This window comes from Pedobacter sp. WC2501 (genome assembly GCF_052682415.1).
The window spans coordinates 57,672-112,777 of the sequence record NZ_JBQZFI010000001.1; the positions used below are offsets into that span (position 1 = coordinate 57,672).

66 protein-coding genes (1 of these 66 only partly in view) are annotated in these 55,106 nt (G+C 38.1%); 20 read left to right on the forward strand and 46 right to left on the reverse strand.

The window, feature by feature from the left end:
* Together ACUN24_RS00230 and ACUN24_RS00235 are read right to left on the reverse strand one after the other, a co-directional pair.
* Positions 1 to 312 carry the beginning of a SulP family inorganic anion transporter gene (locus tag ACUN24_RS00230; protein ID WP_445560749.1) on the reverse strand. It extends 1,296 nt beyond the left edge of the window, so the window shows 312 of its 1,608 coding nt (coding positions 1-312); its start codon is at positions 310 to 312; its stop codon lies beyond the left edge, outside the window.
* Positions 313 to 463: 151 nt separating this feature from the next.
* Positions 464 to 766, reverse strand: a complete 303-nt coding sequence (locus ACUN24_RS00235; RefSeq protein WP_445560750.1) for a hypothetical protein — start codon at positions 764 to 766, stop codon at positions 464 to 466.
* Positions 767 to 1,402: 636 nt separating this feature from the next.
* Here ACUN24_RS00235 and ACUN24_RS00240 point away from each other — a divergent pair.
* The 6 genes from ACUN24_RS00240 to ACUN24_RS00265 all read left to right on the forward strand — a co-directional run bounded on the left by ACUN24_RS00240 (position 1,403) and on the right by ACUN24_RS00265 (position 6,685).
* Positions 1,403 to 2,944 carry an acyl-CoA carboxylase subunit beta gene (locus tag ACUN24_RS00240; RefSeq protein WP_445560751.1) on the forward strand — a complete coding sequence of 514 codons (1,542 nt, stop codon included), beginning with the start codon at positions 1,403 to 1,405 and terminating at the stop codon, positions 2,942 to 2,944.
* Positions 2,945 to 3,074: 130 nt separating this feature from the next.
* A complete protein-coding gene (locus tag ACUN24_RS00245; protein ID WP_445560752.1) occupies positions 3,075 to 4,214 on the forward strand; it encodes an MFS transporter in 1,140 nt (379 codons plus the stop codon).
* Positions 4,215 to 4,228: 14 nt separating this feature from the next.
* Complete coding sequence (locus ACUN24_RS00250) at positions 4,229 to 4,831, forward strand: hypothetical protein (protein WP_445560753.1); 603 nt, start codon at positions 4,229 to 4,231, stop codon at positions 4,829 to 4,831.
* A gap of 2 nt (positions 4,832 to 4,833) precedes the next feature.
* Positions 4,834 to 5,247 carry a GNAT family N-acetyltransferase gene (locus ACUN24_RS00255; protein WP_445560754.1) on the forward strand — a complete coding sequence of 138 codons (414 nt, stop codon included), beginning with the start codon at positions 4,834 to 4,836 and terminating at the stop codon, positions 5,245 to 5,247.
* Positions 5,248 to 5,303: 56 nt separating this feature from the next.
* A complete protein-coding gene (locus tag ACUN24_RS00260) occupies positions 5,304 to 6,419 on the forward strand; it encodes a M42 family metallopeptidase (protein WP_219075845.1) in 1,116 nt (371 codons plus the stop codon).
* The gene (locus ACUN24_RS00265; protein ID WP_445560755.1) at positions 6,419 to 6,685 is read left to right on the forward strand and encodes a hypothetical protein; all 267 of its coding nucleotides are present in this window, start codon (positions 6,419 to 6,421) and stop codon (positions 6,683 to 6,685) included. Before ACUN24_RS00260 ends, ACUN24_RS00265 begins: the two co-directional genes overlap by 1 nt.
* A 281-nt stretch (positions 6,686 to 6,966) precedes the next feature.
* On the opposite strand, the gene xth is transcribed toward ACUN24_RS00265, so the two are convergent.
* On the reverse strand, positions 6,967 to 7,743 hold the full coding sequence (gene xth, locus ACUN24_RS00270; protein ID WP_445565115.1) for an exodeoxyribonuclease III: 777 nt from the start codon (positions 7,741 to 7,743) through the stop codon (positions 6,967 to 6,969).
* A 151-nt stretch (positions 7,744 to 7,894) separates the two neighbouring features.
* Between xth and ACUN24_RS00275 the strand changes: the two genes are divergently transcribed.
* Both ACUN24_RS00275 and ACUN24_RS00280 read left to right on the forward strand, forming a co-directional pair.
* Positions 7,895 to 8,353 carry a hypothetical protein gene (locus tag ACUN24_RS00275; RefSeq protein ID WP_445560756.1) on the forward strand — a complete coding sequence of 153 codons (459 nt, stop codon included), beginning with the start codon at positions 7,895 to 7,897 and terminating at the stop codon, positions 8,351 to 8,353.
* Positions 8,343 to 8,837 carry a hypothetical protein gene (locus tag ACUN24_RS00280; RefSeq protein WP_445560757.1) on the forward strand — a complete coding sequence of 165 codons (495 nt, stop codon included), beginning with the start codon at positions 8,343 to 8,345 and terminating at the stop codon, positions 8,835 to 8,837. The genes ACUN24_RS00275 and ACUN24_RS00280 overlap by 11 nt, the downstream gene beginning before the upstream one ends.
* 157 nt (positions 8,838 to 8,994) lie before the next feature.
* Here ACUN24_RS00280 and ACUN24_RS00285 read toward each other — a convergent pair whose 3' ends face one another.
* The 4 genes from ACUN24_RS00285 to ACUN24_RS00300 all read right to left on the reverse strand — a co-directional run bounded on the left by ACUN24_RS00285 (position 8,995) and on the right by ACUN24_RS00300 (position 11,848).
* Complete coding sequence (locus ACUN24_RS00285) at positions 8,995 to 9,363, reverse strand: response regulator (protein WP_445560758.1); 369 nt, start codon at positions 9,361 to 9,363, stop codon at positions 8,995 to 8,997.
* Positions 9,364 to 9,440: 77 nt separating this feature from the next.
* Positions 9,441 to 9,959, reverse strand: coding sequence for an RNA polymerase sigma factor (locus ACUN24_RS00290; protein WP_445560759.1), 519 nt, complete (start codon positions 9,957 to 9,959; stop codon positions 9,441 to 9,443).
* Positions 9,960 to 10,081: 122 nt separating this feature from the next.
* On the reverse strand, positions 10,082 to 10,732 hold the full coding sequence (locus ACUN24_RS00295; RefSeq protein WP_445560760.1) for a response regulator: 651 nt from the start codon (positions 10,730 to 10,732) through the stop codon (positions 10,082 to 10,084).
* Between the two features lie 39 nt (positions 10,733 to 10,771).
* Positions 10,772 to 11,848, reverse strand: coding sequence for a PAS domain-containing sensor histidine kinase (locus ACUN24_RS00300; RefSeq protein ID WP_445560761.1), 1,077 nt, complete (start codon positions 11,846 to 11,848; stop codon positions 10,772 to 10,774).
* An 810-nt stretch (positions 11,849 to 12,658) separates the two neighbouring features.
* Here ACUN24_RS00300 and ACUN24_RS00305 point away from each other — a divergent pair.
* From ACUN24_RS00305 to ACUN24_RS00325, 5 genes are all read left to right on the forward strand, one after another.
* Positions 12,659 to 13,555 (forward strand): DnaJ C-terminal domain-containing protein, encoded by an 897-nt coding sequence (locus tag ACUN24_RS00305; protein WP_445560762.1) that lies wholly within the window; start codon positions 12,659 to 12,661, stop codon positions 13,553 to 13,555.
* Positions 13,556 to 13,560: 5 nt separating this feature from the next.
* A complete protein-coding gene (locus ACUN24_RS00310) occupies positions 13,561 to 13,866 on the forward strand; it encodes a chaperone modulator CbpM (protein ID WP_445560763.1) in 306 nt (101 codons plus the stop codon).
* A 95-nt stretch (positions 13,867 to 13,961) separates the two neighbouring features.
* Positions 13,962 to 15,536 (forward strand): helicase HerA-like domain-containing protein, encoded by a 1,575-nt coding sequence (locus ACUN24_RS00315; protein ID WP_445560764.1) that lies wholly within the window; start codon positions 13,962 to 13,964, stop codon positions 15,534 to 15,536.
* A 115-nt stretch (positions 15,537 to 15,651) separates the two neighbouring features.
* The gene (locus ACUN24_RS00320; protein ID WP_445560765.1) at positions 15,652 to 16,551 is read left to right on the forward strand and encodes a nucleotidyltransferase family protein; all 900 of its coding nucleotides are present in this window, start codon (positions 15,652 to 15,654) and stop codon (positions 16,549 to 16,551) included.
* On the forward strand, positions 16,542 to 17,618 hold the full coding sequence (locus ACUN24_RS00325; RefSeq protein ID WP_445560766.1) for a phosphotransferase enzyme family protein: 1,077 nt from the start codon (positions 16,542 to 16,544) through the stop codon (positions 17,616 to 17,618). The genes ACUN24_RS00320 and ACUN24_RS00325 overlap by 10 nt, the downstream gene beginning before the upstream one ends.
* Positions 17,619 to 18,018: 400 nt before the next feature.
* Here ACUN24_RS00325 and dnaK read toward each other — a convergent pair whose 3' ends face one another.
* The gene (gene dnaK / locus ACUN24_RS00330) at positions 18,019 to 19,929 is read right to left on the reverse strand and encodes a molecular chaperone DnaK (RefSeq protein ID WP_445560767.1); all 1,911 of its coding nucleotides are present in this window, start codon (positions 19,927 to 19,929) and stop codon (positions 18,019 to 18,021) included.
* Between the two features lie 430 nt (positions 19,930 to 20,359).
* On the opposite strand from dnaK, the gene ACUN24_RS00335 reads away from it, so the two are divergent.
* Together ACUN24_RS00335 and ACUN24_RS00340 are read left to right on the forward strand one after the other, a co-directional pair.
* On the forward strand, positions 20,360 to 20,719 hold the full coding sequence (locus tag ACUN24_RS00335) for a DUF1304 domain-containing protein (protein WP_219075858.1): 360 nt from the start codon (positions 20,360 to 20,362) through the stop codon (positions 20,717 to 20,719).
* Between the two features lie 77 nt (positions 20,720 to 20,796).
* On the forward strand, positions 20,797 to 21,381 hold the full coding sequence (locus ACUN24_RS00340; protein ID WP_445560768.1) for a murein L,D-transpeptidase catalytic domain-containing protein: 585 nt from the start codon (positions 20,797 to 20,799) through the stop codon (positions 21,379 to 21,381).
* A 172-nt stretch (positions 21,382 to 21,553) separates the two neighbouring features.
* Here ACUN24_RS00340 and ACUN24_RS00345 read toward each other — a convergent pair whose 3' ends face one another.
* On the reverse strand, positions 21,554 to 22,741 hold the full coding sequence (locus ACUN24_RS00345; protein WP_445560769.1) for a class I SAM-dependent methyltransferase: 1,188 nt from the start codon (positions 22,739 to 22,741) through the stop codon (positions 21,554 to 21,556).
* Between the two features lie 287 nt (positions 22,742 to 23,028).
* Between ACUN24_RS00345 and ACUN24_RS00350 the strand changes: the two genes are divergently transcribed.
* Positions 23,029 to 24,765 carry a GMC family oxidoreductase gene (locus ACUN24_RS00350; RefSeq protein ID WP_315420064.1) on the forward strand — a complete coding sequence of 579 codons (1,737 nt, stop codon included), beginning with the start codon at positions 23,029 to 23,031 and terminating at the stop codon, positions 24,763 to 24,765.
* Positions 24,766 to 24,775: 10 nt separating this feature from the next.
* Positions 24,776 to 25,408, forward strand: a complete 633-nt coding sequence (locus tag ACUN24_RS00355; RefSeq protein WP_445560770.1) for a gluconate 2-dehydrogenase subunit 3 family protein — start codon at positions 24,776 to 24,778, stop codon at positions 25,406 to 25,408.
* A gap of 263 nt (positions 25,409 to 25,671) precedes the next feature.
* Here the strand turns inward: ACUN24_RS00355 and ACUN24_RS00360 are convergent, their stop codons facing one another.
* The 35 genes from ACUN24_RS00360 to ACUN24_RS00530 all read right to left on the reverse strand — a co-directional run bounded on the left by ACUN24_RS00360 (position 25,672) and on the right by ACUN24_RS00530 (position 48,976).
* Positions 25,672 to 28,641 (reverse strand): glycoside hydrolase domain-containing protein, encoded by a 2,970-nt coding sequence (locus ACUN24_RS00360; RefSeq protein WP_445560771.1) that lies wholly within the window; start codon positions 28,639 to 28,641, stop codon positions 25,672 to 25,674.
* Positions 28,642 to 28,974: 333 nt separating this feature from the next.
* Positions 28,975 to 29,499 (reverse strand): 50S ribosomal protein L17, encoded by a 525-nt coding sequence (gene rplQ / locus ACUN24_RS00365; RefSeq protein WP_121283858.1) that lies wholly within the window; start codon positions 29,497 to 29,499, stop codon positions 28,975 to 28,977.
* Positions 29,500 to 29,596: 97 nt separating this feature from the next.
* Entirely contained in the window at positions 29,597 to 30,589 is a 993-nt protein-coding gene (locus ACUN24_RS00370; protein WP_025145205.1) for a DNA-directed RNA polymerase subunit alpha, read from the reverse strand.
* 85 nt (positions 30,590 to 30,674) lie between these two features.
* On the reverse strand, positions 30,675 to 31,283 hold the full coding sequence (gene rpsD / locus ACUN24_RS00375) for a 30S ribosomal protein S4 (RefSeq protein ID WP_029282720.1): 609 nt from the start codon (positions 31,281 to 31,283) through the stop codon (positions 30,675 to 30,677).
* 61 nt (positions 31,284 to 31,344) lie between these two features.
* Positions 31,345 to 31,734 (reverse strand): 30S ribosomal protein S11, encoded by a 390-nt coding sequence (gene rpsK, locus ACUN24_RS00380; protein WP_121283859.1) that lies wholly within the window; start codon positions 31,732 to 31,734, stop codon positions 31,345 to 31,347.
* A 152-nt stretch (positions 31,735 to 31,886) separates the two neighbouring features.
* A complete protein-coding gene (gene rpsM, locus ACUN24_RS00385; RefSeq protein ID WP_010599886.1) occupies positions 31,887 to 32,264 on the reverse strand; it encodes a 30S ribosomal protein S13 in 378 nt (125 codons plus the stop codon).
* Positions 32,265 to 32,332: 68 nt separating this feature from the next.
* A complete protein-coding gene (gene rpmJ / locus ACUN24_RS00390; RefSeq protein ID WP_010599887.1) occupies positions 32,333 to 32,449 on the reverse strand; it encodes a 50S ribosomal protein L36 in 117 nt (38 codons plus the stop codon).
* Position 32,450: 1 nt separating this feature from the next.
* Complete coding sequence (gene infA, locus ACUN24_RS00395; RefSeq protein ID WP_010599888.1) at positions 32,451 to 32,669, reverse strand: translation initiation factor IF-1; 219 nt, start codon at positions 32,667 to 32,669, stop codon at positions 32,451 to 32,453.
* A gap of 71 nt (positions 32,670 to 32,740) precedes the next feature.
* Positions 32,741 to 33,526, reverse strand: a complete 786-nt coding sequence (map, locus tag ACUN24_RS00400) for a type I methionyl aminopeptidase (protein ID WP_445560772.1) — start codon at positions 33,524 to 33,526, stop codon at positions 32,741 to 32,743.
* An 8-nt stretch (positions 33,527 to 33,534) separates the two neighbouring features.
* Entirely contained in the window at positions 33,535 to 34,875 is a 1,341-nt protein-coding gene (gene secY, locus ACUN24_RS00405; protein WP_187072094.1) for a preprotein translocase subunit SecY, read from the reverse strand.
* 7 nt (positions 34,876 to 34,882) lie between these two features.
* Complete coding sequence (gene rplO, locus ACUN24_RS00410; protein ID WP_121284590.1) at positions 34,883 to 35,329, reverse strand: 50S ribosomal protein L15; 447 nt, start codon at positions 35,327 to 35,329, stop codon at positions 34,883 to 34,885.
* A gap of 104 nt (positions 35,330 to 35,433) precedes the next feature.
* Positions 35,434 to 35,613: a 50S ribosomal protein L30 gene (gene rpmD / locus ACUN24_RS00415; protein ID WP_010599892.1), complete on the reverse strand. Its 180-nt coding sequence runs from the start codon at positions 35,611 to 35,613 to the stop codon at positions 35,434 to 35,436.
* 4 nt (positions 35,614 to 35,617) lie between these two features.
* Complete coding sequence (gene rpsE, locus ACUN24_RS00420) at positions 35,618 to 36,136, reverse strand: 30S ribosomal protein S5 (RefSeq protein WP_010599893.1); 519 nt, start codon at positions 36,134 to 36,136, stop codon at positions 35,618 to 35,620.
* 17 nt (positions 36,137 to 36,153) lie between these two features.
* Positions 36,154 to 36,507, reverse strand: a complete 354-nt coding sequence (gene rplR, locus ACUN24_RS00425; RefSeq protein ID WP_090501109.1) for a 50S ribosomal protein L18 — start codon at positions 36,505 to 36,507, stop codon at positions 36,154 to 36,156.
* A 5-nt stretch (positions 36,508 to 36,512) separates the two neighbouring features.
* Positions 36,513 to 37,070, reverse strand: coding sequence for a 50S ribosomal protein L6 (gene rplF, locus ACUN24_RS00430; RefSeq protein WP_121283862.1), 558 nt, complete (start codon positions 37,068 to 37,070; stop codon positions 36,513 to 36,515).
* A gap of 18 nt (positions 37,071 to 37,088) precedes the next feature.
* The gene (rpsH, locus tag ACUN24_RS00435) at positions 37,089 to 37,487 is read right to left on the reverse strand and encodes a 30S ribosomal protein S8 (RefSeq protein WP_010599896.1); all 399 of its coding nucleotides are present in this window, start codon (positions 37,485 to 37,487) and stop codon (positions 37,089 to 37,091) included.
* 151 nt (positions 37,488 to 37,638) lie between these two features.
* On the reverse strand, positions 37,639 to 37,908 hold the full coding sequence (gene rpsN, locus ACUN24_RS00440; RefSeq protein WP_025145214.1) for a 30S ribosomal protein S14: 270 nt from the start codon (positions 37,906 to 37,908) through the stop codon (positions 37,639 to 37,641).
* Positions 37,908 to 38,474 carry a 50S ribosomal protein L5 gene (gene rplE / locus ACUN24_RS00445; protein WP_086547740.1) on the reverse strand — a complete coding sequence of 189 codons (567 nt, stop codon included), beginning with the start codon at positions 38,472 to 38,474 and terminating at the stop codon, positions 37,908 to 37,910. The genes rpsN and rplE overlap by 1 nt, the downstream gene beginning before the upstream one ends.
* Positions 38,471 to 38,812: a 50S ribosomal protein L24 gene (gene rplX / locus ACUN24_RS00450; RefSeq protein WP_315420076.1), complete on the reverse strand. Its 342-nt coding sequence runs from the start codon at positions 38,810 to 38,812 to the stop codon at positions 38,471 to 38,473. Before rplX ends, rplE begins: the two co-directional genes overlap by 4 nt.
* 1 nt (position 38,813) lies before the next feature.
* The gene (rplN, locus tag ACUN24_RS00455) at positions 38,814 to 39,182 is read right to left on the reverse strand and encodes a 50S ribosomal protein L14 (RefSeq protein WP_010599900.1); all 369 of its coding nucleotides are present in this window, start codon (positions 39,180 to 39,182) and stop codon (positions 38,814 to 38,816) included.
* 1 nt (position 39,183) lies between these two features.
* Entirely contained in the window at positions 39,184 to 39,438 is a 255-nt protein-coding gene (gene rpsQ, locus ACUN24_RS00460) for a 30S ribosomal protein S17 (RefSeq protein WP_010599901.1), read from the reverse strand.
* Positions 39,439 to 39,451: 13 nt separating this feature from the next.
* On the reverse strand, positions 39,452 to 39,664 hold the full coding sequence (gene rpmC / locus ACUN24_RS00465; RefSeq protein WP_025145217.1) for a 50S ribosomal protein L29: 213 nt from the start codon (positions 39,662 to 39,664) through the stop codon (positions 39,452 to 39,454).
* A gap of 73 nt (positions 39,665 to 39,737) precedes the next feature.
* A complete protein-coding gene (rplP, locus tag ACUN24_RS00470; protein ID WP_010599903.1) occupies positions 39,738 to 40,160 on the reverse strand; it encodes a 50S ribosomal protein L16 in 423 nt (140 codons plus the stop codon).
* A 40-nt stretch (positions 40,161 to 40,200) separates the two neighbouring features.
* Positions 40,201 to 41,052 carry a 30S ribosomal protein S3 gene (rpsC, locus tag ACUN24_RS00475; RefSeq protein ID WP_025145218.1) on the reverse strand — a complete coding sequence of 284 codons (852 nt, stop codon included), beginning with the start codon at positions 41,050 to 41,052 and terminating at the stop codon, positions 40,201 to 40,203.
* Positions 41,053 to 41,059: 7 nt separating this feature from the next.
* The gene (gene rplV / locus ACUN24_RS00480; RefSeq protein ID WP_132398564.1) at positions 41,060 to 41,422 is read right to left on the reverse strand and encodes a 50S ribosomal protein L22; all 363 of its coding nucleotides are present in this window, start codon (positions 41,420 to 41,422) and stop codon (positions 41,060 to 41,062) included.
* A gap of 7 nt (positions 41,423 to 41,429) precedes the next feature.
* Positions 41,430 to 41,696: a 30S ribosomal protein S19 gene (rpsS, locus tag ACUN24_RS00485; RefSeq protein WP_010599906.1), complete on the reverse strand. Its 267-nt coding sequence runs from the start codon at positions 41,694 to 41,696 to the stop codon at positions 41,430 to 41,432.
* Entirely contained in the window at positions 41,696 to 42,520 is an 825-nt protein-coding gene (gene rplB, locus ACUN24_RS00490) for a 50S ribosomal protein L2 (protein WP_121283864.1), read from the reverse strand. Before rplB ends, rpsS begins: the two co-directional genes overlap by 1 nt.
* Positions 42,521 to 42,540: 20 nt before the next feature.
* Positions 42,541 to 42,831, reverse strand: a complete 291-nt coding sequence (gene rplW / locus ACUN24_RS00495) for a 50S ribosomal protein L23 (protein WP_025145221.1) — start codon at positions 42,829 to 42,831, stop codon at positions 42,541 to 42,543.
* A gap of 1 nt (position 42,832) precedes the next feature.
* Complete coding sequence (rplD, locus tag ACUN24_RS00500) at positions 42,833 to 43,462, reverse strand: 50S ribosomal protein L4 (RefSeq protein WP_121283865.1); 630 nt, start codon at positions 43,460 to 43,462, stop codon at positions 42,833 to 42,835.
* Positions 43,463 to 43,466: 4 nt separating this feature from the next.
* Positions 43,467 to 44,084 carry a 50S ribosomal protein L3 gene (rplC, locus tag ACUN24_RS00505; protein ID WP_029278646.1) on the reverse strand — a complete coding sequence of 206 codons (618 nt, stop codon included), beginning with the start codon at positions 44,082 to 44,084 and terminating at the stop codon, positions 43,467 to 43,469.
* A gap of 288 nt (positions 44,085 to 44,372) precedes the next feature.
* The gene (locus ACUN24_RS00510; RefSeq protein WP_445560773.1) at positions 44,373 to 45,623 is read right to left on the reverse strand and encodes a hypothetical protein; all 1,251 of its coding nucleotides are present in this window, start codon (positions 45,621 to 45,623) and stop codon (positions 44,373 to 44,375) included.
* Positions 45,624 to 45,706: 83 nt separating this feature from the next.
* Positions 45,707 to 46,102: a DUF1634 domain-containing protein gene (locus tag ACUN24_RS00515; protein ID WP_445560774.1), complete on the reverse strand. Its 396-nt coding sequence runs from the start codon at positions 46,100 to 46,102 to the stop codon at positions 45,707 to 45,709.
* Positions 46,102 to 46,935: a sulfite exporter TauE/SafE family protein gene (locus ACUN24_RS00520; protein ID WP_445560775.1), complete on the reverse strand. Its 834-nt coding sequence runs from the start codon at positions 46,933 to 46,935 to the stop codon at positions 46,102 to 46,104. The genes ACUN24_RS00515 and ACUN24_RS00520 overlap by 1 nt, the downstream gene beginning before the upstream one ends.
* A gap of 187 nt (positions 46,936 to 47,122) precedes the next feature.
* Entirely contained in the window at positions 47,123 to 47,713 is a 591-nt protein-coding gene (locus ACUN24_RS00525; protein ID WP_445560776.1) for a hypothetical protein, read from the reverse strand.
* 6 nt (positions 47,714 to 47,719) lie between these two features.
* Entirely contained in the window at positions 47,720 to 48,976 is a 1,257-nt protein-coding gene (locus tag ACUN24_RS00530) for an NAD(P)-binding domain-containing protein (protein WP_445560777.1), read from the reverse strand.
* 173 nt (positions 48,977 to 49,149) lie between these two features.
* Here ACUN24_RS00530 and ACUN24_RS00535 point away from each other — a divergent pair, with 173 nt between their 5' ends.
* Complete coding sequence (locus ACUN24_RS00535; RefSeq protein ID WP_445560778.1) at positions 49,150 to 49,761, forward strand: hypothetical protein; 612 nt, start codon at positions 49,150 to 49,152, stop codon at positions 49,759 to 49,761.
* Between the two features lie 216 nt (positions 49,762 to 49,977).
* Here ACUN24_RS00535 and ACUN24_RS00540 read toward each other — a convergent pair whose 3' ends face one another.
* Together ACUN24_RS00540 and ACUN24_RS00545 are read right to left on the reverse strand one after the other, a co-directional pair.
* Positions 49,978 to 51,321 carry a deoxyguanosinetriphosphate triphosphohydrolase gene (locus ACUN24_RS00540; RefSeq protein WP_445560779.1) on the reverse strand — a complete coding sequence of 448 codons (1,344 nt, stop codon included), beginning with the start codon at positions 51,319 to 51,321 and terminating at the stop codon, positions 49,978 to 49,980.
* A gap of 121 nt (positions 51,322 to 51,442) precedes the next feature.
* Positions 51,443 to 54,052, reverse strand: coding sequence for an MGH1-like glycoside hydrolase domain-containing protein (locus ACUN24_RS00545; protein WP_445560780.1), 2,610 nt, complete (start codon positions 54,050 to 54,052; stop codon positions 51,443 to 51,445).
* A gap of 190 nt (positions 54,053 to 54,242) precedes the next feature.
* Here ACUN24_RS00545 and ACUN24_RS00550 point away from each other — a divergent pair, with 190 nt between their 5' ends.
* Together ACUN24_RS00550 and ACUN24_RS00555 are read left to right on the forward strand one after the other, a co-directional pair.
* Positions 54,243 to 54,605 carry a hypothetical protein gene (locus tag ACUN24_RS00550; protein WP_219075869.1) on the forward strand — a complete coding sequence of 121 codons (363 nt, stop codon included), beginning with the start codon at positions 54,243 to 54,245 and terminating at the stop codon, positions 54,603 to 54,605.
* 10 nt (positions 54,606 to 54,615) lie between these two features.
* The gene (locus ACUN24_RS00555) at positions 54,616 to 54,810 is read left to right on the forward strand and encodes a YtxH domain-containing protein (RefSeq protein ID WP_445560781.1); all 195 of its coding nucleotides are present in this window, start codon (positions 54,616 to 54,618) and stop codon (positions 54,808 to 54,810) included.
* Positions 54,811 to 55,106 lie beyond the last annotated feature (296 nt).

The following is a 55,106-nucleotide window of genomic DNA, read 5'->3' on the forward strand; positions in this document are numbered from 1 at the left end:
TACCACAGCAAGTAAAAAGGTGGGATAGCTTCCTAATGAGGTTATTGCACCTAAAACAATAACCGTTAAACCTGCTGCTGGGCCGCTAACACTTAATTGTGAGCCGCTAAAAGAGGCTACTACTATGCCTCCAATAATACCCGTAATTAAACCGGCAAATAATGGCGCACCTGAGGCTAGTGCAATACCTAAACATAGTGGTAAAGCCACTAAAAACACAACTATACTTGAAGGTAAATCTTTCTTTAAATTCTTTTTAAGAATATATTTTTTCACGTCCGAACCTGAAAAGGCCGGGTTAAACTTTTGCATAACGATATAATTATCTAGTAAATTTTAACGAATAAAATCGCAGGGGATAAAAAACAAGCTACAATAAGAATTTACGTACTACATAAATTTAAACATAGCAATAACGCCCAATACCATTGAGCAGGCAATTTATACCCCAAAAAAATAATGACTAGATAAAGTTAGGCGGAGGTGTTGGAACAGTAGGATGATATGGGTCTACATATCTTTTAAAATGTTCTATAAAACTGCTCTTCAAAAAGAAATGGCTTGAAGAGAACTCGTAAGAAAAGATAGGATGATTAAGCTCGATGAGTTTGAAATCAGTAAACTTTGCAGTGTCTTTGGCGGCATCCTTTCCGCCTTCATGCTCTAACTCAATTTGCATGATTACAGCATTCATAATTTCCTTGTCAATACTCGTAAAAAATACCGGCGCTCCAGATATACCCATCTTCGACATGAAGATGACCATAAAAGTGGCAACGATTAAATACTTGTATTTCCTAAAAAACATTTAATTTCTAATGCTATTTTAATTCTTATGATTACAAAAGTAAACGGATTATTGGTTTTTCAATACTTTAAGCTGTAAAAAAAATGTAATTTAAGTAAAGTGCAGGTATCCATTATGTAATAACAACGTTTTTTTATAGTTTCTGAAAACAGTTGGTTCTATTATTATCTGTCAGTTCAGTCCTGCCATCCGCTAAATCTTTTTGGTAAAGTTAGTTATAAATTCAAAATCAATTGAAGCCAAAAAGGATATCGCTTCTGTCAGGTTTAGTTAAACCACAAATTTTGCCTGTAGGCGAATGAAAGATTTGAGTTTCTTGCACCGACCCAAGTTAAATAACCCCGATTGCCGGGAAGAGCTTCCGATTCTTCATCAGAACTCGTACCAAAAAGCGGGGCCAAACCTGCCAAAAGCAAAGAACCAACCGTTTCCTATTCATATAAACTATTCTACCTGGGAATGAAAGGTAAGTTTTCATAGGTACGCTAGCCTGCCATTTGCTTCACTCAACATCCCGTGCTTTGATAAAATAATACCACGCTTATCTTGCATTACCACTAGTAATTTTTAATTTTAAAATCTCATCGCATAGCAATGGATAAAAAAATAGCATTACTTAAAGATAAAATCAACCAGGCCAATCTTGGCGGTGGACAGGCCCGTATCGACAGTCAGCATAAAAAAGGTAAACTCACCGCCCGCGAGCGTATCCATTTTTTAATGGATGAAGGCAGCTTCGAAGAAATTGGCATGATGGTTACCCACCGCAGCACCGACTTTGGTATGGAACGCGAAAAATATCTGGGCGATGGCGTGGTAACGGGTTATGGAACAATTAATGGCAGGTTAACCTATGTATTCTCTCAGGATTTCACCGTGTTTGGCGGTTCACTCTCTGAAACCCATGCCGAAAAAATCTGCAAGCTAATGGATATGGCCATGAAAAATGGTGCACCATTAATTGGCTTAAACGATAGCGGCGGTGCGCGTATCCAGGAAGGCGTTGTTTCATTGGGCGGTTATGCCGATATCTTTTATAAAAATGTACAAGCTTCGGGGGTAATTCCGCAGCTCTCAGCCATAATGGGCCCATGCGCAGGTGGAGCTGTTTATTCGCCCGCCATTACCGATTTTATTTTGATGGTAGAGAATACTTCTTATATGTTTGTTACCGGCCCAAATGTGGTTAAAACAGTAACACATGAAGAAGTAACTTCAGAAGAATTGGGAGGTGCCAGTACACATGCTACAAAATCGGGCGTTACCCATTTTGCCTGTGCCAATGAAATTGAGGCTATTCAACAGGTGAAAAAACTATTGAGCTACATGCCGCAAAATTGCGAAGAGATCGCCGATCATTTACCTTACGAAGCAGCTGATGAAAGCCGACCTGAACTCAATACTTTTATGCCAGAAAATGCTTCGCAGCCTTACGATATACGTGAAGTGATTGCTGCCGTGGCCGATGCCGATAGCTTTTTAGAAGTACATGCCGCTTATGCAGAAAATATTGTGGTGGGTTTTGCCCGCCTTGCCGGGAGAAGTATTGGTATCGTGGCCAATCAGCCTGCTTATTTGGCAGGTGTTTTAGATAGCAATTCATCAACCAAAGCAGCACGTTTTGTCCGCTTTTGCGATTGCTTTAATATCCCATTATTGGTATTTGAAGATGTTCCGGGGTTTTTACCAGGTACAGACCAGGAGTGGAATGGCATTATCACCAATGGGGCAAAATTATTATACGCTTTTAGTGAGGCTACTGTGCCGCGCATTACTGTAATTACCAGAAAAGCGTATGGCGGTGCTTATGATGTGATGAACAGCAAACATATTGGTGCAGATATGAACTACGCCTGGCCAAGTGCTGAGATTGCGGTAATGGGTGCAAAAGGTGCTGCAGAAATTATTTTTAAACGGGAAATTACTTCAGCAGAAAAGCCTGAAGAAAAATGGCTGGAGAAAGAAAAACTATATTCAGATATCTTTGCCAATCCTTATCGTGCTGCAGAACGTGGTTTTGTGGACGAAGTAATTGAACCAGCTCAAACACGTATAAAGTTGATAAAAGCCTTTAAGATGTTGGAAAATAAGGTGGTGAATAATCCAAGAAAAAAACATGGAAATATACCTTTGTAGAAAATAGTCCATAGTCATTAGTCCATAGTTAGGTAGTAATCAACTCGCCGCTTAAGACTCATGACTGTGGACTTCCGACTTAAGACTAATGCAAATTACTCAGAAACTATCCCGGACAGACATCTTGCTCATGGCTTTTTGCACAGGCCTGATTGTTGCAAATATTTACTACTGCCAACCTTTGGTAATCTTAATTGCAAAAGAGTTTAATCTTACCGAACCCAATGCAGGAAAAATTACCTACCTCACACAGATCGGTTACGCTTTGGGTCTTTTCCTTTTAGTACCACTAGGCGATATGTTCGAGCGTAAAAAACAGATCCTCATTATTACCGGCCTGGCTATTTTTGCTTTGCTGGTGGCTGCACTTTCACATACCTTTTTCATATTGGAAGTGGCTTCTATCCTGATCGGAACCTGTTCTATCGTACCGCAATTAATTTTACCGTTGGCAGCCAATTTAAGTACCGACGAAAACCGTGGCGCTAACATTGGGATGATTATGAGTGGTTTGCTGGTTGGAATTTTAGCCTCACGAGCAGTAAGTGGCAGTATTGGCTTTTGGCTAGGCTGGAGAGCCGTTTATTATATGGCTGCAGGAATTTGTGGCCTGCTTATTTTTTTAATGGCCAAACGTTTTCCACAAAGTTATCCTGCTTTTAAAGGCAGTTACAAGGAACTCATGGGTTCGATGTTCAGCTACATTAAAACCCAACCCGTGTTAAGGGAGACTTCGATTATTAACTTCCTGGCATTCGCCATTATTAGCGCATTCTGGACAACTATGGTATTGTTCCTTGCTAACCCACCCTTTAATTTCCAGACTTTACAGATTGGCTTATTTGGAATTGCCGGTGCAGCAGGTGCATTGGCTGCACCATTAGTTGGAAAATTAAGCGATGGTAACAATCCGCGCAAAAATTTATTGATTGGTTTTATATTACAAATCGTTAGTATTGCCTTGTTTTATTTTACTGGCAGCCACTTATATTTGTTTGTAATCGGCATTGTATTGATCGATATTGGTCAGCAGGCCATACATGTAACCAACCAGACCCGAATTTATACCTTAATACCAGAGGCCAGGAACCGACTGAATACCATTTTTATGTCGGTTAGTTTTATTGGCGCCAGCTGTGGCTCGGCGCTCGGTTTATGGCTTTGGGACCAGGGTGGATGGGCGTTATTCTGCTATGGAATGACGGGTATAATTGTCCTTAATATTTTAATTTATCAGTTTTACGGAAAGAAAAAATCACAATTTAAATAACCCTTATAAATTTTATGAAATCTAAAAACGCGATCAAAACGCTTTCAGTATTATTAATCTCTCTGGCCATTTTTGGTAAAGCAAAAGCCCAGGACAGTACAAAAGTAGAACAGCCAACAGAAGTAAAATCTCTTAATAAAATAAGGTTGAGCCTTCTCTCACTACATTATGAACGGGAACAAAAAATAGGAAAACTTACTACAGTTTATGGAGGTGCAGGATTGGCTGGCACTTTTCTAATAGAATACAATTATAGCTACATGGCTGGAAATGAAACCAAAACCTACTTTGATCTGACACCAAACCTTTACGCAGGGATCAGAAAATATTATCATTTTGAAAACAGGATTAAAAAAGGAAAAAAAACCATTAATAACGCTTCTAATTATTTTGGACTAGATGTAAGCAGTTATTTTTCTCCTTTAATTAAAGGTGGCAATCTCGATCAATACAATGTGGCAAATTGGGAGATCGGAATTGCCCCGCAATGGGGTTTTCAACGCAGCATTGGCAAGAAAACAAATTTTGAGTTTTCATTAGGCCCAGCTATACGCATCAATAAATATCAAACTTATTTTGGCGTTGATGGAAGAATAGGCTTCAGCTTTTTATTATAAATATGGTTCAAATTGAGCAAATATTCCCATCGCTAACCTGGCGGATCAGGCATGAGGCGATGTATCCGGAATTACCTTTTGATAGCGTAAAGCTTCCCGATGATTTTGACGGCATCCATTTTGGATTATACCTTGATCATAAGTTAACCGGAGTAGTTTCTCTATTTCATGATGGGGATATTTATCAATTCCGTAAACTGGCTATTCTGCCCGATACTCAAAAAGCAGGTTATGGCTCGCAACTAATGGCTTATATCCTTGATTTTTGTAAAATTCAAAAAGCAACAAAGTTATGGTGCAACGCACGTGTAAATGCTAAGGAATTTTATTTTAAATTTGGCTTCCAGGAAACAGATAAAACCTTTTTTAAAGATGGTTACGATTTTGTAGTAATGGAAAAAGAATTATCAAGTTAAGTTTAAAATGAGTATGAAGTCTCAAATCTGAATACTCAAATCTCAGATCTATTAAAATGGCTAAGAAAAAAGACGACGAAAAGAAAAAACATGTTGCTGTGGTTACTAAAAAATCGCTGCAATTTCTGGAAGAATACATCAATAACCCTGCTCCTACCGGTTATGAATGGGAAGGACAAAAACTTTGGTTAAATTATTTAAAACCCTATATCGACGAACATTTTATCGATAATTATGGCACCGCAGTAGGTGTTATTAACCCTAAAGCTGACTTTAAAGTAGTTATAGAAGCCCACGCCGATGAAATTTCATGGTATGTAAACTACATCACCAACGATGGTTTAATTTATGTGATCCGCAATGGTGGTTCTGACCATCAGATTGCACCTTCAAAACGTGTAAACATCCATACCGAGAATGGCTTGGTTAAAGCAGTATTCGGCTGGCCAGCTATCCATACGCGCCATGGCGAGAAAGAACAGGCTCCGGAGTTAAAAAACATCTTTTTAGATTGCGGTTGCACATCAAAAGAAGAAGTAGAAAAATTAGGCATCCATGTAGGCTGTGTAATTACCTACGAAGACGAGTTTATGGTTTTGAACGACCGTTACTATGTTGGCCGTGCTTTAGATAACCGTGTGGGTGGTTTTATGATTGCCGAAGTAGCCCGTTTATTAAAAGAGAACAAGAAAAAACTTCCTTTCGGATTATACATTGTAAACTCTGTACAGGAAGAAATTGGTTTACGCGGTGCCGAGATGATTGCCCAGCGCATTAAACCAAATGTGGCCATCATTACCGATGTAACGCACGATACCACTACGCCAATGATTAATAAAAACATTCAGGGTGATTTATCTGCAGGTAAAGGTCCGGTAGTTTCTTATGCCCCTGCTGTACAAACCAATCTGAACAAACTATTAATTAAAACTGCTGAGAAAAATAATATTCCTTTCCAGCGCCAGGCTTCATCACGTTCTACCGGAACCGATACTGATGCTTTTGCCTACTCGAATGGCGGTGTACCATCTGCATTAATTTCGTTGCCGTTACGCTACATGCATACAACCGTAGAAATGGTGCACAAAGAGGATGTTGACAATGTGATCAGCCTGATTTATGAAAGTTTATTGAACATCACCAACGGTCAGGATTTCAGGGAATTTAAATAATGGAAAAAGTAAACCACCAGAAAATTATCATCAGGACTTTGCTGAAGTTTTTACTTATGGTTTTTATCATTTTTACGATAAATTCTTGTCCCAGTATCAAGCAAAGTTTTAGTGGCAATACACCGCCTTTTGATTATTGGCTCAATCATAGTTTTAAGTTTAGCAACATCATCCTCATTTTGGGGTTTACGGCTTATTTCTATTATAAAGATTTAACCGATCAAAAACAACTGATTGAAAAGTCAACAAACACCAATCAGTATTAATTTTAGTATAAAATAAGCGCTAAAGAGATTGTATCATAAAGGCCATTCGCCTCAGATGATGTCATGTTGAGCTTGTCGAAACACCTTATAGCATAAAAGGCGCTTCGACAAACTCAGGATGACCAATCTACATTTATGATGCATTTTTTTTCTCGACGTCGGGCCTGACGGATAAACCCAATGGATTAAAGCCAATGGAATACTATCACAACAGGACGGCGAAACGTTAAAATTAATTGGAACAAATTAGATGTTACCGATTTAAACAATCTTAATCTGAGTTACAGATCATTTAGTTCAATCCAAACAGGGCCGTGGTCGCTTGTTTTTTCCCATCCTCTAACGTCCCTATCCACTCCAGCTGATTTTAAGCGATCGCTCACCTGAGGACTTAGTAAAAAATGATCAATCCTTAATCCGGCATTTCTGCCATAGGCATTACGGAAGTAATCCCAAAAAGTATAGATGGTTTCGGTAGGATATAATTTCCTGATAGCATCTGTCCAGCCTTGGGCAAGTAAATTTTTAAATGCCAAACGTGTTTCCGGACGGAATAAAGCATCTTCAACCCATCGCTCAGGTTTATAAGCATCCAGTTCGGTCGGAATCACATTATAATCTCCCGCTAAAACAACAGGTATATTTCGCGCCAGCAATGTTGCGGTATGTGCGGCAAAACGTTCAAACCATTGCAGTTTATAATCGAACTTAGGGCCAGGTGCCGGATTGCCATTTGGCAGGTATAAACAGCCAATTACTACACCGTTTACCATTGCCTCCAGATACCTGCTCTGCAGATCTTCAGGATCTCCATCCAAACCACGCTTTAATTCTGTTATTTCTAAATTTCTGGCAAGTATAGCTACTCCATTCCAGCTTTTCTGTCCATGCCAGATCGCATTATAACCTGCATCTTTAATCGCCTGTTCTGGAAATTTTTCCTGAGGAGCCTTCAATTCCTGCAGGCATACCACATCTGGCTGGGTTTCTTCCAGCCAACGTAACAGTACAGGCAAGCGGCCATTTACACCGTTTACATTATAAGTAGCTATTTTCATTTTATAAATCTCAACATTAAAACCCAAAAATAGAAGATTGTTCATTTTTTTGATCCTAAATATCAGGCCACTTTTTGGTTAAATAATTCAAATGATTTAAAAATTTGGTCTTATATTGCAATTCATTAAGCCTAAACCGTTCAAAAAACACATGTTCAAAGCAGTTTCAAACAATCCTCCTGCAGAACCAAAAGACATCCGCTGGTTTTATGATCAGTATGCACCCATGCTGCTTGGCTATATTAACGGCATCGTGCAAGATCATCAAAAATCAGAAGAGCATCTGGTTACTATTCTTACTTCATTTGTTAAGGATGTTGTTTTTTTGCAAGAAAAAAGCAAGTTAAATATCTGGCTGGAATTGCGTCAATACGCACAAAGTAAATTAACTTTGTTTACGACAAAAGATTATCAGTTAAAACCTAACCCATCATTAAACAAGGGCAGGTTAGATTTGTTAGATGATTTACAGAAACAAATATTCTGTGCAATATATTACCATGGAAAATCAATTCCATACCTGGCGGGAACAATTGGCTGTGATGAAAGTGAAATCCGCAATCAGTTAAAGTTATCAATCGATAAAATGAGGAGGACAAGTGGAAATTAATAAAATTATTGAAAGTGGTTTAATGGAGACCTATGTAATGGGGATTGCCACCGAAGAGGAGGTACAGCAAGTTTTATCGCTGAAAAAAGAATACCCATCATTCAAAGAGGCTTTGGAACAGCTCGAATATGATATGGAATTGCTGGCACAAAGCATGAGTATTGAGCCGCCTGCAGGCACTTTGTCTAAAATTGAGCACGAGATCAATGAAATCCAACGTCGTAACCAGGCTGTACAAACCACTTTTGAGCCCGAATACAGGCATGAAAAATCTAACAGGGAAAGCAAACAGGAAAAATATATACAGGTAGAATCAGAATCTAACCAAATGCGTATAAATAAAGCCTGGAAATGGATATTTATTGCAGTATTTGTATTAGGAAAAGTATTTTTAGCGGGTGCCATTTATTTTTATCTGGAGAACAGACAGGCAAAGGAACAGATCAAAGAATTGAAAATAGAACTAAAACAAAAGGTCAGGTAAAATTATGCCGAATTTGACAGATAAAACCTGTCTTTTTCAAAACCAATACGAAACTGAACTGTTTAGTTATTAAGATTCATTCATGTTTGAGCGCATGTTTGAGTTTAGATATAGGGATAGGCTGTTAGTCTATCCCTTTTTTATGTTCAAACAAGTTTTAAGATCTATACAGCAATGCCTTCACCTTCTGTTGAAGGTTCATAATATCAAAAGGTTTTTCAATGATATCATTGGGCGAACAGCCTAGATTATCCATATTCAAAGCTGAAAGCAATATGACTGGCAAGTATGCTGTTTTAGGATTGTGCTTTAATTTATTGCAAATATCCCTGCCATCATACTGACCAATAAGTATATCCAATAAAATAATATCTGGCAAAAAATCAGCGATTGTTTCTTCTAAATTACCAGCATTTAAAATACCTTTAATATGATAATGTTCTTCCTCGAAAATTAATTTTATAATATCGTGGATATTCTCGTCATCATCAACTATAAGAATTTTCTTAACCAACGTGTTGCTCATGTGCAACAAATCTAGTTTAAAGTGGCTTAGTTCATCTGATGTATTTATACCCGAATTTTCCGAATAAATGATAAATGTCAGGCAACCAAACCAGATTTATAATTTTTAAGCATTTTTTTCAGCAAGCCTCTGGCTACGTGTATTTTGGTTTTTACAGTACCCAGGGGAATGTCAAGCTCGGCAGCAATTTCATGGTATTTATAGCCTTCAAAGTAACGGCAGAAACAAAACCGGCAATCTTCAGGCAAAGCATTTAAAGATTTCTGAATGTCTTCCATTATAAACTTTGTGGCACCACCATTCGACGATGCGCTTGGAACCAGTTGAATAGAAGTTAAATCTTCTTCCTGCTGGATCATTTCATTTTTACGTTTTACCTTATAGTAATGATTAAGAAAGGTATTTTTTAAGATGGTAAAAAGCCAGGCCCTCACGTTGCTTCCCATTTCAAATTTAGCCGAAAACCTAAATGCTTTCATAAAGGTATCCTGAACTAAATCGGCTGCATCGTCTTCATCATGCGTATAGGCTAATGCACGATCGAAAAGAGGTTGTCTGTACTGGTAGATGTCACAATTGAAATTTAAGGTATCCATATTAGTTAAGGCTGATGTAATTATTCAACAAACAGCAATACCTTATGTTATTTGTAAAAATACCCGATTTTTTACGGTTTATTTAAAACACTCAAAAAAGCCCCGGAAAATGATCAAAAGCACTAGTCTACATAACCATTTCGCATGGAAAAACGAATTAAAGATGCAGAGTTTTTTGTTCCGGTTTTACTGATTAAAGCTTCTCTCTGGCTCTCTACCGTTCGCCTGCTTAAGTACAATTTATCAGCAATTTCCTGATTTGTTAACCCATCAGCGATAAGTTTTAACACATTAATTTCTCGCTCTGTAAAGTTGATATCGGTATTCATTTTTCGCGAAAGCATATTCAGCTGCGTATTAAAACGCTCTAAAATGGAAATGCATATATTAGAAGAAAGATACCGTTTCCCGTTCATTACATGTTTTAGGCAAAACAGCAATTCATCTTCTTCAATATCTTTTGACAGGTAAGCAAAAGCACCTGATATTAAAGCATTTGAAGCATACTTTTCATCTTCTAAAATAGACAAAACCACTACTTTCGTATTGTATCCGCGTTCTTTAATAGTACTGGCTAAAGCTATTCCATCAAGCCTTGGCATTACAATATCTGATAAAATGATATCAGCTTTTGTTCCTTTTTCAAGAAGTTCCAAAACAGCTAAGCCATCCGGTACTTCTGCAACAACATTAATGCCTTCGTGTTTTTCGATAAGCGCTTTAAGTGAGGTCCGGATAATATGGTGGTCATCCGCAAGAATAATGTTAATCATAATTCAAATATAACTTACGCCATTTTAAAATTAAAACGGCTACTTAGGCAGCTCAATATAGAAGGTAGTTCCAACACCAATTTTGCTTTTAAACCAGATTTTCCCCTGATGTAAATCAACAATAGCCTTGATTATTCCCATACCAAATCCACCTGACTCCTCTCCCTTAAGGCCAGGTCTTAAAGTTTCGGGTAATTGGTCAAAAAGACCGGCCTGCAGCTCTTCCGGAATACCGATCCCGTCATCAGCTACAGTAATTAAAACGGAACTTTCATATTCTTCGGCATGTAAAGTAATATTTCCATAATCAGGAGTAAATTTTATGGAATTTGAGATGAGGTTATTGATGACCTGCAAAAATTTCATACTATCCAGGTTCAGATAAATCTGCTCTGCCGAACTGATGAACTTAATGTTTTTCATTTTTCCCAATTTTGATCGTTTATAAAAACGAACCACGTCTCTAAGTTCCCAAACCAAATCTGCCCGCTCCTTCCCAATTTCAATTACTGATGATTTTAAAAATTCACGATTAATCATGCTCCGTACCAAAAGCAGGTTCCGCTCACACATCTCTTGAATAAAAGACAGTGAGTTTATCATCTGCTCATCGCCCGTTTTTGAAATGTCCTCTTTCATAGATGAAGCCGTTAATTTCATCATGCCCAGCGGTTCTTTTAAATCGTGCGCCAATACTTCCAGTGTTATATTCTTTCGGGCATTAATTTGTTCGATGTGAATTTTATTATGGCGCGCCACTGTGGTGTCTTCTACCGTACCCACTAAATGCTTAACATCCCCATCAGTAACAGAAAATACAGTTACCCGTACATATTTTTCCTTGTCGGCAAACAGCAAACGGAATTCATATTTTTTATCCGTATGCGCTTCAAGGCATTCTTTGCCGCATGACATCACATGCGTTACATCTTCAGGGTGTACACGTTCCAGAAGTAGCTGTGGGTTAGTGATAACTTCATCAGGATCGAGTTCCCAAATATTACCTATCGATTTATTTAAATATGAAAAATTCTGCGCGGTATAGTTGAAAATAAAATAACCATCAAGAGAACGGTCACCAAGATTACAAAAAAGCTCTTTATTCAATTCGACCATGATTTAATGTTTGAAAATTTGCCACTAAACGATATAAATAATGAATCAGCAGTCACACTTCAAACACTATAGGAGTAAAAATGTTTTATCAAAAAGAATAGATTTAATTACTTAGCATAAGACCAGTTACACAGCTGTTGATCCACCTTCAGAGATATTAACATTTTCCACACGATGTTTAAAATTATTTGATGCATTAAAACTAACTATTACCTAAATTGTTGAACATAAAGAAAAGATAAAAAAGTCCTGTGAGCGGGAGATCCGCGGAGGGCAGGCACACCATAAAAGAAGCTAGAATTCTTCTTACCAATAGCCATCCGCACAGGTGGCTATTTTGTTTTACATCAAGGTATGCAGTTACATCGCTACCAGCGATTTGTTAGTCTGACCAGAGCCTAAGACCTCATTGATAAAAAGACCTTCCTTTTATAGAAATACCCATTCCACGATCAATCAGTCAAATGGTAACATCTAGCTGCACCTATAATAATTAATATTTTGATAATCTGGAGCACAATGACAGCAACATGTTGATCAATTCCCTCCTTAACCAAAAGGGATTTTCACTGCCATCAGGACTATTTAACTTGGGATGGAAGGTGTAAACTGTTGATTAGATATACTCAGCGGAGATCAGTGTAATCTGCGGGAACAAAACCATAACTTTCTTAACTTATTGCAAAGTATCTCATACCATAAAGAACTGCCCACCATTTGGTTAAGCAATCTCCATTGAAATACACCATTATAAAGCCTACATTTATACAATAAAAATGAACATTCCCTTTATTAATTTGTTAAGCCATTATGGACTACATAGACTATTATAAAATCCTCGATTTAAAAAAAGATGCAACCACTGAGGATATTAAAAAAGCTTATAGAAAATTAGCCCGAAAACATCATCCGGATCTCAATCCCAACAATGAAGAAGCCAATAAAAAATTTCAGCAAATTAACGAGGCTAACGAAGTTTTAAGCGATCCCGAAAAACGAAAGAAATACGATAAATATGGCAAAGATTGGCAGCATGCCGATCAGTTGGATGCACAGCAACAGCAGCAAAGGCAATACCAGTCGCAAGGCCAGGGTTATGGTGGCAATAGATATTCTGGTGGTTTTGGCGGCGAAGATTTTTCTGATTTCTTTTCTTCCATGTTTGGTGGCGGTGGTGGCAGAAGCAGCAGAAATTCACCTTTTAAAGGCCAGGATTACAATGCTGATTTACAGTTAAACCTACTCGATGCCTATACCACGCATAAACAAACCTTAACTGTTAATGGCAAGCAGGTACGTATTACCATTCCAGCCGGTGTAGAAAACGGACAAAAGATAAAACTTCCGGGTTATGGTGCGCCTGGAGTTAATAATGGCCCTCCAGGCGATCTATTTATAAAATTCAATATTACTGATGATCCTAAATTCAAACGGAAAGGGAACGACATTTATATCCAGGAGGAAATAGATCTGTATACCGCCATTTTAGGTGGCGAAAAAATTGTAGAAACCTTAAATGGCAAAGTCAAACTTAAAGTGCCGGAGGGAACACAGCCCGATGCCACTTTAAGATTAAAGGGCAAAGGCTTTCCGGTTTACAAAAAAGATAACCAATTTGGCGATCTGTATATTAAATGGCAGGTTAAAATACCCACCCAGCTAAATGCTGAACAAAAAGAACTGTTCGAAAAACTTTCCAAATTCTAACCATTATGGAAACCTATCTAATACCTGTAGAAGAAATTTGCGCTTATCACCATGTAGAGATCAACTTTATCCATTCTCTCGAAGATTTTGGTCTTATCCATACCACCATTAAAAAGCAATCTGTCTTTTTGCCTGTAGATGAATTGTCTAAGCTGGAGCAGTACCTGCGTTTGGCAAATGATCTGCAGATTAATCTGGAAGGTATTCATGCCGTTTCTCATTTGCTTAATCAATTGCAAAATATGCAACAGGAAATCACGATACTTCAGAACGAACTAAATTATTATAAGCAACTTAACCAGCAATACTAAACAACCGTTTGTGCAGTATTCCAGATTAAAAGTGCCAACAAAAAACACAACCTTTCTAAGATATGTTTCTTAAATTGGCCATCTAATTTTAAAAAATGAGCGATCTTTCTTCAAAATTCATCGAAAAAATAAAATTATCCTATGCTCCTTCGGGTTCGTATATTTATTTAGGCGCCGGAATTTTAGACGGACAGGTTTACAGCGAAGCCGAAGTTAATTTATCACTAAAAATGATGAATAGACATGGTTTAATTGCCGGGGCAACCGGAACAGGTAAAACGCGTACATTACAATTGTTAGCAGAACAATTGTCGGATGCCGGAGTGCCCGTTTTTATGCTGGATGTTAAAGGCGATTTATCAGGCTTGAACCAGCCCGGCTCAGTTAATCCTAAAATTGAGGAAAGGGCACAACAACTCAACAAAACTTTTTCGCCAACCGGTTTCCCTGTTGAGATTTACTCTCTTTCGGGTAAAATGGGCGCACAGATGCGTGCAACAGTGCTGGAATTTGGCCCTACTCTTTTATCAAAAATCTTAGATTTAAACGATACACAGGCAGGTGTGATGGCTGTTATTTTTAAATATGCCGACGATAACAAAATGCCGATCATTGATTTAAATGATTTAAAGAAACTGGTTTCTTATCTCTCGGAAGGTGCTGGTGCTGCCGAAATTAAAAGCAGTTACGGCAGTATCTCAACAGCTACATCGGGTACCATGCTTAGGAAAATCGTTGCCATAGAACAGCAGGGATTAGGCGGTATGTTTGGTGAAAAATCGTTTGATATTGAAGATCTTTTCGAACGGGTTGATGGCAAAGGAACCATCAGTCTATTAAACATTTCCGATGTTCAGAACCAGCCCATATTATACTCTACATTTTTATTAAGCTTATTGGCTGAGTTATTTAATACCATGCCCGAGGTTGGCGATTTAGACAAACCAAAGCTGGTATTCTTTTTTGATGAAGCCCATTTATTGTTCAAAAATTCTTCTAAAGCATTTTTAGAACAGATAGAAACCATTATCAGGTTAATCCGTTCAAAAGGGATTGGCGTTTTCTTTTGTACTCAGGCGCCGGGCGATGTTCCGGAAAGTGTTTTAGGCCAGTTGGGTAACCGTGTGCAACATGCATTAAGAGCATTTACTCCTAACGATGTAGATGCCTTAAAAAAGACGGTGAATACTTATCCAAAATCAGATTTTTACGAGATTGATAAAACATTAACCTCATTGGGTACAGGACAGGCATTGGTTACTGTTTTAAATGAAAAAGGTATTCCAACTGAGGTTTCGGCAACCATGCTTACCCCACCAAGAGCCATTATGGGACCGTTAACTGCTGCAGATTTTGATCAGGTGGTTCACGCCAGTTCGATGTATACAAAATATAAAGATGCAATTGATCGGGAAAGTGCCTACGAAATTTTAACCCAGCGCATTAACGACCAAACTGTTGCTGTAGAACAACAAAAACAAGAAGCCGAAGCCCAAAAACAGGCCGAAAAAGAAAGCAAACCTAAACCTGGCGAAAAGAGTCTTGTTGAGCAGGTAATGGGCGCAACAATAACCCGCCAAATTGGTAAAGAAATTGTTCGCGGTATTTTTGGCATGCTTACAGGTAAGAAAACCCGATCTAAAACCAGTGGCGGACTTTTTGGGTTCTAAACAAATTATTTAACTTTTAAAACACTCAAATTATTAATTTCGCGATACGAACCAGCGAGGATTGTTCCATTAATCATCAAAAAGTTCGGCACTAACAAAAATTAACAAGTAATAAATGAAACCCACCCTATTAATATTGGCAGCCGGTATGGCAAGCCGTTATGGAAGTATGAAACAGATTGATGGTTTTGGCCCAAATGGCGAAACGATTATCGATTATTCAATATATGATGCAATTAATGCCGGCTTTGGCAAAGTTGTATTTATCATTAAAGAAGAGTTCGTAGATAACTTTAAAGCTATTTTTGAGCCTAAACTTGCAGGCATGATAGAAACAGATTATGTTTTCCAAAATTTCGATTTAAAACAGTTCGGAATAGAAGAAGAAATTTATAGAGAAAAACCTTGGGGTACTGCACATGCAATCCTATCGGGCAGAAAGGTAGTCAAAGAACCATTCTGCGTAATTAACGCCGATGATTATTATGGCTTCGATGCCTTTAAAAAAATGGTTGATTTCTTAACCACGGAAGTGACAGATAGCAATTATTCAATCATCGGTTACGAAATCGGCAAAACCCTATCTGAGTTTGGCGCTGTTTCCCGCGGTGTTTGTAAGGTAGATGCAGTTGGTAACCTGGAAGAAATTGTAGAACGCACAAAAGTTTATCCTAAAGACGGTAGTATCTTTTACGAAGAAAATGGAGAAGAATTTCCATTAGCCTTTGAAACGCCTGTATCGATGAATTTCTGGGGTTTTACACCAGCTGTATTCAAAATTACTGAAGATCTTTTTAGAGAATTTGCCCAGGCGAATAAAGATAAACCTAAAGCAGAATTTTTTATTCCATTAATCGGCGAAAACCTGGTAAAAAGCAATACAGCAACCTTTAAAGTTGTACCAACCTCAAACAAATGGTTCGGTGTAACTTACAAAGAAGACAAACCTTATGTTCAGGATAGTATTGACCAATTGGTTAAAAACGGAACATATCCGGAAAAACTATGGAATTAAATTTAGATTCCGAAGTTTTAGAAGCCTACGGATACGCTAAAGAAAATACAAAAATTACGCAGATAGGTACGGGTTTAATCAACCGTACTTATTTGCTTTCTCCCTCAACGGGAGAGAAGAAATACATTCTTCAAAATATCAATACTTCGGTATTTAAATCGCCACAGGCCATTGCCGACAACCTTAAGATCATTGCCAATTATCTTAGCTTTACTTCTCCAGATTATCTTTTTGTAAAACCAGTTTCTACCATGAGGGGTGAAGAAATGGCGCACATCCATCATGAATATTGGCGAATGCTTCCTTTTGTGCCAAATACGATCTCCTTAGATGTGCTGTCCGATCCCAAGCAAGCTTATGAAGCGGCAAAGCAGTTTGGAAAACTCAGCAGGCTGTTGGATAAGTTTGATGCCAAAACCCTCCAGCCAACTATACCAGGTTTCCATGATTTAGGTTTAAGGTATGAGCAGTTTATGCTTGCATTGAATCAGGCTAATGAAACATTAAAACAGGATGCCAAAGCACAGCTTTCAGATGCTTTAACCCATAAGTATATCTTAGATTATTATAATTCATACGCCCATAGAAAGGATTTTCCAGACCGTGTGATGCACCACGACACTAAAATCAGCAATGTGTTGTTGGATAGCGAAACAAATGAAGGGGTTTGCGTAATTGACCTGGATACCATTATGCCCGGCAAGTTTATCTCCGATCTGGGTGATATGATGCGTACTTATCTTTGTGCTTTCTCAGAAAATGAAGCCGATCTGGATAAGATAAAAATACGTTTACCTTACTTCGAAGCAATGATAAAAGGTTACTTATCGGAAATGAAAAGCATTTTAACGGAAACGGAAAAAGAACTTATTTTATTTTCGGGCAAATACATCATTTACATGCAGGCCCTGCGCTTTTTAACCGACTTTTTAAGTGGAAATAATTATTATCCTACAAGCTACCCTACACAAAACTTAGATCGTGCCAAAAATCAGTTTAAGCTGCTTTATGAATTATCGGTAAACGAAAAAGAATTGCAGGATATCATTGAAGAGAATTTGGTTTAAAAGCTTTCGACAATCTAAAGCAATAGCTATTCAATCTTGCCCAAAGGCATTCCCCCTTTCCTGATTAAACCCGACAGCAGCGAAAATACTTTTTTATTAGCAGTCACCCTGAATATCCTGTCATGCTGAGGCACGAAGCAACTGTAAGCTATGAAAGAGATGCTTCGTAACTCAACGTGACAGAAGTTTAAAAAGATTGTAGCGAATGGCGGGACTGCAGTTCCCGAAAAGTACTGGAAACATTCATTTCCAAAATATTTAGAACCATATAAGACATATAAGCCCTTTTTGAACCGTGTGAGGTTTAGCCCACAAAAAAAAGCGCTCCGATTTTAAACCGGAACGCTTTCTATATTTAAATCTTCGGACTTTACGGACCTCAGACTTTCCGACTTTAAGCCTATTTCTTATCGTCTTCTTTTACTTCTTCAAAATCAACGTCGGTAACGTTATCGCCACCACCTTGAGGTTGACCATCAGCTTGTGGTTGTTCACCACCTTGAGGCTGACCGCCATCTTTGTACATTTCTTCTGATGCTACGTTCCATGCATTTTGCAATTCAGCTTGTGCTGCATCGATATCTGCAAAGTTACGTGATAAGTGCGCTGCTTTTAATTTCTCTAAACCAGCTTCGATTGGCGCTTTTTTATCTGCAGATAATTTATCACCAAACTCTTTTAATTGTTTCTCAGTCGAGAAGATCAATGCATCAGCTCCGTTGATTTTATCAGCTTCTTCTTTTTGCTTAGCATCATCTGCTGCATTAGCTTCAGCTTCTTCTTTCATTTTTTTGATCTCAGCATCAGTTAAACCTGAAGATGCTTCGATACGGATTTTTTGCTCTTTACCAGTCGCTTTATCTTTAGCACTTACGTGTAAAATACCGTTGGCATCGATATCGAAAGATACTTCTACCTGAGGCACACCACGAGGTGCTGGTGGAATACCATCTAAAATAAAACGGCCAATTGTACGGTTTTGGCCAGCCATTGGGCGCTCACCTTGTAAAATATGGATCTCTACTGAAGGCTGGTTATCAGCTGCAGTTGAGAAAGTTTCCGATTTTTTAGTTGGGATAGTTGTGTTAGACTCAATTAATTTAGTCATTACACCACCCATAGTTTCGATACCTAATGATAAAGGAGTAACGTCTAATAACAATACATCTTTCACATCACCAGTTAACACACCACCTTGAATAGCAGCACCAATCGCTACAACCTCATCAGGGTTAACACCTTTACTTGGCTCTTTACCGAAGAAAGCTTTAACTGCTTCCTGGATTGCAGGGATACGGGTTGAACCACCTACCAAAATAATTTCGTCGATATCGCTTGTGCTTAAACCAGCATTTTTCAAAGCAGATTTACAAGGATCGATAGTACGTTTAATCAAACTATCAGCCAATTGCTCAAATTTAGCACGGGATAATGTACGTACCAAGTGTTTAGGGCCGCTGGCGTCAGCAGTAATGTATGGTAAGTTAATTTCAGTCGAAGTGGTGCTTGATAACTCAATTTTAGCTTTCTCAGCAGCTTCTTTTAAACGTTGTAAAGCCATTGGATCTTTTGCAAGGTCCATGCTGTTTTCTGATTTAAATTCTTCAGTTAACCAATCGATAATAATGTGGTCAAAGTCATCACCACCTAAGTGCGTATCACCATCAGTAGATTTTACTTCGAAAACGCCATCACCTAATTCCAATACAGAAACGTCATGTGTACCACCACCACAGTCAAACACAACAATTTTCATGTCTTTGTGTGCTTTATCTAAACCATAAGCTAAAGCAGCTGCAGTAGGCTCGTTAATGATACGTTTTACAGTTAAACCTGCAATTTCACCAGCTTCTTTAGTAGCCTGACGTTGTGCATCATTAAAATAAGCTGGTACAGTAATAACCGCTTCTGTAACTTCCTGACCTAAGAAATCTTCAGCAGTTTTTTTCATTTTCTGCAAAATCATTGCAGAAATCTCTTGTGGAGTATATTTTCTGTCGTCGATTTCTACACGTGGTGTATTGTTATCACCTTTTACTACTTTATAAGGTACACGGCCAGCTTCTTTCGCACTTTCGTCGTAGCTGCTACCCATAAAGCGCTTAATCGAATATATCGTTTTTGTTGGGTTGGTTATAGCCTGACGTTTAGCAGGCTCGCCAACTTTACGCTCACCGTTTTCTGCAAAAGCAACAATAGACGGTGTAGTACGTTTACCCTCACTGTTTGCGATAACTACAGGCTCATTGCCCTCCATTACGCTCACGCAAGAATTTGTTGTTCCTAAGTCTATTCCAATAATTTTTCCCATTGTATTTTTAATTTCTCTTTTTAAAGTATTATAATTTCTACTGCTATTAAACAATGCTTGTGCCAATTGGTTTTTGGCAGAAAATATAGGTAAAAGACTGTTAAAATGTAAAAAAAGAGGCTACAGTTTACTGACAGCATGACAGAAATAAGCTGAAAGACTAAAGCTTAAGTCTAAAGCCATGTGGAGATTCTTTAAAATGATTTGAAAATGAAAGTCAGCAGTTCTTCGGCAGCACCTGCCCCGCTAACCGCTTTACTTCGTTTCACTCGTGTTCGCTATTATCGGGTTTATTGAACAGCGTTTTTTGCGCTTCGGTGATAAAAACACAAGCAGAAATAATGAGTAGTCATCTAAATGCCTCAAAGTTTTATATCTTTAAATTACAATCAATCGTTTCAATCACCTAAATCAGTGTAATCACAAAAAAATGCAAATAGCAGCACAAATCGTAATAGGCTTAGTCGCCTTGATCCACATTTACATCCTTTGGTTGGAAATGTTCGCCTGGACCACCAAAGCACCAAAAGTTTTTAAAACCATCCCGAAAGATTTATTCGTGCCAACAAAAACTTTGGCTGCCAATCAGGGCTTGTATAATGGGTTTTTAGCAGCGGGTTTAATCTGGTCGTTATGTATCAGCGATCATCAATGGAAAATTTACGTGGCCATATTCTTTTTAACCTGCGTAATTATTGCCGGAATTTACGGTGCTGCAACAGCCAGTAAAAAAATCCTTTATGTGCAATCCATCCCGGCATTAATCGCATTAATTTTATTGCATCTGTAGGTTCCATTCTATTGATCCTATTGGTTGGTGTCACACCGACCAAAACAGTGAATTATTCGATATTTCATTAATTGTATATGCAAAAGCTACACGCTCTCCTCATCGTATTTACACTGTTCGGTTCTAAACCTGCTCCGAATAAAATAAGTATAGATAGAATTAGCGAAGCCTCAGTCTTCTGCAAGAAAAACAACATGGACACTTCCATCGCCATCATGGTCGATATGAGTATCCACTCAGGTAAAAACAGAATTTTTGTTTACGATTTTAAAAGGAAAGAAATCACTACCGAGGGTCTTTGCGCCCATGGTGTTGGTGGCGGCAGTACACCAACCAAACCTATTTTTAGCAACAAAGAAGGCAGTTATTGCACCTCTTTAGGCAAATACAAAGTTAAAGGACGTTCTTATAGCAACTGGGGAATCAATATTCACTATAAAATGTATGGATTAGAGAAAACGAACAGCAATGCTTTCAAACGTATTGTGGTCTTACATTCTTATACCCCAGTCCCTAATCAGGAAATTTATCCTCAAACCCTTTTCGGACAGAGTGCTGGTTGCCCTGTTTTATCAGATGCTACGATGAGAAAAATTGATGCGCTGCTCAAAAACAAGAAAAAACCGGTACTGCTTTGGATTTATGCTAAGTCATCAGCTTAACAAGGCGATCGTCACCCTGAACCTATTTCAGGGTCTTATCGTGAAGGATGCTGAAACAAATCCGTAACTATCGGATCAAAATGACTATGGCTCTTATAGCTTAAACCAGAATAATAATTTAAGCACAGCTTTGCGTTTCTTTGCGAAAAACTTAGCGTTCTTTGCGGTTAAATTACAATTCCAACAACCGTTCCAAATGATGGTAACCAATCCCAAAATATTCCTTGCTTGCTTTAATTTTCTGTAAAATCTCCGCTTTTCGCTCAGCGCTATGTACCTTGCCCTTTACCCCCACTACAAGCACATTTTTTGGTGTGTGTGCATCAGAAATAAATTCAAAAACCTTTGTTTTATATCCGAAATACTCTAAAATCAAAGCCCTGATCCCATCCGTAACCATTTCGGCCTGACGTTCTAAAAAGATTCCGTATTTAGTTAAAAAAGAAACATCGTTTTTCACTTTGCTTTTCTCTATTTCCCTGCGGATCTGTTTATGGCAGCATGGTGCAACCACAATCAGTTCAGCATCCGCTTTAATCCCTTTATAAATGGCATCATCGGTTGCTGTATCGCAGGCATGTAATGCAATTAAAAGATTTACATGCTCAGCCTGATAATCTTCAATGGTTCCCTGTACAAAATTCAATTTATCAAAAGCAGATTTAACAGCAACCTGATTACACAAGTCAACCATATCCTGGCGGTACTCTACTCCTGTTACCTCGCTTTCCAATTTTAAAACCGAATACAGGTAATCGTACAGTGCAAAAGTTAGATAACCTTTACCCGAGCCCATATCAACCACCTTTTTAATGGTTCCTTCTGGCAGTTCCTTTATTAAAGAACTTAAAATTTCAATGTAATGGTTAATCTGCCTGAATTTATCCTGCGCATTTTTAAAAACCTTCCCGTCTGTATCGGTAATCTTTAATTCAGTTAAATATGATTTCGAATCAGGTTTTATCAACCTGCTTTTTTCCTTGTCATGATAGACTGACGGCGCTGCTTCACTTGATGCTTTACCTTTCCTCCATACAATTTTTCCATTGTTCAGTTCTTCCAATATCAGGTCATTTTCTGTGGTAAACAGCGTAGCTATTTTAAATCCATTCTCCAGATAACCCGCAATTAAATCGATTGCCTCATCAATGCCATAGTTTTTTACCACGTCGCGTGTTTTATAACGATAGGTAAAAGCCAGTTTATCTTCACGTTTGATCACCACCTTACGGATCAGCAATTGTTTTAAGGCTTCCTCTGCTCCTTTGTAGTTCCCCAAAGAAATTTTTACAAATGTTGCTGCATTCAGGCTTTCTTTTAAAGCTGTGATAAATTGTTCTGTATATTCCGACACTGGCATTGATAAATTTAAAACACAAAGATAATCAAGTTTATCTGGAGCTGCACATGCTTATAATAATGTAACAATAGAGCGACCATATAAAATGACGGAAGAGGCAAAATGTAATATATACTGCCATTTTCAACCAGAAAAATCTTTGTCATTCATTTAAATAAATGAACGACATAATACGATTTAGCATACAAAAGGGAACTCCTATCTATATTGATTCCAAAGTAGCGCAAGGCTTTTTTTTCAGCAAATTAAATTCTAGATTAGGGATATTTAAATAGCTAATCACATACATGAGTGACTTTCAGATAAAAAAATCGCCTACTGTTTATGATGCCATTGTTGTTGGCTCAGGAGCTGGTGGCGGGATGGCAGCCTATGTTCTGGCGCATGCTGGTCAAAAGGTTTTATTGCTCGAGGCTGGTCAAAATTTCGATCCACGTTTAGATTCACATCAATTAAAATGGCCATGGGAGTCGCCACGCCGTGGTGCAGGTACCGTTCGTCCATTTGGTGATTTTGATGCTTCTTACGGGGGATGGGAGTTAGAAGGCGAGCCTTATACCCAGAAAAACAAAAGTGAATTCGAATGGTTCCGTTCGCGCATGCTCGGTGGCCGTACCAATCACTGGGGAAGGATTTCTTTGCGGATGGGTCCTGACGATTTTAAACCTAAAGATGGTTTAACCGATGCCTGGCCGATAACCTATGCCGATGTAAAACCATTTTACGATAAAGTTGACCGCATGATCGGTATCTATGGAACAGCTGAAGGTTTAGAAAATGAACCTGATGGCATCTTTATGAAACCACCAAAACCAAGGTTAAACGAGCTTTTCATCAAAAAAGGAGCAGAAAAAGCAGGAGTAAAAGTAATTACCGGTCGCGGCTCTGTATTAACAGAAGCTTTACCGAATAATAATGATCGTGCACCTTGTTTTTACTGTGGCCAATGCGGCAGAAGCTGTAAAGTTTACGGCGATTTTTCATCCTCATCATGTTTGGTAAACCCTGCGGTAAAAACAGGAAACCTGACTGTGATTACGGATGCGATGGTACGCGAAGTGATTACAGATAAGGATGGTACGGCTAAAGGTGTTTCTTATGTAAACCGTAAAGATTTACAAGAATACCAGGTAAATGGCAAACTGGTCATTTTAGGTGCCAGTGCCTGCGAATCAGCACGCATTTTATTGAATTCAAAATCAACTTCACATCCAAATGGTCTGGCAAACAGCAGTGGCGTAGTTGGCAAATACCTGCACGATTCTACAGGTGCAAGTGTTTCGGGATTCCTGCCTCAATTGATGGACAGGAAACGTTATAATGAAGATGGTGTAGGCAGTGTGCACATTTATTCGCCATGGTGGTTAGACAACAGAAAGTTGAATTTCCCTCGTGGTTACCATATCGAATATTGGGGCGGAATGGGCATGCCTGCTTACGGTTTTGGTGGTGGTGTGGCTCAAATGAACGGAATGGTGCCTGGCAGAGATGGTAAAATGAAAGAAGCCGGAGGTTATGGAAAATCATTAAAGGATGATTACCGCCGCTTTTATGGAACCGGTGTTGGCATGGCTGGCCGTGGTACCGCAATTGCCAGAGAAAGTAACTATTGCGAAATCGATCCTAACACAGTAGATAAATATGGTATCCCTGTTTTAAGATTTAACTATAAATGGGACAAAGATGAAATTCTACAGGCTAAACACATGCAGGAAACCTTTCTTTCAATTATGAAGGAAATGGGTGCCGTGGTTACTTCTGAAATTCAAGGCGCAGATACCAATTATGGTTTACTCAACCCTGGAAAAATCATCCACGAAGTGGGTACCATCCGCATGGGTGATGATCCTAAAAAATCGGCGTTAAATAAATACTGCCAGGCACACGATTGCAAAAATCTATTTGTGGTAGATGCCGGGCCATTTGTGCAACAGGGTGACAAAAATGCCACCTGGACGATTTTAGCACTTTCGATGCGTACTGCAGAATATATTTTAGCTCAAAAGAAAAAACAGAACATTTAAGAATTACCATATGAACAGACGTGATTCACTAAAAGCATTAGGTTTAACAGCCATAAGCACAAGCGTGCTGCTTGATGCCTGTAAGCAGCCCGAAACAAAAACCGAAGTTGCCGCACCAGAAGAAAGCGCAAAAGAAGCAGGAAGGGAGCAATGGGAATTAGACCGTGATAAAAAACTAAAATCAGAAACCTACTTTACTAAACATGAAATGGCTACGATTACAGTTTTGGCCGATATCATTATCCCTAAAGATGATGTTTCGGGCAGTGCATCTGATGCCAAAGTGCCAGAGTTTATCGAATTTATAGTTAAAGACATTCCTGAACATAAAGTACCGATGCGAGGCGGCCTGAAATGGCTCGATTTGTATAGCTTTAATAAATTCCAGAAACCCTTTGTTGAAGCTTCGGCAGATCAGCAGATCTCGATTGTAGATGAAATTGCCTACCCTAAAAAAGCCCGACCAGAAATGCAGGCAGGGGTAACCTTTTTCAATAGAATGAGAAATTTAACGGCATCAGGTTTTTACACAACTGAAATGGGCGTAAAAGACATTGGTTATGTAGGTAATGCGCCAAACCAATGGGCAGGTGTTCCTGCTGATGTACTGAAAAAGTATGGAATGGAAAATGTGAAGGTATAATTGTATACGAAAAATCGTCATTGCGAGAAGGCTTTTTCAGCCGACGAAGCAATCTTAAAGCGTTAGCTAGTAGCGATTGTTGTAAGATTGCTTCGTCGTTCCTCCTCGCAATGACGACCAATGCAAAATGATGTGGTTTGTGAAGACTTGAACCATGGTCCATGGAAGATATAATCTTAAAGAAGTCAAGTTTTAAAAACTTGACTTCTTTATTTATTGCAATAAAGACCCTAAAACAAGTTCAGGGAGACGCCAATAAAATATTACTCTACAATCAAAATCAAACCTTTTCCTTTTTCAATAGGAACCGATTTTCCATCAGGATAACTTCCCGAAGTTTGGAACTTATCAATTAGAGGGGCTGCTATTTTTACTTTACCGGCATCCAAACCCAGCTTGGCCCAATCTATAGTTAAATTAATCTTTACATCGCTCTCTGCCCAACTCGCCAAAGCAATCATTGTTTTACCATTTTGTTTATAAACTGTTGCCAATACTTTAGGATTATCGGTTTTAACCGGACAGTTTTCACTCCAGTAACCGATCATTTGAGATCCTTTTATGCCAAAATTATCCCAGGCTTTCCAAAGTGGTTTTGGATCACTTTTGTCAGACCAGCCCAAACGGCTTGTCATGCCATAAATCATACCACGCCAAGGATTTCCATCATCCTGCAACATCTCACCCATTAAACCGAACGGAATACCGCTTACTTCGGTTAAAAAGAAATCAGGATTGTTTTTCTGGTAATCAAAATATTCGCCAAACCATAAACGGTTCAGGTAAGGGAAATGCTCCAGATATAAAATGGCACTATTGTTAAAACCATCACTTTTATTGTATTGATTTGCTGAATGCAGATCGATAATGCCCGGATGGTTATTCTGTGTCAGTATACGTTTAATCCGCTTCATGGTTACACGATCGAAGGCCACATCGTCTAAGTACACCCCATCAATCCCAACATTATTTACCAGCCAGTTCATGCCCTCTACATAGTAATTATGCCAACGGTTCATTCCACTGTTAATTACAGCAGCATCTTTAATTTCAGGCACAAACCAGGCAGCAATATAGTTCGAATCTAAATGCTCCTGTAACCAGCTAAAACCACCGCCCTTGCCAGGCGAATATACTTCAGTGCCCAGACTTCTTAAAGCAGGCCATTCATAAGCATGATTGGATAATTCCCTAACAGTGTTGTAAATCTTCACCTTTAAGCCTTTTGAATGTGCGTTATCAATATAACCTTTCATCTTTTTCCATTCGATAAATGGATAGTTGATCCAGGGATTAATTGGTGTAGCATGGTGAATATTCACTACTGTTGCTCCTGTCAATTTAATAGAATCTAAATCGCCATATTTATGATAAAAGCGGTTATCCCATTGAAAATCGGTGTTAAGTAAATGGAAAGGAGTAATCAGTAAATTGAAATTATAATAAAGCACGCCCCCCTTTTTCATGCTTCTGGCACCTGTAAAGTTATCGGCTAACATCGAACTGCCTTTAACATTAATCTGGATTCCTCCTTTATCGCCATTTCCCCACGATTCAGGCAATAATAAAGGCTTCTGAAGGTAGAAATTGGTATTCAACGGACGAACATAGTTCTCATCTCTTAAATTGTAATATAGGCCTGCATTTACATTGCCAATCCAAACGGCATCCTGGTTTTTATTGGCTACATCCCATTTCCATTTTACGGTATCTGGCCTAACACCACCTTTCTCTCCCAAACCCATTAAATATTTAGTAGAACCTTTATCAAAAGGGATATGAAAATCAACATTACTGAATTCTACATCTTTTAAAGCCGTAACCTTAACTACATAATGTACATAACCATCAAATTCTAAAGCACCTTCCAAATCCATTTTCAGGTTTTCAGAAGTATTAGTCGCCGACCATTTTACTGTTCCAGCTTCTTTGCTTATAATTTGGAAATTGCCTGGTACAAATTTCTCCTGCGTTTTTGGTGTATTAAAAAAGTGAAAGTGAATCGGTTCTGCCAGGATATTATTTGGTTTTTCGCTATAAGCGGTCATTTCAGCATTAAAGAAAGTCTGGATCTGCTTAGGAAAACCATCTGCATTGATTTCGAATTTCCTTCCCAAAAGAGAAATTACATTACCTTCAACAGTTAATGGCGTATAAGGAGCCACTACGGTATTGGCCTGTGCCAAAGTAGAATTTAACCATGTTAAACGGGTCTGTTTATTTGGCGTTCCTACACCAGCATCAGGTAAAACTGTATTATCAACTTTAATTTTAACATCAATTACTTTAAACTTCCCATTGGCTTTAACCGTAAATTTACCGGCATAAACACCTGCATCCGTATTTTTAGGGATATTAATTGTGATCCACATTGGTTGTATCTTACCAGACATTACATTTACCATTTCAACCAAGGCTTTGTTATCATAACTGGTACCATTGGTATTTAAACAGTTGATGTATTTCGAAGAGATTACTTTTCCGGTGGAGTTTTTTAGATCCCCAAAGCTTACTGTTAGGTTATTTAGATCCTTCAAAGCAAATACACCCAGTTGTAAAGCATAATTTTCGCCTTTACTTGCTGAACCTGTAAAAGTATTTGCAGCACCCTTTTGTACCCAACGATAAGGTAAATCGTTCTGCATTTTAATTGGAAACATTCTGTCTTCGGGAAAAACGACAAAAGCTTCCGAAGCATACTTGGCTTTTATAGCCGATGTTTCTTTGGCTGTAGCAATTACTTCCATTGGATAAAAAGAGTTGAAAGCATCAATAGATTGGATCTCTATCACAGCGGTATTTACTTTAACCCGTTTTGCCCTATTTAACCAGCCCTGATCAATTTGTTTAGGTTTTATGTAAACACCTTTGGGATAATTGCTTCTTCCCTCATTTTTATAAGCGAGGTAATACACATAATATTTTCCAGGGCGGGTAGCTTCGAAATAGACATCAGCACTTTCTCTGGTTAACTTATCCACACCCACAACTGAAACAGTTTTCCCCTTGACATCTTGCACGATAATTCCTTTTAATTCCGGATGTTCATCCCTCCGGCGCCAATCGATTTTAGCATGAGCAATTTTACCTGTACCCGCAAATTGAACAATAACTCTATGGTTACCTAACGAATCAGGGTTCCAGGCATTGTTGCCATTAGTGTATTTTAGTGTTTGCGCGTAAAGAGATAGTTGTCCGAAAAGAGAGAGTAATAGAAAAAGCCTGAATTTCATTTCAAATTTGTTTTAGCTAATTTATGTATAGCATACTGAAATAAAGCTATGTAATGAAAAAATGAGACAAACTTTTGCTTTGTTAGTTCATTAGTCATTGGTCTATGGTTCATTAGTTTAAGGCATTGTCATTCTTAGCGCAGCGAAGAATCCCTTTTCTAGTACAACAGAAACCTGGTATGTCTACAGATTTCAACTAATCCTGGTTTTTTTTCACCTTATTCAGGTCATCATTTCATGGCTTAAAGATTCTTCACTGCGTTCAGAATGACAGAAAACAAAAAAAGTCCTGCTCTTTCGAACAGGACTTTCGTATACATAAGGTGAATAAAATTATTCTCCTTTTGGTTCTTCAGTAGCAGGAGCTTCTTCAGCAGGAGCAACTTCTTCGGCAACTTCAGCTTTCGCTTCAGCAGCTTTAGGTGCAGCAGTAGCTTTACTTCTACCACGACGAGTTGTTTTCTTCTCTTCTTTAACTTCTACATCTTTACCGTAAACTGTATTGTAATCTACCAATTCAATTAAAGCCATTTCAGCGTTATCACCCTGACGATTGTTTAATTTAATGATACGAGTATAACCACCTGGACGGTTTGCAACTTTCTCAGCAATTTCGCGGAACAAAATAGTGATTACTTCTTTATCCTGTAAGTAAGAGAAAACTGTACGACGTGAGTGAGTAGTGTCATTTTTCGATTTAGTGATTAATGGCTCAACATAAGTACGTAAAGCTTTAGCTTTAGCTAAAGTTGTAGTAATTCTTTTTGCTTTAATAAGTGATGTAGCCATGTTAGCTAACATCGCTTTTCTGTGGCTGTCGGTTCTACCTAAGTGGTTTACTTTTTTACCGTGTCTCATTGTTTTTTGATTAAGTGTATACCGTCTCTGTCTCAGAGGGAATTATACACTGTGAACTAATAGTTAATTCTAAAGTCCCCTTAACGGGATTTAGGGGTTATTCTTCGTCTAATTTAAATTTAGACAGGTTCATACCAAATGATAAACCTTTTGATTTTACTAATTCCTGGATCTCTGTTAAAGATTTCTTACCGAAGTTTCTGAATTTTAACATATCAGCAACATCGTAAGAAACTAAATCAGCTAAAGTACGGATATCAGCAGCTTTTAAGCAGTTTAATGCTCTAACTGAAAGATCCATATCAACCAATTCAGTTTTAAGGATTTTACGCATGTGTAAAATTTCCTCATCCACTTCTTTAGTTTCTTCTTTAGCCTGAGATTCTAATACTAAATTCTCATCAGAGAATAACATAAAGTGTTGGATAAGGATCTTAGCCGCTTCTTTTAATGCTTCTTCCGGATGAATTGAACCGTCAGTAGAGATATCTAAAACCAATTTTTCATAATCCGTTTTTTGCTCAACACGAAAGTTTTCGATCGTGTATTTTACATTTTTCATTGGAGTATAAATCGAATCGATTGCGATTACACCTACAACAGCATCAGCAACTTTATTTTCTTCAGCAGGTACATAACCACGTCCTTTATTGATGGTTAATTCCACTTCCAAAGTAACAGATTTATCCATGTTGCAAATTACATGCTCAGGGTTTAAAACTGTAAAGTTGTTAGAGAACTTAGTGATATCACCAGCTTTGAACTGATCTTGACCATTAACGATGATGAAAACTTTTTCAGAATCACCTGAATCACCTGTTTTCTTAAAACGAACTTGTTTCAAGTTTAAGATAATATCAGTTAAATCTTCTACAACACCTTTCATGGTAGAAAATTCGTGAGAAACGCCTGAAAAACGAATAGTAGTAATAGCATAACCTTCTAATGAAGAAAGTAAAATTCTTCTTAAGGCATTACCAATTGTTACACCGAAACCGGGCTCTAAAGGACGAAATTCAAATGTGCCATCGAAATCAGTTGATTTCTGCATGATCACTTTGTCTGGTTTCTGAAATGCTAAAATTGCCATTTATAATTTTTTAAATTCGTTATTGAATATATAGTAACATGAAAAAAGTTAATTACCCTTTTGAGGTAATTAACTAGTTCATTTATTACTTTGAGTACAACTCGATGATTAAGTTTTCCTTGATGTTTTCAGGAATCTCATCACGTTGAGGGTAGGTTAAGAATTTACCAGTTAATTCACTGGCATTCCATTCTAACCAAGCAAACTTATTAATAGTTCTGCCTGCAACTGAGTTACTAATTGATTCTAAAGATTTAGATTTTTCACGAACAGCAACCACGTCACCAGCTTTTAACTGATATGAAGGGATATTTACAACTTCACCATTCACGGTTACGTGTTTATGGCTAACTAACTGGCGTGCACCAGAACGGGTTGTTGAAATACCTAAACGGTAAACTGTGTTATCTAAACGTGCTTCTAATAATTGAAGTAAGTTATCACCGGTAATACCAGCACGAGAAGATGCTTTTTTAAACAAGTTACTGAATTGTTTTTCCAATACACCATAAGTATATTTTACTTTTTGTTTCTCCATTAACTGGATAGCATATTCAGATTGTTTTCCTCTTCTTTTTGATGAGCCATGTTGCCCAGGAGGATAATTTTTTCTGTCTAACACTTTATCAGGACCGAAGATTGGTTCTCTGAATTTACGTGCAATTTTTGATTTTGGGCCTGTATATCTTGCCATTTTTTTTCTGTTTTAAAGTATCGTCCAACCTGAAGCTGGAGATTCTTAGCTTTAAAATTAATTAAACTCTTCTCTTTTTAGGAGGACGACATCCGTTGTGAGGAAGTGGAGTGATATCTTTAATAGACATTACCTCAATACCTGCTACTTGCAAAGTTCTGATTGCAGATTCACGACCTGAACCCGGACCTTTTACAAATACTTCAACTTTACGTAAACCTAGATCAAACGCAACTTTACCACAATCTGAAGCTGCTTGACCAGCTGCATATGGAGTGTTCTTTTTAGAACCTTTAAAGCCCATTTTACCAGCAGAAGACCATGAAATAGTCTGTCCGTTGTTGTTTGTTAAGGTAACGATAATGTTGTTGAAGGTAGCATTGATATGCGCCTGACCAACAGGCTCAATTACAACGATACGTTTTTTTGTTACTTTTTTACTCTTAGCCATTTTATCTTTTAGATTTTAGATATGAGACTTGAGATATGAGACTTTCTCTACCCCGACACTCAGTATCCTACTTTTTCTCTTTTATTCCAGATTTGAGCAGATTTTAAAGACATGGTGCTCACATCTAAAATCTCACTTCTCCTATCTATCTATTACTTAGTAGCTTTTTTCTTGTTAGCAACTGTTTTTCTCTTACCCTTACGAGTACGTGAGTTGTTTTTAGTACGTTGACCACGAGAAGGTAAACCTTTTCTGTGACGTAAACCACGGTAACAACCAATATCCATTAAACGTTTAATGTTTAACTGAACCTCTGAACGTAAAGCACCTTCTACTTTAATCTCATCGTTAATCATTGTACGGATTGCTGATAACTCATCATCAGACCAGTCTTGTACTTTTTTGTTTAAATCGATACCTGCCGTAGTTAAAATACGTTGAGCAGTTGTTCTACCAATTCCGTAGATATAGGTTAAACCGATCTCACCTCTTTTGTTTCTTGGTAAATCAATACCTGAAATCCTTGCCATATTTATTTATGTTTTACGTAACTCCGAACGGCGGGCCACCGTTGTGCGGTTCATTACAATATTCTTAATTACCCTTGACGTTGCTTGTATTTAGGATTTTTCTTGTTGATTACGTAAAGTTTTCCTTTACGGCGAATAATCTTGCAATCAGCGCTACGCTTTTTAATTGATGATCTAACTTTCATTTTATTTGTATCTATAAGTAATGCGTCCCTTTGTTAAATCATAAGGAGACATTTCCAATTTAACCTTATCTCCAGGAAGAATCTTGATGTAGTGCATCCGCATCTTTCCTGAAATATGCGCAATAATCTCATGCCCGTTCTCTAGTTCTACCCGGAACATGGCATTGGATAATGCTTCTCTTATTACTCCGTCTTGTTCAATTGAGGCTTGTTTAGCCATATTTTATTGATTGTTACTTAATTAGCTGCTTCTAAACAGGGTTGCAAAATTAAATAAAAAATTTTAATTATTTATTTTTTTTGTTGTAAAACTTCTTCTATTATAGAAAACGTTGATAAAACATCTGCTTTGCCCTTTTTTATAGCTATTGTGTGTTCAAAATGTGCCGATGGTTTATTGTCTTTACTGGTAACCGTCCATCCATCGTTATGGAATTTAACACCGGCTACGCCTGCATTGATCATGGGTTCTATTGCAATTACCATTCCTTCTTCAAGTTTTGGTCCTGCACCACGTTTCCCATAATTCGGAACTTCCGGCTTCTCATGAAGTTTTATACCAACACCATGTCCTACAAGTTCTCTTACTACGCCAAATCCGTTAGCTTCTGCATATTGCTGAACAGCGAAACCGATATCTCCGATCCGCATACCAACAACAGCTTTTTCTATCCCCAATTCCAGGCAACGTTTAGTAACATCAATCAATTTCTGCTTTTCTGCATCAATTTCCCCAATGGAGAAAGTATAAGCCGAATCGCCAAAATAATTGTTTTTAATTACTCCACAATCAACTGAAATCAGGTCGCCCTCCTGGATTACGTATTCACTTGGAAAACCATGAACAACCTGCTCGTTTGGCGAAATACATAAAGAATTGGGGAAACCATTATAGTTTAAAAATGCCGGAATCGCTCCGTGATCACTTATAAACTCATAGGCTAGTTTATCTAACTGGATAGTAGTCATGCCTGCTTTTATCACCCTGGCCACTTCGGCTAAAGTTTTAGAAACAAGCATGGAACTTTCTCTTATTAACTCGATCTCCTCAAGAGATTTGTAATAAATTTTAGACATCCGTTACACTACAACGCTGCGTTGCTACTTGCAGCAGGAATTCCTGTTCTGCCAGTAACCCTACCCGTTTTCATCAAACCATCATAATGGCGCATCAATAAATAACTTTCGATCTGTTGTAAAGTATCCAATACAACACCAACTAAAATCAATAAAGAAGTACCACCGAAGAAGTGTGCAAACTCTTGTTTAATACCAAACTTAACCGCTAACGAAGGTAGAATAGCAATGATCGCTAAAAATACCGCACCTGGGAAAGTAATTTTAGAAATTACATCATCAATAAAAGTTGATGTTGCAAAACCCGGTTTAACACCCGGAATAAAACCACCGTTTTTCTTCATATCATCACTCATTTGAGTTGGATTAACTGTAATTGCAGTATAGAAGAAAGTAAATGCGATAATTAAAAATGCGAATGTTAAGCTATAAGCCAACGAAGTTGTGTTGCTGAACTGGATTAACCAAGAACCTTGTAATGAAGGGACAAACTGCATTAAAGCACCTGGAATAAACATTAACGCTTGAGCAAAAATGATCGGCATCACACCAGCTGCATTTACCTTTAAAGGAATGTACTGACGAACACCACCAAACTGGCGGTTACCAACAATTTTTTTAGCGTATTGTACAGGTACTTTACGTACACCTTGAACAATTAAAATGGTAAACATTACCACTGCAAATAAAGCAACAATCTCTAAAACCAATGCAACCGGGCCTCCACCTTCACTAGATGAACCAACACGTGCACTAAACTCCTGAGAAATTGCAACTGGTAAACGGGCAATAATACCAACCATAATGATTAGCGATGTACCGTTACCAATACCTTTATCCGTAATTTTTTCACCTAACCACATTACAAATAAAGTACCTGCCGTTAATACAAACGTAGACAACACTAAAAATAAAGTATTTGGCAATAAAATAGCTTCTGCAGGAACTTGCGTTTTAACGTAACCAACAGATTGAACGATTGTGATCGCTACCGTTAGGTAACGGGTAATCTGGTTCATTTTCTTTCTACCACTTTCGCCCTCTTTCTGCATTTTTTGGAAAGAAGGAACAGCAATACCCAATAGTTGCACCACAATGGATGCAGAGATATAAGGCATTACCCCCAATGCTAAAATAGACACACGAGAGAAAGAACCTCCGGCAAACATATCTAGTAAGCCTAAGATTCCTGATTTTTCGTTATTGCCTAAAGCAGTTGGATCTACACCTGGTAAAACCACGTGAGATACGAAACGGTATACCAAAAGAATTAAGAGCGTAAACAATATACGCTCTTTTAATTCCTGAATTTTCCAGATATTACTTAAAGTAGTAAATAGCTTCTTCATTTAATAATTACAATTTTACAATAGAACCACCTGCGGCTTCAATAGCTTTTTGTGCGGTTGCAGAGAACGCATGTGCTGTAATTTCTAGCTTTGCTTTAACTTCACCACGACCTAAAATTTTAACTAAGTCGTTTTTTGAAGCTAAACCATGTGCTTGTAAAGCAGCAAAATCGATAGTTGTTAAGCTGTGTTTTTCAGCTAAAGTTTGTAAAACATCTAAGTTTACACCAACATACTCAGTACGGTTGATTGGTTTGAAACCAACTTTAGGCACACGACGTTGTAAAGGCATTTGACCACCTTCAAAACCGATTTTGGTTTTGTGACCTGAACGAGAACCCGCACCTTTGTGACCACGAGTTGAAGTACCGCCACGACCAGAACCTGTACCACGACCAATTCTTTTGCTGTTTTTTGTAGAACCTACTGCAGGTTTTAAATTACTTAAATTCATTTTTTTGAATTTGTGTTGCCCTTCGCTTTCACTAAACAGGTACAACGATTAAACATATATAAAGGTAATACCGGTTTTACCCAATATTACCTTTAAAACTTTTACTAGATTGCTTCGATTGCTACCAAATGGTTCACTTTGCGAACCATACCGATAATTTGTGGAGTAGCTTCAACCTCAACACTTTGGTTCATTTTAGATAAACCCAAAGCCTGAACGGTTCTTTTTTGGCGCTCGCTTCTGTCGATAACGCTTTTTACTTGTGTTATTTTGATCTTAGCCATAATATTATCCGTTAAATACTTTGTTTAAATCTATACCACGGGTTTGTGCTACTGTATAAGCGTCACGCATTTTAGTTAATGCATCAACAGTTGCTTTTACCACGTTGTGTGGGTTAGATGATCCTTTAGATTTTGCCAATACGTTATGCACGCCAGCACTCTCTAATACCGCACGCATCGCACCACCAGCAATTACTCCGGTACCTACTGCAGCTGGTTTGATTAAAACAAAACCACCTGAGAATTTACCGATTTGCTCGTGAGGAACAGTACCGTTTAAAATTGGAACTTTTACTAAATTCTTTTTAGCATCATCCACACCTTTAGCGATTGCTTCAGTTACCTCTTTCGCTTTACCTAAACCGAAACCAACAACACCGTTTTCATCACCTACAACAACAATTGCTGAGAAGCTGAAAGTACGGCCACCTTTGGTTACTTTGGCAACGCGTTGTATACTAACCAAACGATCCTTTAATTCGATATCGGTGGTTTTTACTCTTTTTATATTAATAGTTGACATCTTACTTTTTCTTCAGATTAAAATACTAAACCAGCTTCGCGGGCACCCTCTGCCAACGATTTTACACGACCGTGGTATAAATAGCCATTTCTATCGAAAACAACTTCTTTAACACCTGCTGCAATTGCTTTTTCGGCAACTAATTTACCTACTGCAACTGATTGGTCGCTCTTGTTTCCAGTACCAGTAAAATCTTTCGATAATGATGATGCTGATGCTATTGTTGTACCGGTTACATCGTTAATTACCTGCGCATAAATCCCTTTATTGCTTCTATATACAGATAACCTTGGACGTTCTTCTGAACCGGTAAGTCTTTTTCTGATCCCTTTTTTAATACGATCTCTTCTTGATAATTTTTTACCTGCCATGATTACTATTTTTTAGATGCTGATTTACCTGCTTTTCTTCTTAACACTTCACCTACAAACTTGATACCTTTACCTTTGTATGGCTCTGGTGCACGTAACGAACGGATTTTCGCTGCTACCTGACCGATCAGTTGTTTATCAGTACTCTCTAAAATGATTTTAGGAGTCTGACCTTTTTCTGATGATGTAGTTACTTTAATTTCTTCTGGTAACTGGAATACATAATGGTGAGAATAACCTAAAACCAGATCTAGTGTATTACCTGTGTTTGTAGCACGGTAACCAACACCTACTAATTCTTGAGTTAATTTATAACCTTCTGTAACACCAACAACCATGTTGTTAAGCAATGAGCGATATAAACCGTGTAATGCTTTGTGTTTCTTTTGTTCTGAAGGACGTTGAACTGTTAAAATTCCGTCTTCCTGACTTACAGTGATATCTGAATCTACTGCTTGTGTTAATTCACCTTTAGGACCTTTTACAGTTACTACGTTATCTTTTGATACGGTAATTGTAACACCTGCAGGGATTGTAATTGGGGCTTTTCCTATTCTTGACATTGTGCTGTTCTCCTAATATTAATAAACGTGACACAATACCTCACCACCAATGTTTAATTTGGCTGCTTCTTTATCGGTCATTACACCTTTAGAAGTAGATAAGATTGCGATACCTAAACCGTTTAATACTCTTGGCATATTTTCAACACCAGCATAGTTTCTCAAACCTGGTTTACTTACTCGCACTAATGTACGAATAGCAGGAACTTTAGTAATTGGATTGTATTTCAAAGCAATTTTAATGGTGCCTTGAACTGTAGTATCTTCAAACTTGTAGTTCGCGATGTAACCTTTGTCAAAAAGAACTTTAGTAATTTCTTTTTTAAGGTTTGATGCAGGAATTTCTACAACACGGTGGTTGGCCTTAATGGCATTCCTTACTCTTGTTAAATAATCTGCTATTGGATCTGTATTCATTTTTTATTGTTTTTGATAGTGGTTTCCTTCTGCTACCCAGCTGTGGGACCTGCTACCGGTTAAAATTCTTTTAAAAGCAAAAAGACTAAAGCACAAAGACTAAAGCGACATGTATCGCTTTAGACCTTGAGCTTTCAGCTTTAAGCTTATATTACCAAGATGCTTTTTTAACACCTGGTATTTTACCGTCTAGTGCCATCTGGCGGAACGTTACCCTTGAAATACCAAAGGTACGCATATATCCACGAGGACGACCAGTTAATTTACAACGGTTGTGTAAACGTACCGGAGATGAGTTTTTAGGTAATTTATCTAAACCCTCGAAATCTCCTGCAGCTTTTAATACTGCACGTTTTTCAGCGTATCTAGCTACCAATTTTTGGCGCTTAACTTCGCGTGCTTTTACACCTTCTTTTGCCATTATTCTGCTGTTTTTTGATTTTTAAATGGTAATCCGAATTGTTTCAATAACTCAAGAGCCTCAACGTCAGATTTTGCCGAAGTTACGAAAGTTATATCCATACCTAAAATTTTATTGATTTTATCGATATTAATCTCAGGAAAGATGATTTGTTCAGTAACTCCTAATGTATAGTTACCTTTTCCATCAAATCCTTTATCATTGATACCTTTGAAATCACGGATACGAGGCAAAGCCACAGAGATCAAACGATCTAAGAACTCGTACATGTTGTTATCGCGTAAAGTAACACGTACACCTACCGGCATACCTTTACGTAATTTAAAGTTAGAGATATCTTTCTTTGAATTAGCCGGAACCGCTTGCTGACCAGTAATGGTAGTCAACTCAACGATAGTGGTATCCATAATTTTCTTATCTGTAACAGAAAAACGACCAACACCCTGATTGATACAGATTTTTTCCAATTTAGGAACCTGCATTACAGTTTTGTACTGAAATTTTTCTTTTAGTGCATTTACAACTTCTTCTTTGTATTTGCTTTTTAATCTAGGTGTAGCCATTATTTAATCTCCTCCCCTGAAATTTTAGCAACTCTAACTAATTTACCATCTGCGTTAAGTTTACGACCTACGCGGGTAGTTTTACCAGATTTTGGATCAACCAACATCAAGTTAGAAATGTGAAGAGCAGCTTCTTTTTTAATAATACCACCGTTTGGATTAGCAGCATTTGGTTTAGTATGTTTAGATACTAAGTTAACGCCTTCCACAATGGCTCTGTTTTTATCTATAAGTACTGAAAGTACTTTTCCTTGTTGACCTTTTGAATCGCCAGCAATGACTTTAACTAAATCTCCTGTACGGATTTTAAGTTTTGATGGTGTATTTACTTTGTTTCCCATTTTATAATACCTCCGGTGCTAATGATACAATTTTCATGAATTGTTTTTCACGTAGTTCTCTCGCAACCGGGCCAAAGATACGTGTACCTCTTGGCTCATCCTGTGCGTTCAATAATACAGCAGCATTATCGTCAAAACGGATATAAGAACCATCTTTACGACGGATTTCTTTTTTAGTTCTTACAACAACTGCTTTAGAAACTGTACCTTTTTTAATGTTACCAGAAGGTAACGCGCTTTTTACGGTAACAACTACTTTATCACCAATTGAAGCATAACGTTTGCCGGTTCCACCTAGCACGCGAATTACTAATACTTCTTTTGCGCCGCTGTTATCAGCAACGTTTAATCTCGATTCCTGTTGTACCATCTTATTTAGCTCTTTCTAAAATTTGTACCAATCTCCAGTTCTTGTTTTTACTCAAAGGACGAGTTTCCATAATCAATACTGTATCACCGATACCGCATTCGTTTTTCTCGTCGTGAGCCATAAATTTGGTAGTTTTCTTTACGAACTTACCATAAATCGGGTGTTTTACTTTACGCTCCACGCTCACTACAACAGATTTATCCATCTTGTTGCTTACCACTAACCCGGTTCTTGTTTTTCTTAATTGTCTTTCCATGTCGACTCTCAAATTATTTAGTTTCAGTAGCTGACTCAGTGTTTTTCACTTTAGTCAACTCAGTGTTTAAACGGGCTATGTCTTTCCTTACTTTTGCAATACGTGAAGGATTTTCGATAGCTGAAATAGTGTGAGCGAACTTCAATTTTGATAAGTTCTCTTTTTCTTCCGCAATCTTAGCTACTAATTCTTCTTTTGAAAGCCCTGTGATTTCTGAATTTTTCATTTTTCTTTTTCTTTTACGTTGAGTGTAGCGGTTATAATAAACAAGTATTTACAACATTCAACTCAACACTTTACTATGCTTCTACGTAATCTCTACGTACTACGAATTTGGTTTGGATCGGTAATTTCTGAGCGGCTAAACGTAATGCTTCTTTAGCAACTTCTAAAGGCACACCTTCAGCTTCGAAAATTACGCGTCCAGGTCTTACAACTGCTACCCAATACTCAGGAGCACCTTTACCTTTACCCATACGTACCTCAGCAGGTTTTTTAGTTACCGGTTTGTCCGGGAAGATCCTGATCCATACTTGGCCTTCACGTTTCATGAAACGAGTTACGGCAATACGGGCAGCCTCTATCTGACGACTTGTGATCCAAGTAGCTTCTAGAGATTTGATACCGAAAGATCCGAATGCTAACTCAGCTCCACGAGAAGCTAAACCCTTCATTCTGCCTTTTTGCATCTTCCTGAACTTCGTTCTTTTTGGCTGTAACATTTTATTTTGTTCTAATCGTTAAACGATGTTAATAAATCAATTATTTACGAGGACCTCTGTTAGCGCCTGCGCCACCACCTCTATTTGCTCCGGGGCCACCTTGACCTGGACCACGACCACCACCTTGGTTTCCACCACGTCTGTCGTTACCACCGCCACGGTTATCTCTTCCACCACCACGGTTATCTCTTCCACCGAAAGCTGGTTTGTCTGATGCGCCTTTTGGACCGTTGTTTGTTGCACCAATGTTTGGAGACAAATCACGTTTTCCATAAACCTCACCTTTACAGATCCAAACTTTAACACCTATTTTACCATAAGTAGTTAAGGCTTCAGCTAAAGCGTAGTCGATATCAGCACGGAATGTATGCAAAGGCACTCTTCCTTCTTTGTACTGCTCAGTACGTGCCATCTCAGCACCACCTAAACGACCAGAAGTCATGATTTTGATACCTTCAGCACCCATACGCATGGTTGATGCGATAGAAGATTTCATTGCCCTACGGAATGAGATCCTTGCTTCTAATTGTTTTGCAACACCTTCTGCAACTAATTGTGCATCAAGTTCAGGGCGTTTAATTTCGAAGATGTTAATTTGAATTTCCTTTTTAGTCAATTTCTTTAACTCTTCTTTGATTTTATCAACCTCAGCACCTGCTTTACCGATTACGATACCCGGACGAGCTGTGTGGATAGTTACCGTGATACGTTTTAACGTACGCTCGATTACTACTTTTGCAACACCGCCTTTTGCAATACGGGCAGAAAGATATTTTCTTATTTTCTCATCTTCAACTAATTTATCGGAGTAGTTGTTGCCACCGAACCAGTTAGAATCCCATCCTTTGATAATTCCTAACCTGGCACCTATTGGATTTGCTTTTTGTCCCATTTCCTAATTAGTTTTGAGTTGTTTCTGTACTTTTACTATCTACAATCAGCGTTACGTGGTTAGAACGTTTACGAATTCTGTATCCACGTCCCTGAGGAGCTGGGCGTAAGCGTTTTAACTGACGGCCACCATCAACCATTACTGTTTTTACAAAAAGTTGGTTTTCTTCAGCATTGGTGCCTTCATTTTTAGCTTCCCAGTTTTTGATAGCAGATAATAATAATTTCTGAACTCTTATTGCTGCTTCTTTATTGGTAAACTTTAAAATGCTTAATGCTTTCTCTACACGTTCACCTCTGATAAGATCTACAACCAAACGCATCTTACGCGGTGAGGTTGGACAATTGTTTAATTTTGCTATTGCTTCCATTGTCTAATTATTTTTTCTTTTCAGCGTGTCCTCTGAATGTTCTGGTTGGAGCAAATTCTCCCAACTTGTGACCAACCATGTTTTCTGTAACGTACACAGGGATAAATTTATTTCCATTGTGTACAGCAAATGTATGATTCACGAAATCTGGTGATATCATTGATCTGCGAGACCAAGTTTTGATTACAGACTTTTTGCCTGAATCATTCATAGAGTTTACTTTTTTCTCTACGTTATGGTCAATATAAGGTCCTTTTTTTATCGAACGAGCCATTATTTCTTCCTTCTCTCTATGATGTAACGATTAGAATATTTTTTAAGTTCTCTGGTTTTGAAGCCTTTAGCTAAAACACCATTTCTTGAACGTGGGTGACCACCTGATGATCTACCTTCACCACCACCCATTGGGTGATCGACAGGGTTCATCGCTACCGGTCTAGTTCTCGGACGACGGCCCAACCAACGTTTACGACCTGCTTTACCTAATACTTCGTTTGCGTGATCTGAGTTAGATACTGCACCGATAGTAGCCAGACAAGTAGTCAAGATTAAACGGGTTTCGCCTGAAGGCATTTTTAAAGTAGCATATTTACCATCGCGGGCAGCTAATTGTGCATAAGCACCTGCACTACGAGCCAATTGTGCTCCTTTTCCAGGGTGAATCTCCACGTTGTGGATGATAGAACCTAATGGAATGTTCGATAATTTTAAAGTGTTACCTACTTCTGGTACTGCTGTGTCGCCCGATAATAATACCGAACCAACTTGCAATCCTTCAGGAGCAATGATATAACGCTTCTCGCCATCTGCATAATGTAATAATGCAATGCGGGCAGTACGGTTTGGATCGTATTCAACAGTAGCTACTGTTGCAGGAATATCGAATTTATCGCGTTTGAAGTCGATTAAACGATATGATTTTTTGTGACCACCACCCATGTAGCGCATAGTCATCTTTCCTGTGTTATTACGTCCACCAGACTTTTTTGATGATACAACCAATGATTTTTCGGGCGTGGTTGCTGTAATCTCCGTGAAACTGGCACCAACTCTGAAGCGGGTACCTGGAGTAACTGGTTTAAATTTTCTTAAGCCCATAGTTATAATGAATTATTAAATTAAAGGGTTGCGTAATAATCTATTGTTTCGCCGTCTTTCAACGTTACGATTGCTTTTTTGTATTTCGGGCTACGGCCAGATACAAAACCTGCTTTAGTGTAACGTGATTTAGCTTTTCCATCAACAACCATTGTGTTAACTGCAACGATAGTTACACCGTACAATTTCTCAATAGCTGCTTTAATCTGGATTTTGTTAGCCTTATGGTTAACGCTAAACGTGAAACGGTTAGATTTCTCAGTTAAAGCTGAAGCTTTTTCGGTTAATATTGGTTTTTTTAAAATTTCCATATTATTTGGCAAATGCCTCCTCCAAAGTTTTAACAGAATCAGCAGTTAACACAAGCACACCAGCATTTAATACATCATATGTATTCAAATCTGCTGCAGCAATCACTTTAGTTTTCTGAACGTTTCTGCTTGATAAATAGATATTATTATTTTGTGCAGGTAAAACCAATAAAGTTTTTTGAGTACCTACGTTTAACGCAGCCAATAAACTTGTATAGTTTTTAGTTTTAATAGTATCGAAGTTGAAATCTTCTAAAACTACCACGCTGTTATCTTTTGCTTTATAAGCTAAAGCAGATTTACGTGCTAATGATTTTAATTTCTTATTCAATTTAAAACTGTAATCACGTGGCTGAGGACCGAAAACACGACCGCCACCGTTAAATAACGGAGATTTAATGCTACCAGCACGGGCACCACCTGTACCTTTTTGTTTGTATAGTTTGCGAGTTGAACCAGCAATCTCATTACGTTGTTTAGATTTGTGAGTACCTTGACGTTGATTAGCCAAATACTGTTTTACATCTAAATAAATCGCGTGGTCGTTAGGCTCGATACCAAATACCGATTCAGGAAGTTGCACCTTGGCACCTGTTTCTTTACCTGAAATGTTTAATACTTTAACTTCCATCTGATTACTTGTCTAAGATTACGTAAGAACCTTTAGCTCCTGGAATGGAACCACTAACTACTAATAAGTTTTGCTCAGCATAAACTTTCAAAACCTGTAAGTTCTGAACTTTTACCCTGTCTCCACCTGTTCTTCCAGCCATGCGCATTCCTTTGAATACACGTGAAGGGAATGACGATGCTCCCAATGAACCTGGGGCACGTAAACGGTTATGCTGACCGTGAGTCTGCATACCAACACCGGCAAATCCGTGGCGTTTTACAACACCTTGAAAACCTTTACCTTTTGAGGTACCTACAACATCAACAAAATCGCCTTCTGCGAAAGAATCAACCGTTACTACATCACCTAAATTAAGTGAAGTTGTAAACGAATCGAATTCTACCAGCTTGCGTTTCGGAGTTGTGTTTGCTTTCGCGAAATGGCCTTTCAATGGTTGAGTTGTGTTTTTCTCTTTTTTCTCATCGTAACCCAGTTGGATTGATGAATAACCATCTACTTCTTCGGTTTTTACCTGTGTAACTACACAAGGTCCAGCCTCGATTACCGTACAAGGAATGTTTCTTCCTTCGGCATCAAAGATACTGGTCATTCCTACTTTTTTTCCAATAATTCCTGACATTTTATCTTTTCTTTTTAACACCCATCGAAGCAGTAGGGCTTCGTTCAAGGTGGTTGTACATCCCCCGAAAGGGACGGCAAAGATAGGCAAGAATTATTAATTTTCAAATAGTTAGCCAAATATTTTTTCAAATAAATTGCTGATATAATGGGATTTAACCTGAAAAGTGAGGTTAATGGGCGATTGGAGCGTTTAAAGCCATAGCTATATATTTGACTGAAAGCAATTTAGATCAGATTCCAGGTTTAAAAATGCTTTAATTTGATCAACATTTGCCTTTTAGTATACCTATCCCAGTTTAGCTTTTATAAGCTGTAAAAGATCAAGTATCGCATTTTCGCTACATGCGTATTTATAAATTTCAATAATCAGCGCATCGCTACAGGTGATGGCATCAATTAAACTGTCATTAGCCATAAAATATTGGCATAATGCAGCATAAAAAAGCATAAACTCACCCTCGGCAAATGCTGTTCGCTGTGGGAATGCTTCATCAAGGTTATACTTTTTATTCAATAACTTTAAGCCCTTTTCCAATTCACCATCGACCATTGCGGCATGTGCCACATAAAACCTTAAGTATAAGAAATCAGGAAAAAGCTGCATCCCCTTTTTAGCTATGGCATCGGCCTTTCCATGAAGTCCCATCATTTTATATTGCAAAAATAATTCTGCGTAAAATAATGGCATATCAGGGTTTTCGATCAGCATAGCACTAATTTGACTGATACTTTCGAGGCTTTTGTCCTCAAAAATCGACTCATATTCTTCGGCACATTCAATAATACGATCATCCAGTTCATCATTGAGGCTGTAAAGTCCCAAATCTACCTTTTGTACCCAAATTTCGTCAATATGATCTTTATCTAAGGCAGCGGCTTCACTTTCCCCAAATTTATCCCGGTAGGCGCCAGTAAAAGTATAGTATATCTGCTTGAAACTTTGCTCATCACCACCTTCAGTAATTTCATCATCCTCAAACTCATCTTCATCGCTATAAAACAGATAATTGCCCGCTCCAACATTTTTATCCAACGTATCCAATATTTGCTTTATCTTGGCAGGATTATCATTTGGGCCAACATAATATGCAGGAACACCATCTTCTCCAAATTCGATATCGATTAAAGGGATGCGATCATCATCTTCTTCTAAAATAAATTGCGCTACGGTCCAATCTTTATGCGGTTTGAAGCCACAATCTTTGGCAAACGCTTCTCCGCCGTAGATAATGTTATGTACTTGATTGTATTCGATTTCTACCGCATTCATATAATCTACCATGTCGAACATTTCGTCTTCAGATACATTAAATTTAAAAAATGCATCTTTAATCCCAAGGCATTTCAAGTCAACAAGATAAAAACCTAGGGTGACATTTCCATTAACGTGTTTCCGGCTTACCAATATATTAGCAATACCAGACTCTTCCCAATCGAGACTGATATAGCACTTACCCAACTGCAGTTCCCTGGCACGGTTTTTTATAAAATTTTCGGGTTTTTGAAACAGTTGAACAACTTTTCCAGATTTTGCCATTAGATTTAATTTTAAACCACAATTTTAAGCGTTTAAATTAAAATCTTAATAGTTTTTTCGATAAAAATAATTTTTAAATGAAATTAATGCGCCAAACCACCATTTAAACTGATGGTTATGATGGTTAAAATGATGACCCCAATGAGTACGTAAAGGTAATCGCGCTCGATTAAAAAGCTAAAAATAGCGAAAACAATGCGGGCAATTGGCGTAAAAATAAGCATCAGGATACCAAACTGCACAATGGCATCGCCCTGAAAGGTTAATACACCTTTAAAAATTGCAGCGATGGAAGAAAAATTGTTAAGCTCGGGTTTAAAAACTTTATAGTTGGTAACAGCCCCTTTATTATGGACGAGGAAAATGGCGCCACCGATTAACACAATGCTCATTGAAATGATTACGCCTGCACGCAAAAGTGTCCCCAGAATTACCTGGATATCTTTATCATTCAGATTTTCTTTTTTTTCTGTCCCCATTATAATCCGCTTATTCCTTTATAAATCATCTGCAGGGCCAAAAAGGCAACCACTACGGCAAACACAATTTTCAGTTTATCTGTTTTTGCCTTTAATAAAACTTTAGAGCCTAAGGAAGCGCCTGTTAAAACCCCGATACAGACTGGCATGGCAATACCAGGATCTATCTGCCCGCGGTGCAGGTACACCACCGCACTTGCTGCAGCGGTAACGCCCATCATAAAATTACTGGTAGTGGTTGATACCTTAAAGGGTAAACGCATAATGTTATCCATCGCGATTACTTTTAAAGCCCCACTTCCAATGCCAAGCAATCCTGATAGAGTCCCGGCGAAAAGCATCATCAGGAAACCACCTGGTACATGTTTTACGGCATATTGATGATCTACACCTTTATCAGGGTAAGACCCATTGAGTTTAAAAAATTTGGCCCATTTATCGGTATCATCCAGAGTGCTATGGTCTACCTTTTTCTTTAAAGTCATGATGGCAGAAAAGATGAGGATACAGCCAAAAAGAATGGCAATGTAATTGGCATTGAGGTAAACGGCTACAATTGCCCCACACACCGCTCCTATTGTGGTTGCGATTTCTAAAAACATCCCGATCCGGATATTCGTAATCCCTTCTTTTACATAAGCTGCAGCCGAGCCTGAAGAGGTAGCAATTACCGAAACAATAGATGCACCTATGGCATAATGAATATCGACACCAAGGGCCAAAGTTAGCAATGGAATAATAATTACCCCTCCGCCTAAGCCTGTTAGCGAACCTAATAATCCGGCTAAAAAGGCACCTAATAAAACGATAATCGTAAACAGCAATACCGACATGCGGGCAAATATAATGCACTGTTTTCGGGGAAACGAAAGATTAAGCGAATAAAACAAAGTCTATATGTTATATGGGTAAATAGAATTTTGAATGAGTGAGTAAGTGAGTTTTATAAGAGAGAACAATAGGCGTTTACTCATTCAATAATTGATTCATTCAAAATTCAATAATTCTCTCACTCCATAATTACTTATAAAGCTTACTTTCTTTATTTACATCAACATCCCGGAAACTTTCCAACAGCTCAAAAGCAATTTGCCTTACTGTTTCGGCTATTGGGGAAATAGTAGATTTGTTGCCTTCGGCATCTTTAACCGTCCAGCCTGAAGTGTTTAGCGCTAATGGACTGGAACTAGCCAGAGATTTAATTATTTTTGCTCTTGTAAAAGGCGTACCATCCGAATCAATAATTACTTTCTTATTGTTCCACCAGTTTTCTTGCGATACGGTTGTTAAAGCAGAACGATCTAATTTGGCCAAATAACTCCACCCCTTTTCAGCACGATGTGTCAGTTTTAACAATCCGATAAAATTGGTGAGGCTTTTGGAATCGTACATCTGAGAACTGCAATACATATTAAGATGACTTAATTTAAGCTGACTTACCAATGCTTTTGCCTGACTGGAGTTATGGAAAATCACCACGATTTGCTCTGCAATCTGATAGATAACAGATTCGTTTCCGTTATCGTATTCAGCACAAAGTATTTCTATCCCTTTTAGTTCTCGCTCCAGCTGCGAAACCAGTTCAGGTTTATTTAAAATGGCTTTCATCATCAGTAGTTACTTACCCAATCGCTTAATCAATTCCGCGCTTAAGTCCCTGCCATCGTTTAAACGGTTCGCAAAAAATGATTTGGCAGCTTCGAAATGCTCTTTGTAACCCTTCAAATCGCCATAACCAATAATCGATGCCCATTCGTGTACAGCGGTATGAAATTCCAAATCATCACCACGGATAGATTTATCATATAAAGCGGTATTAATCGACTCTTCTAACATTTCTTCGTTTTTGAAAAGATATTCGGCAATGCCCAGCCTCAGTTTAAAAGGTGGTGTTTGGCAGATCAGGTTATCGTAAGGGTTCACCCCCATCTTGTACCAGGCATATACCATACTCAACAAACTTAAATGCGAATTGGGTTTTTGTTTATGGCTGGCATCCGATAGACTGAATTCTTTCATGATGTTATCATCCAACAGTAAAAGCGATCTGCTTTCATGAAAAACAAAATCGCGGGCTGCATAAATCTTTTCCCTAAACTCGGCTTCATTTTCACAGATCATCAGCTTAAACAGTTCAGATTCTGCCTGGGCATAATATTTTACCTGTTTTTGTGCATAAGGGTTTAAAATGGCCAGACCTGCATAAATGTGAGATTTATAGCTAAAAATTCTCAGCGTCGTCAAAATTTTCACATTATCAATTCCACCCGCATAGGCAGGGTTATCCCATGGGAAGAAACCGGCATTTTTCCAGGCAGAACCCATGCTCTCGAAACCCATGTGCGTTACAGCTTGTGTATCGGCCACAATACGATCGTGTTCCCTATAATCGTCCATTTCAATAATGTTCGATTTTAAAGATTTATAGACCTCAAGGGCCTGCGCATAAACCTCGTCTGTAGCGCGATGACGCACCACCACAAGCGTTTGCCCCTCAGGACTAAAAGCAGGACCATGCAAAGAGTGGCAGGTTACAATTTGGGTATCGTTTGGAAGGTATTTTTCAAAAGCAGCAATTTCCGGATGTTTAACTGATGTTTGACCCGAAACAATGGCACCATATTTAGTAGAGCGGGCAAAAACAGCTACTACTTCATCAATTTTTTCGGCTTCAACGCAATAAATGATAAAGTCAGATTTACGCGCTACCTCATGGCCATCAATTAAAACTTCGATTCCTTTTGGTTCCAGCTCATTTTTTAAATCTGCAAAACGTAAGGGCATATCTGCCCCAAATACTTTATAACCTGCATTTACAAACGATACAGCGTACAATTTGCCCATATCGCCTAAACCAATAATTCCTATTTGCATGAAACAAATGTAACCTATCGCAAATAATTTTATAATAAAACTTAGATAAAATTGTTATTTAACATGTTAAACACAAACATTTTGATCTATCGTTCCTAAACTTCACCTAAAAAATATTAAACAGGGAAATAGATAAAAATGTAGTTTTACATTCAAACACCTATATTTAAACTATGCAGAAAATTAAACACACCCTATTGTTTTTAGGCGCTATGCTATTTTTAAACGTTGCGTTTGGGCAAGTTAAGCCAGACACGACAAAGAATACTGATCCATCTCTAAATGGACAGTATCAGTTCATGTTAAAAAAATCTAAAAGTTTGTATGGCGCAAGATTGATCAATCCTTCAAGGTTATCATCTTTATGGAAAAGTGTTAACGATACGCTGAAAAAGGAACGCAAGCAATTGCAGGAAGCCAGGCAGGAAATTAAGGCACAGGCAGGCAATATTTCGAGTTTAAAAGGAGAAGTAACCGGAAAAGAGAGCTCGCTCGCCAATGCTACCGCTTCGGTTAACGAAATTAAGTTTTTAGGAATTTCTTTTGATAAAGGCACTTATAATACCATTGTGTGGACAATTATTATTGTGTTAGGCATAGGTTTGGCCTTTGTTATTTTCCAATCTGGCAAATTAAGGCACGAAGCAAAGTACAGAACATCGCTTTACCAGGAAGTAGCCGATGAATTTCAGGCGCATAAAGTAAAGGCAAAAGATAAAGAAATGAAACTTGCCCGTGAACTTCAGGACGAACGGAATAAATGGGATGATGGCCGGGGAAGATAAAAAATATCTGGCCACAGAACGCAGATCAACACGGAGAAATTTGCTTGTATCTGGCACAAAGATTAGATTATCCGAATTGAATGAGTGTCAGATGGTAACATCTGACACCACTGAAACACATAGTAGCAACATTTGGCCACATAACCCCATCGAAGCCAAATACAGTTCCTTCAATTGGCAAATTGTGAGCGGGTTATTTTACCTAGAAGTACAGCTTTAGGTTTCTGACGGAAAAGATATTCCCTTAATATTCCGGTATAAATCTACAGCATATAGGTCTGTCATTCCAGAAACAAAGTCTAGTACACTCTGTATAATAGAATAAATATCGGTCAAATCGGTATGATACTGTTTAGGAATTAGTTTAACCAGTTTTTTATAATAGTGTGTGTTGTTATGAATAAGTGCAGGAACAAACTCTTCTAATAAGCCAGCCATAATTTTGTAACCCGCCACCTCTTTCTGTATAACTGAAGAGAAGTTATAAATGCGCTCTACTGAGATTTTTTCAACAGCTTTCCACGCCGAAATATAGGGCTCAGGCAGTAAATCGGTTAAACTATGGTTAAGCTCACCCTTTAGTAATTGTTCTTGTTCTCTAAAAAATATGCCTGCACATTGGTTTGTTAAGGTATTAATTGCTTTAGCGCGGAGCAGACCAATTTTGGCATCATCGTCTTCGTAATCGTTTTTTAGACGTTCTTCTATTGTTGTTGAATTGGCAAAAGGTAACAGGTAATTTTTCACCTCTTCGTACGACAGGATTTTTAAACGGTGTGCATCTTCCAAATCAATAATGCTGTAACAAATATCATCAGCAGCTTCTACCAGGTAAACCAAAGGATGGCGTTTATAAATAAGGTATTCATTATCCTCTTGCTCCAGGTGAAGTTCGGCTGCAATCTTTTTAAAACTCTCTTCTTCTGACTGGAAGAAACCGTATTTTTTACGGTGCAAAAGGCCTTTTTGTTTACCAGCAATCGAGGCACATGGATATTTAGCTATAGAGGCCAAAGTAGAATAAGTAAGCGCATAGGCATCATTTCCTTTTCCCTTTAGCGGATGAGTAAGAATACGGATAGCATTGGCATTTCCTTCGAAATTAATCAAGTCGTGCCACTGTGTTTCGCTCATTTCTTTCTGGTAAACCTTACCATCACCATCGGTAAAATAGCGCGAGATGGCTGCTTCTCCTGAATGGCCAAAAGCCGGATTACCCAAATCGTGTGCTAAAGACGCCGCCGCGACAATATTACCAACTTCATTAATTAAAGGAACATCTTTAATGAGTTGCGGCTGATGTTCTTCTATACTTTTTAAAAATATATTTGCCATTGAACGTGCCACACTTGCCACCTCCAAACTATGCGTAAGGCGATTGTGAACAAAAACACTTCCCGGCAAGGGGAAAACCTGGGTTTTGTTCTGCAACCTTCTAAATGGAGATGAAAAAATTAACCGGTCATAATCACGCTGGAAATCAGAACGCGCACGATCAGTACTGGCACCATATTGTTCCTGTCCGTACCTTCTATTCGATAGTAAATATTTCCACTCCATGCGTTCAATTAATTTTGGGCGAAGTTAATGATTCAGGTGCTTTAATAAAAAGATTCGTTTTTAAAACCCTTGATTTTTTAAGCCTATAGAGTGTAATCCATGGCATGAATAATTTTCACGGCTATAAAAGGGCAATCAAAGCAGTCCACCCGGTTTGATGGCTAGCGCCCAGGCCTTTCCCATTGTCACCGTTAAAGTACTCGTAATATAAAATGTAATCTTTAAAATGCTCATCGTGATTTAATTTGGGATAGCCTCCAAATGCCGCACGCTCACCCTTATCATTTTTAAGGAATAAATTTTTCATCCTTTTGCTCAACAAATCTGCAATTTCATTCAGTGAGAAATATTCGTTGGAACCTGTTGGATATTCTACCCTAAAATCATCTGTATAGTATTCGTGAAAATGTTTTAAGGCATCAACTAATAAATAGTTTAAAGGCATCCAAATTGGTCCGCGCCAATTGCTGTTTCCACCAAACATACCTGTTTCACTTTCTGCAGGTGTGTACTTTACAGAATAATCACTTCCATTTAACCAGTAACTAAAAGGCTGTGTTTCATAAATTTTAGAAACCGATCGAATACCAAAATCAGAGAGGAACTCTGTAGTATCCAACATTCTGCGCAAAAGCATTTTCATCCTATGGCCACGCAAAAGCGAAAACAAGTGTTTATCATTTCCACTTTTATCTGCCCAATGGCTCACTAGCTGTACCAAATCAGGTCGTTGAAGCATAAAAGCTTCCAAATGAGACCTAAGTTTTGGCAAGTCTTTCCAATCTTTATCGCTAAAAACGATTACCGCGAACATGGGGATCAAACCGACAAGAGAGCGAAGGCGTAACCGATCCCAATCTCCATTGGGATTACGTAATAAATCGTAGTAAAAACCATCATGATCATCCCATAGTCCAATGTGATGATCGCCCATATTATCAATTGATCCGGCAATAAATAAAAAATGTTGTGCAAATTTTATCGCCATATCTTCATATAAAGGATTGTGCAAGGCTAGTTCTATACTTATTTGAAGCATATTCAAAGCGTACATAGCCATCCAGCTGGTACCATCGGCTTGCTCCAAAAAACCACCACCGGGAACGGGCTCACTGCGGTTAAACACCCCAATGTTATCAAGCCCCAGAAAGCCACCTTCAAAAATATTGTTCCCCTCGCTATCTTTTTGATTAACCCACCAGGTGAAGTTGAGAAGTAGGCGCTGAAATACCTCTTCTAAAAACTTTAAATCACCGGTTCCTTTTATTTTCTTATCTACCAGGTAAACCTTGTAAGAAGCCAATGCATGCACAGGCGGATTTGCATCTGTAAAATCCCATTCGTATGCGGGTAATTGTCCGTTTGGATGGATGTAACTGTTGTTTAATAACAATCGCAATTGCTGTTTGGCAAAATCGGGATCTACAGGCGCAAGCGCTATGCAATGAAAAGCAAGATCCCAGGCAGCAAACCAAGGGTATTCCCACTTATCAGGCATTAAAACAATATCATTAGCCATAAAATGGCTCCAATGGTAATTTCTACCACATGCTCTTTCTTGTGCTGGTTTAGGTAAAGCCGCATCGCCCTTTAACCAGGCATTTACATCATAATTATAATACTGCTTATTCCATAAAATACCCGCCCAAGCTTGCCGTTGCAGCATTTTTTCTTCATCACTGCAATCCACAGCGTATTTATCTGCATAAAACTCATTGGCTTCTTTTTTACGCACTTCAAAAATCTGATCATAATCTTCAAATGGTGCTTCTAACTGGTTACAGCTTAATCTTAATTTTATGCTGGTGCTTTGTTTTGCAGGAATGAGCTTGGTATAATGAACTGCGACTTTGGTTCCTGTTTTGGCAGGATTTATGGCCTTTATATTGCCGTTTATCAAATAGTCGTTTATACCATCCTTTACAAAATCTGATGCGTTAGCTGATTGATATAAACGTTCATTATTGGTTTCATTATCGGTAAATAAAAATTCAGGTTTACCATCTGCATAACAATAAAATTTACCGTGCTTTTCTGAATGCAAAAGCAATTTATTTTGGCCAATACTGCTAATTGCAGGTTTAGCTGTAGCGCCATCCCAACTCCAGTTGTTACGGTACCATAACTGTGGTAAAATATGAAGATTGGCATCTTCATTGCTCCTATTAAAAATGGTGTAATTAATGAGCAAATCATCCACGTCATTTTTTGCATAATTGATAAAAACATCAAAATATTTATCTTCATCAAATATACCTGTATCCATCAATTCAAATTCGGGTTCCTGTCTGGATCGTTTGGCGTTTTCATCAACAAGCTTAGCATAAGGGAAAGCAGACTGCGGGTATTTATACAACATTTGCATATAGCTATGCATGGGCGTATTATCCAAATAATAATAAAGTTCTTTAACATCTTCTCCATGATTACCCTCTGAATTGTTCAAACCAAAAAGCCGTTCTTTTAAAATAGCATCTTTGCCATTCCATAAAGCTAATCCTACACAAAGCAGTTGCTGATCATCACTTATGCCCGCTAATCCTTCCTCACCCCACCTAAAGGCTTTACTCCTCGCTGTATCATGCGTTGTAAAATCCCAGGCATTTCCATTGGGGCTATAATCTTCCCTCACAGTCCCCCACTGTCGCTCAGTAAGGTATGGCCCCCACTTAAGCCATGCTTTTTGATGGGCATATTGTTGATTAATCCGATTTTGCTCTGCCTTGTTCATATTTCAATATTAGCTATAGTCCACTTGCTAAAACTATACCAATTACCAGTTAGCTTTCAGCTTATTAATATGAAGTTAAATATCCATGATTAAAGTAAATATATTCTAAGTTTTAAGTCACGAACTCAATAATAAAATACAAACCTTTTGGTTTCAGAAACGTTGTTTAAATGAGATTTAATTTATTTCTATGAAAACGAGCATCTATAATAAGGAAGAACACACTGAGGGTTACGTAGGACCAGATGGTGGAAAGGAAGAAAAATCTGATGTGCAGAAAGCCTACGAAGAGGGTAATGATACCAATGTTGTAACCGCTTATGGAAAGGAACCAAGCGAACTCATTAAAGGCAATCCTTTAGCAAAGGATGGTTTCGATAATTCTGGTACACAGGGTAAAGATTCGCTTAGCGATGATGCATATAACAGTGCTGATAAAAACCCAACCATACAGAGTGCCGAAAGCCATACCGGAAGTTCATCTGAAGATTTTAAAGCAAATGCCGGCATCAATGAGGATGATGAAAACCATGCATTAAATACAGGAATATAAAGAGACGGTTATGGGATTATTAAAATATGCAATTTTAGGCGCAGCAGCTGTATATGGTTTTAAATACGCCACAAAAAAGCGTGCAACTGATGGAAAATCTTTGATTGATGACTTTAAGGAAAAAGTTCCGGAATATGTTGATGAAATTAACAATTACGCCACAAAAATAAGACAGGATTATCGGCAAACCAGCGATTTATATTAATGTTTAGATCGTCACTCCAATAAATTACCTTAGGTAAACCCGCTTAAGGCATGGTTACTACGGAACTTTCAGCTGCACCATAGGTGAGTATCACTACTGATAATTGAAAGTATTTACTAGACCTTTAAAGGCAGCTTATTAACCAAGTTTGGGTGTCCGAACACAAAATTGATATATATCAATATCTTAAAACCAGATTCTTTGTGAATTGACTATAAGTTCCTGAAATTTGCTGTGCTGTAGGATTCGCGACAAAGATTAAAAAAATCATTAACTAACTTTTTAAGGGCATTTGC

What these genes read in the sequence shown, in the direction of transcription:
- ACUN24_RS00235 (WP_445560750.1), bottom strand. Translation starts at nt 766, where the DNA reads ATGGTCATCTTCATGTCGAAGATGGGTATATCTGGAGCGCCGGTATTT.
- ACUN24_RS00240 (WP_445560751.1), top strand. Translation starts at nt 1,403, where the DNA reads ATGGATAAAAAAATAGCATTACTTAAAGATAAAATCAACCAGGCCAAT.
- ACUN24_RS00245 (WP_445560752.1), top strand. Translation starts at nt 3,075, where the DNA reads ATGGCTTTTTGCACAGGCCTGATTGTTGCAAATATTTACTACTGCCAA.
- ACUN24_RS00250 (WP_445560753.1), top strand. Translation starts at nt 4,229, where the DNA reads ATGAAATCTAAAAACGCGATCAAAACGCTTTCAGTATTATTAATCTCT.
- ACUN24_RS00255 (WP_445560754.1), top strand. Translation starts at nt 4,834, where the DNA reads ATGGTTCAAATTGAGCAAATATTCCCATCGCTAACCTGGCGGATCAGG.
- ACUN24_RS00260 (WP_219075845.1), top strand. Translation starts at nt 5,304, where the DNA reads ATGGCTAAGAAAAAAGACGACGAAAAGAAAAAACATGTTGCTGTGGTT.
- ACUN24_RS00265 (WP_445560755.1), top strand. Translation starts at nt 6,419, where the DNA reads ATGGAAAAAGTAAACCACCAGAAAATTATCATCAGGACTTTGCTGAAG.
- xth (WP_445565115.1), bottom strand. Translation starts at nt 7,743, where the DNA reads ATGAAAATAGCTACTTATAATGTAAACGGTGTAAATGGCCGCTTGCCT.
- ACUN24_RS00275 (WP_445560756.1), top strand. Translation starts at nt 7,895, where the DNA reads ATGTTCAAAGCAGTTTCAAACAATCCTCCTGCAGAACCAAAAGACATC.
- ACUN24_RS00285 (WP_445560758.1), bottom strand. Translation starts at nt 9,363, where the DNA reads ATGAGCAACACGTTGGTTAAGAAAATTCTTATAGTTGATGATGACGAG.
- ACUN24_RS00290 (WP_445560759.1), bottom strand. Translation starts at nt 9,959, where the DNA reads ATGGATACCTTAAATTTCAATTGTGACATCTACCAGTACAGACAACCT.
- ACUN24_RS00295 (WP_445560760.1), bottom strand. Translation starts at nt 10,732, where the DNA reads ATGATTAACATTATTCTTGCGGATGACCACCATATTATCCGGACCTCA.
- ACUN24_RS00300 (WP_445560761.1), bottom strand. Translation starts at nt 11,848, where the DNA reads ATGGTCGAATTGAATAAAGAGCTTTTTTGTAATCTTGGTGACCGTTCT.
- ACUN24_RS00305 (WP_445560762.1), top strand. Translation starts at nt 12,659, where the DNA reads ATGGACTACATAGACTATTATAAAATCCTCGATTTAAAAAAAGATGCA.
- ACUN24_RS00310 (WP_445560763.1), top strand. Translation starts at nt 13,561, where the DNA reads ATGGAAACCTATCTAATACCTGTAGAAGAAATTTGCGCTTATCACCAT.
- ACUN24_RS00315 (WP_445560764.1), top strand. Translation starts at nt 13,962, where the DNA reads ATGAGCGATCTTTCTTCAAAATTCATCGAAAAAATAAAATTATCCTAT.
- ACUN24_RS00320 (WP_445560765.1), top strand. Translation starts at nt 15,652, where the DNA reads ATGAAACCCACCCTATTAATATTGGCAGCCGGTATGGCAAGCCGTTAT.
- ACUN24_RS00325 (WP_445560766.1), top strand. Translation starts at nt 16,542, where the DNA reads ATGGAATTAAATTTAGATTCCGAAGTTTTAGAAGCCTACGGATACGCT.
- dnaK (WP_445560767.1), bottom strand. Translation starts at nt 19,929, where the DNA reads ATGGGAAAAATTATTGGAATAGACTTAGGAACAACAAATTCTTGCGTG.
- ACUN24_RS00335 (WP_219075858.1), top strand. Translation starts at nt 20,360, where the DNA reads ATGCAAATAGCAGCACAAATCGTAATAGGCTTAGTCGCCTTGATCCAC.
- ACUN24_RS00340 (WP_445560768.1), top strand. Translation starts at nt 20,797, where the DNA reads ATGCAAAAGCTACACGCTCTCCTCATCGTATTTACACTGTTCGGTTCT.
- ACUN24_RS00345 (WP_445560769.1), bottom strand. Translation starts at nt 22,741, where the DNA reads ATGCCAGTGTCGGAATATACAGAACAATTTATCACAGCTTTAAAAGAA.
- ACUN24_RS00350 (WP_315420064.1), top strand. Translation starts at nt 23,029, where the DNA reads ATGAGTGACTTTCAGATAAAAAAATCGCCTACTGTTTATGATGCCATT.
- ACUN24_RS00355 (WP_445560770.1), top strand. Translation starts at nt 24,776, where the DNA reads ATGAACAGACGTGATTCACTAAAAGCATTAGGTTTAACAGCCATAAGC.
- ACUN24_RS00360 (WP_445560771.1), bottom strand. Translation starts at nt 28,641, where the DNA reads ATGAAATTCAGGCTTTTTCTATTACTCTCTCTTTTCGGACAACTATCT.
- rplQ (WP_121283858.1), bottom strand. Translation starts at nt 29,499, where the DNA reads ATGAGACACGGTAAAAAAGTAAACCACTTAGGTAGAACCGACAGCCAC.
- ACUN24_RS00370 (WP_025145205.1), bottom strand. Translation starts at nt 30,589, where the DNA reads ATGGCAATTTTAGCATTTCAGAAACCAGACAAAGTGATCATGCAGAAA.
- rpsD (WP_029282720.1), bottom strand. Translation starts at nt 31,283, where the DNA reads ATGGCAAGATATACAGGCCCAAAATCAAAAATTGCACGTAAATTCAGA.
- rpsK (WP_121283859.1), bottom strand. Translation starts at nt 31,734, where the DNA reads ATGGCTAAGAGTAAAAAAGTAACAAAAAAACGTATCGTTGTAATTGAG.
- rpsM (WP_010599886.1), bottom strand. Translation starts at nt 32,264, where the DNA reads ATGGCAAGGATTTCAGGTATTGATTTACCAAGAAACAAAAGAGGTGAG.
- rpmJ (WP_010599887.1), bottom strand. Translation starts at nt 32,449, where the DNA reads ATGAAAGTTAGATCATCAATTAAAAAGCGTAGCGCTGATTGCAAGATT.
- infA (WP_010599888.1), bottom strand. Translation starts at nt 32,669, where the DNA reads ATGGCTAAACAAGCCTCAATTGAACAAGACGGAGTAATAAGAGAAGCA.
- map (WP_445560772.1), bottom strand. Translation starts at nt 33,526, where the DNA reads ATGTCTAAAATTTATTACAAATCTCTTGAGGAGATCGAGTTAATAAGA.
- secY (WP_187072094.1), bottom strand. Translation starts at nt 34,875, where the DNA reads ATGAAGAAGCTATTTACTACTTTAAGTAATATCTGGAAAATTCAGGAA.
- rplO (WP_121284590.1), bottom strand. Translation starts at nt 35,329, where the DNA reads ATGAATTTAAGTAATTTAAAACCTGCAGTAGGTTCTACAAAAAACAGC.
- rpmD (WP_010599892.1), bottom strand. Translation starts at nt 35,613, where the DNA reads ATGGCTAAGATCAAAATAACACAAGTAAAAAGCGTTATCGACAGAAGC.
- rpsE (WP_010599893.1), bottom strand. Translation starts at nt 36,136, where the DNA reads ATGTCAACTATTAATATAAAAAGAGTAAAAACCACCGATATCGAATTA.
- rplR (WP_090501109.1), bottom strand. Translation starts at nt 36,507, where the DNA reads ATGGCAGGTAAAAAATTATCAAGAAGAGATCGTATTAAAAAAGGGATC.
- rplF (WP_121283862.1), bottom strand. Translation starts at nt 37,070, where the DNA reads ATGTCAAGAATAGGAAAAGCCCCAATTACAATCCCTGCAGGTGTTACA.
- rpsH (WP_010599896.1), bottom strand. Translation starts at nt 37,487, where the DNA reads ATGAATACAGATCCAATAGCAGATTATTTAACAAGAGTAAGGAATGCC.
- rpsN (WP_025145214.1), bottom strand. Translation starts at nt 37,908, where the DNA reads ATGGCAAAAGAAGGTGTAAAAGCACGCGAAGTTAAGCGCCAAAAATTG.
- rplX (WP_315420076.1), bottom strand. Translation starts at nt 38,812, where the DNA reads ATGGGAAACAAAGTAAATACACCATCAAAACTTAAAATCCGTACAGGA.
- rplN (WP_010599900.1), bottom strand. Translation starts at nt 39,182, where the DNA reads ATGGTACAACAGGAATCGAGATTAAACGTTGCTGATAACAGCGGCGCA.
- rpsQ (WP_010599901.1), bottom strand. Translation starts at nt 39,438, where the DNA reads ATGGAAAGACAATTAAGAAAAACAAGAACCGGGTTAGTGGTAAGCAAC.
- rpmC (WP_025145217.1), bottom strand. Translation starts at nt 39,664, where the DNA reads ATGAAAAATTCAGAAATCACAGGGCTTTCAAAAGAAGAATTAGTAGCT.
- rplP (WP_010599903.1), bottom strand. Translation starts at nt 40,160, where the DNA reads ATGTTACAGCCAAAAAGAACGAAGTTCAGGAAGATGCAAAAAGGCAGA.
- rpsC (WP_025145218.1), bottom strand. Translation starts at nt 41,052, where the DNA reads ATGGGACAAAAAGCAAATCCAATAGGTGCCAGGTTAGGAATTATCAAA.
- rplV (WP_132398564.1), bottom strand. Translation starts at nt 41,422, where the DNA reads ATGGAAGCAATAGCAAAATTAAACAATTGTCCAACCTCACCGCGTAAG.
- rpsS (WP_010599906.1), bottom strand. Translation starts at nt 41,696, where the DNA reads ATGGCTCGTTCGATAAAAAAAGGACCTTATATTGACCATAACGTAGAG.
- rplB (WP_121283864.1), bottom strand. Translation starts at nt 42,520, where the DNA reads ATGGGCTTAAGAAAATTTAAACCAGTTACTCCAGGTACCCGCTTCAGA.
- rplW (WP_025145221.1), bottom strand. Translation starts at nt 42,831, where the DNA reads ATGGAAATTTTAAAAAAACCAATATTAACCGAAAAAGCTTCAGCTTTA.
- rplD (WP_121283865.1), bottom strand. Translation starts at nt 43,462, where the DNA reads ATGGAAGTTAAAGTATTAAACATTTCAGGTAAAGAAACAGGTGCCAAG.
- rplC (WP_029278646.1), bottom strand. Translation starts at nt 44,084, where the DNA reads ATGTCAGGAATTATTGGAAAAAAAGTAGGAATGACCAGTATCTTTGAT.
- ACUN24_RS00510 (WP_445560773.1), bottom strand. Translation starts at nt 45,623, where the DNA reads ATGGCAAAATCTGGAAAAGTTGTTCAACTGTTTCAAAAACCCGAAAAT.
- ACUN24_RS00515 (WP_445560774.1), bottom strand. Translation starts at nt 46,102, where the DNA reads ATGGGGACAGAAAAAAAAGAAAATCTGAATGATAAAGATATCCAGGTA.
- ACUN24_RS00520 (WP_445560775.1), bottom strand. Translation starts at nt 46,935, where the DNA reads ATGTCGGTATTGCTGTTTACGATTATCGTTTTATTAGGTGCCTTTTTA.
- ACUN24_RS00525 (WP_445560776.1), bottom strand. Translation starts at nt 47,713, where the DNA reads ATGATGAAAGCCATTTTAAATAAACCTGAACTGGTTTCGCAGCTGGAG.
- ACUN24_RS00530 (WP_445560777.1), bottom strand. Translation starts at nt 48,976, where the DNA reads ATGCAAATAGGAATTATTGGTTTAGGCGATATGGGCAAATTGTACGCT.
- ACUN24_RS00535 (WP_445560778.1), top strand. Translation starts at nt 49,150, where the DNA reads ATGCAGAAAATTAAACACACCCTATTGTTTTTAGGCGCTATGCTATTT.
- ACUN24_RS00540 (WP_445560779.1), bottom strand. Translation starts at nt 51,321, where the DNA reads ATGGAGTGGAAATATTTACTATCGAATAGAAGGTACGGACAGGAACAA.
- ACUN24_RS00545 (WP_445560780.1), bottom strand. Translation starts at nt 54,052, where the DNA reads ATGAACAAGGCAGAGCAAAATCGGATTAATCAACAATATGCCCATCAA.
- ACUN24_RS00550 (WP_219075869.1), top strand. Translation starts at nt 54,243, where the DNA reads ATGAAAACGAGCATCTATAATAAGGAAGAACACACTGAGGGTTACGTA.
- ACUN24_RS00555 (WP_445560781.1), top strand. Translation starts at nt 54,616, where the DNA reads ATGGGATTATTAAAATATGCAATTTTAGGCGCAGCAGCTGTATATGGT.